This window comes from Xanthomonas bonasiae (genome assembly GCF_014836395.1).
Classification (GTDB): domain Bacteria; phylum Pseudomonadota; class Gammaproteobacteria; order Xanthomonadales; family Xanthomonadaceae; genus Xanthomonas_A; species Xanthomonas_A bonasiae.
In genome coordinates this window covers 346,030-401,510 of record NZ_JACSQX010000002.1, presented here as the reverse complement: position 1 = coordinate 401,510, position 55,481 = coordinate 346,030, and the positions used below count along the sequence as shown (strand labels likewise).

The following is a 55,481-nucleotide window of genomic DNA, read 5'->3' as shown; positions in this document are numbered from 1 at the left end:
TCATCGGTCCCCACGAGCCGACGTAGTCGATGTAGCGGTTGCCGTCCACGTCGTACAGGTAGGGGCCGTCGGCGCGCTGCACGAAGAACGGTTCGCCGCCCACCGACTTGAAGGCGCGGACCGGCGAGTTGACGCCGCCGGGGATCAGCGACTGCGCCTGGCTGAAGAGGGCGTGCGAGCGGGAATGGTTCATGAGCGGGGAATCCTTGGCGAGGCTGGCCGGGCCGATGGGGCCGGGCGCGGAGCGATGCCGCCTATTGTCGCGGCTGCCGCCTGCACGTGCCATGTCGCCTACCCGGCAGCGCCGCACCTACCCGTCGTGGCCGGCTCGGCGCTGTGATCCGCTGCCTACTATCGGGATGTCCAGGGGCGCACGACCCGAGAGCCAACGGCGATCGGTCGTGCGGTGGGCGGAGTTTCCACCGTGTTCGCGGCGATCGCCCTTGGCGTTGCCTGCATTTTTCGTTGGGTTGCCAACGATTTTCCATCTTCGGGGAGAGAGCATGCACCGTACGATCCGCAGGAGCGCCCTGGCGCTCGCGTTGGCGCTTGCCGCCGGCAATGGCTATGCGCAGTCCACCACCGGCAGCATCGTCGGCAGCGTGCCGCCCGGCGCCGGCGAGAGCAGCGTGCTGATCACCAACACCAGCGGCTTCAGCCGCGAGGTCAAGGTGGACGAACGCGGCCGCTACGCACAGGGCAATCTGCCGCTGGGCACCTACACGGTCACCCTCAAGCGCGACGGCCAGGTGGTGGAGACGCGCGAGAACATCAGCCTGGTGGTCGGCGCCGGCACCGAAGTCGGCTTCGGCGGCCCGGCGCAGACGCTGGATGCGGTCAACGTGGTGGCCGGCAACGTGGCCAGGATCGACGTGGCCAGTGTCGACAGCCGCACCGTGATCACCGCCGAGCAACTGGCGGTGCTGCCGCTGGGCCGCAGCGCCGAGGCCATCGCGTTGCTGGCGCCGGGCGTGGTCGCCAACAGCGGCGGCTACGACAACGGCCCGCTCGGCGGCTCGCTGGCCAGCTTCGGCGGCTCGGCGGCGAGCGAGAACGCCTATTACCTCAACGGCTTCAACACCACCGATCCGGCCAGCAGCCTGGGCGGGCTGACCTTGCCGTACGGCGCGATCGACCAGCAGGAAATCTTCACCGGCGGCTACGGCGCGCAATACGGCCGTTCCAACGGCGGCGTGATCAGCCAGGTCGGCAAGCGCGGCAGCAACGAATGGCATTTCGGCGCGGCGGTGATCTGGCAACCGGACAGCCTCAGCGCCAGGCAGAGCGACCTGTATTTCCGCAAGGACAGCGTGTATTGGAATCCGAGTCCAAGCAATACCAAATACACCGCCGGCAACTACATGCCGCTGAGCGAGACCAAGGCCGACAAGACCACCTACAGCGCCTACCTCGGCGGTCCGCTGGTGCAGGATCGATTGTTCTTCTTCCTGGCGCTGGAGCAGGTCGATTCCAGCGGTACCCGCGTCGCCGATGCGCGGGTCACCTCCGGCGGCATCTCCGGCTCGCCGTGGACCCGCTACGACTACAAGCAGACCCGCGCCTACGCCAAGATCGACTGGCAGATCAGCGACAACCACCTGCTCGAATTCACCGGCGCGCAGGACAAGGCGCGCACCAACGGCAACATCTACGGCTACGACTACGTCAATCGCGAAGTCGGCAGCTATGTGGGCCGCGAAGCCAAGAACGAGTTCGGCCCGACCCTGTTCCTGGGCAAGTACACCGGCTATTTCGGCGACAACCTCACCTTCACCGCGCTGTACGGCAAGGAGAGCCTGCCCAACAAGCTCACCGCGATCGGTTACGACGCCGGCAACGGCCCGTTCCTCAACAGCGTCGACAACCAGAACCCGGCGTACGTCGGCGCAACGCCGATCAGCAACCAGCAGCGCGTCGTCTCGATCACCGATCCGGACCGCGAGTACAAGAAGGACAACCTGCGCCTCAATCTCAACTGGCGGCTCGGCGCGCACAGCATCGACGTCGGCATCGACAACCAGAAGAGCGAGGCGATCAACATCGGCACGTACAAGTCCGGCCCCGGCTATGCGTGGACCTACGGCTACACGCCGGACCCGTACGGCCTCAACAGCGGCGGCCAGGTCAGCGGTTCGGTGGCCGAGGACGGCAGCATCGGCGTGCCCAGCCCGGGCCTGGCCGATCCCACCTACGGCAGCACCGGCTACTACGTCACCCAGGACATCGACACCAACCTGTATTCCTACGACGCCAAGCAGACCGCGTACTACCTCGAAGACCACTGGCAGGCCACCGACAGACTGATGCTCTCGCTCGGCGTGCGCAACGACAGCTTCACCAACTACACCCCGTTCGGCCAGGCCTACATCGAACTGAAGAACCAGTGGGCGCCGCGGCTGGGCTTCAGCTGGGACGTCCACGGCGATTCCAGCCTGAAGGTGTACGGCAACATCGGCCGCTACTACCTCGGCCTGCCGCTGTCGCCGGCGGGCCTGTTCACCCCCGCGGTGTCCACCAGCACCTACTACACCTACAGCGGCATCAATGCCGACGGCACGCCGATCCTGGCCACCCAGCTGGCGCCGCCGGTGTCGGCCAACTCGCGTTTCGGCCGGCTCGCCGACGTGCGCACCGCGGTGGCCGAGGACATCAAGGGCGAGAACCAGGACGAGGTCATTCTCGGCTTCACCACGGTGTTGCCGAACGATTGGGTGTTCGGCGTGCGCGGCACCCACCGCCGGCTCAACGACGGCATCGACGACACCAACCTCGACAACTCCAACGCGGGCCTGGTGGCGGCGGCCGCCGCCGCGGGCGTGGACATCGACTGGACCAAGAACGCCAGCGCGGCGCTGGTCAATCCGGGCAAGACCAATACCTACCGGGTGATCGGTACCGACGGCCAGGTGCATGCGCTGACCGTGACCCGCGAGCAGGGCGGCTACCCCGAATTCAAGCGCCGCTATTCGGCGCTGGAATTCAACCTGGAGCGTCCGTTCGACGGCCGCTGGTACACCAAGATGAGCTACGTGTGGTCGCACAGCTACGGCACCACCGAAGGCCAGTTGCGTTCGGACCTGTGGCGCACCGGCGGCGCGCTGGGCAGCTACCAGGGCCAGGCGGCGACCTCGACCACGCAGAGCTGGGACCATGCGGCGCTGATGGAGAACTTCAACGGCAACCAGTCCAACGACCGCCGCCATCAGCTGAAGGCATACGGCTTCTATCAGCTGACCGAGGAGTGGGGCACGTCCGCGAACCTGAGCCTGATTTCCGGCGCGCCACGGCCGTGCCTGGGTTACTACTACGGCAGCAACTACGACGCCGGCGACCGCGACCCGGCCGGCTATGCCAATCCCAGCATCACCGGCGGCACGTACCACTTCTGCTACAACCCGGCCACCGGCACCGGCGAGGCGTCGCCGCCGGGGTCGCATGGCAATCTTGGCTGGGTGGCGCAACTCGACCTGGGCCTGACCTACAAGCCGAAGTTCGCCGAAGGCAAACTGGCGCTGAGCCTGGACGTGTTCAACGTCACCAACCGGCAGACGGTGACCAATGTCTATCCGTTCTCCGAATTGAATCCTGGTCAAGTCAATCCGCTATGGAACCAGGCAGTGGCCTACCAGGCGCCGCGCTCGGCACGGGTGACGCTGAGCTACGACTTCTGAGCGCGCATGGTTCCAAGCCCCTCTCCCGTCGGGAGAGGGGTTGGGGTGAGGGTACGTGCGCGAAGCGCCTCGCGAAGTTTGGGTGCCCGAGGCTGCGCCCGTCCCCTCATCCGCCCCTGCGGGGCACCTTCCCCCGAAAAGGGGCCATGGTCCCGAGGGGAGAGGGAATAGCCTAAGCCCCTCTCCCACCGGGAGAGGGGTTGGGGTGAGGGTACGGGCGCGAAGCGCTTCGCGGAGTTTGGAGGCGCGAGGCTTCGCACCAAGAGCGCTCCGCCAGCGGCGCATTCGATATCCGCGCCGGCGCCCCCGCCTCAGTCGAAGCAGGCGCGGTAGGCGGCCAGCGCGGCAGGCGGATCCTCGGCGTCGAACACGCCGCTGATCACCGCCAGCAGGTCGGTGCCGGCGGCGACCAGGGCGCGGCCGTTGTCGGGACGCACCCCGCCGATCGCCACCCGCGGCAATCCCAGCGCCGCGGCATCGCGCAGCAGGCCGGGGTCGGCGCGGCGCGTGGTGACCTTGCTGCGGGTGGGGAAGAACGCGCCGAAGGCGACGTAGCTGGCGCCGGCCGCGGCGGCGGCGCGGGCCAGCGCGAGGTCGTCGTAGCACGAGGCGCCGATCAGCGCGTCGGCACCGAGCGCTGCGCGCGCGGTGGCCAGGTCGCCGTCGTCTTCGCCCAGGTGCACGCCGGCGGCGCCGACCGCCTGCGCCAGGGCCACGTCGTCGTTGACGATCAGCGGCACCCCGGCCTGCGCGCACAGCGCCTGCAGCGCCGTCGCCTGGGCCAGGCGCTGCGCCGCGTCGGCGCGCTTGTTGCGGTACTGCAGCCAGGTCGGGCCGTGGCCGAGCAGCGGCGCCACGCGCGCCAGCAGGCGCGCGCCGTCGGCCTCGTCGGGCGTGATCAGGTAGACGCCGCGGGGCGGCGGTGATGCATTCATGGAGGAGCCTTCCGGTGTGCAGGCGACGGTGGGACAATGCCCCTCCGTTCGGCCCGTAGACCCGCGATTATCCAATGAGCGATGCCACTGCCACCACCTACCGCGCCTGGATGTGCGTCGTCTGCGGCTTCATCTACCGGGAAATCGACGGCCTGCCGGAAGAGGGCATCGCCCCCGGCACCCGCTGGGAAGACGTGCCCGACACCTGGACCTGCCCGGACTGCGGCGTGACCAAGGACGATTTCGAGATTGTGGAGATGGACTGAAGACCGGGATTGGGGAGTCGGCATTAGGGATTCGCAAAAGCGGCCTCAGCGGTTATCCGGCGATTGCTTCGCCTGTAGGAGTGGCTTAGCTCCGGCGCATGCCAATAAATCAGGTTGGAGTTGCACCGCTCCCACAGGATGCGGCGAATCAGCAGCCACCGCCGAACCGGCTTTTGCGAATCCCCAATCCCAAATCCCCAATCCCGGCCCTCAATGCATGCGCTGCGCCCGCGCGCTAAGTTCCACCAGGCGTTCGCGGATCGGCAGCACGTCGTTGGCTTCCGGGTTCAGTTGCAGGTAGCGGCCCAGGTCGCGGCGCGCGCCGGGGACGTAGTCCATCTGCAGGTAGGCCAGGCCGCGATCGCGCAGGGCTTCGGGCTGGTCGGGCATCAGTTTGAGCACGCGGTCGGCGCTGCGCGCGGCGCGATCCCATTCGTCGCGTTCGGCGTAGACGCCGTGCAGGTTGCGCAGCACCCGGGTCAGGATCGCGCGGTGCGGCGCCGGATCCAGGATCTGCAGCAGAGCACGGTCGTCCGGGGTCTCGCCGCCCAGGTGCGGACGCGCGCGTTCGCGCAGTTCTTCCACCGCCAGCGGGCGGCCGCCGTTGAACGGGTCCATCACCAGCAGGCCGTCGTCCACCGGCAGGCGCACCAGGAAGTGTCCGGGGAAGGACACGCCGTCGAGCGGGATGTCCAGCCGCCGCGCCACTTCCATCTGCACCAGCGCCAGCGAGATCGGATTGCCCAGGCGGCGCTCGAAGACCTCGTTCATGTAGCTGTTGCGCGGGTCGTAGTACTCGTCGTGGTTGCCGCTGTAGCCGAGTTCCTCGAACAGGTGGCGGTTGATCGCCGCCATCTTCAGCGGCCACGGCTCGATCATCGCCACTTCGTGGCGCAGGTGCTCGGCGTGGTTCTGCGCCAGCGTGTCGTAGTGCTCGGCATCCAGTTCCGGATACTCGTCGCGGGCGATCAGCAGCGCGGTGGCCAGCAGCGGCAGCGCATCGTCGTCCAGCGCGGCCAGGGTATTCCAGCTCGGCAATGTCAGTCGGTCGACCATGGCCCAAGACTGGCTGCAAAGTGCGACGCGATCAAGTCCGGCGGTTCCCGACAGCGGTGTCGGGTTCAGCGCCACAGCGGCGGCGCTTTTTTCCGACGCCGGCGCGGCTCAGCGGGCGGTGGGGATGCCCGGGCCGAAGCTCAGTTCGGCGCCGTCCTGCAGCTTGAGTTGCGCGGCCTGGCCGGCATTGAGTTCCAGCACGTAGCGCGCCGGCGCGTTGCTGGGATAGGGCGGGCAGGCGTTGCCGGCCGAGCACGGCGGCACGTCGCGCTGCTGCGCCACCAGCTTGCGCTGGGTGTCGAAGTACAGGATGTCCAGGGCGATCTTGGTGTTCTTCATCCAGTACGCCTGCGGTTCCTCGCGGTCGTGGATGAACAGCATGCCGTGGTCGGCGTCCATCTGGTCGCGGAACATCAGTCCGCGCGCGCGGGTCGCATCGTCCTGGGCCAGCTCGACCTGGTAACGGTGTCCGGCCAGTTCCACCCAATGGCCGCCGGCGCTGGCGCAGCCGCTGAGGGTCAGCAGGACGAGGACGAACAGGGCGCGGAACAGGGACATGGCGTTGCCGGGGAAGGTGGGATCAGCGCGCACCTTGTTGCATGGTGGGTGGCGAGTCAAGAGAGCCGGGAGTGGGGATTCGGGATTGGGGATTCGCAACAGCGGATTCGGAGGCCGGAGGGAGATTTTGGCTTTTACCAATCCCCAATCCCGAATCCCCAATCCCGCGCGCGTCCTACAGGACGCGCGGCGGCTCGCCACCGACGATCACCACGTCGGCCGGGCGGCGCGCGAACAGGCCGACGCAGACCACGCCGGGGATCTGGTTCAGTTCGCGCTCCAGCGCCACCGGATCGGTGATGCTGAGGTGGTGCACGTCGAGCACCACGTTGCCGTTGTCGGTGACCACGCCGTCGCGCCAGACCGGCTGGCCGCCGGTGCGCGCCAGGATCTCGCGCGCGACCAGGCTGCGCGCCATCGGGATCACCTCGATCGGCAGCGGGAACGCGCCCAGCGTCTGCACCTGCTTGCTCGGGTCGATGATGCAGACGAAACGCTCGCTGGCCTCGGCGATGATCTTCTCGCGGGTCAGCGCGGCGCCGCCGCCCTTGATCAGGCAACGGTTCGGATCGCACTCGTCGGCGCCGTCCACGTACAGCGACAGGTTGCCGGTGTGGTTCAGCTCCAGCACCTCGATGCCGTGCTGGCGCAGGCGCGCGGTGCTCTGCTCGGAGCTGGACACCGCGCCCTTGATGCGATGGCCGATGCGGCCCAGCGCGTCGATGAAGTAGGCCACGGTGGAGCCGGTGCCGACGCCGACGATCATGCCGTCTTCGACGTATTCGATGGCTTTTTCGGCGGCCAGGCGTTTGCTTTCGGACATGGGGGGCTCGGGATTCGTGATTGGGGATTGGGGATTCGTCAAAGCGGCAGGCGGGGCCGGGCAGGAGACGAATCCCCAATGCCCAATCCCCAATCCCGGCTACTCGAGCGCCAACAGCAGCTTCCACTGCGCGGCGCTGACCGGGAACACCGACAGGCGGTTGCTGCGCGCGGTCAGCGGGAAGCCTTCGCCGAGCGCGTCGGCGTGCTGCTTGATCTCGTCCAGCGCGATGGTGCGCGCGAGCTTGCGCTCGAACGCCACGTCCACCAGATACCAGCGCGGCTGTTCGCGGGTGGCCTTGGGGTCGTGGTAGTCGGAGGTGGGATCGAACTGGGTGACGTCCGGATACGCGTCGCTGGCCACCGTGGCGGTGCCGACGATGCCGGGCACCTTGCAGTTGGAGTGATAGAACAGGATGCCGTCGCCGACCTTCATGCCGTCGCGCATGAAGTTGCGCGCCTGGTAGTTGCGCACCCCGTTCCAGGGTTCGCTGCCGACCCGCTGCAGGTCGTCGATCGAGAAGGCGTCCGGTTCGGACTTCATCAGCCAGTAGCGCTTGCGTGCGGTCATGCGGGGAGATCGGTCGCGGTCAGGAGGGTGTGGGAGTCGGTGCAGACCGCATCCAGCGCCACGTCCCAGGCGGCGACGGACAGCGCGTCGACCTGCTGCGCAGCGAAGGCGGCGCCGACCAGCCAGGGCGGAGGCGCTTGCCGCTGGCGAAATGCGAAGCTGCGATCATACCAGCCGCCCCCCATGCCCAGGCGTCCGCCGCCGGCGTCGAAGCCGACCAGCGGCGCCACCACCAGCGCCATCTGCTCGGGCGCCAGCGTCGCCTCGGCGGCGACATCGGGTTCGGGAATGCCGTAGCGGTTGGCGGTCAGCGGCTGCCCCGGGCGCCACGGCGCGAAACGCAGGGTGTTGCCGCTGAGCACCGGCAGGCAGTACTGCACGCCGGCCGGCAGGCTCAATTGCCAGCGGTGCAGCGCGATCTCCCCGTCCATCGCCCAATAGCCGGCGACGTGGCCGTGCTGCGGCGCGAACGGCAGGTCCAGCAAGCGCAGCGCCAGCGCGTCGGCGGCGGCCAGGCGCGCGGCGGCGGGGAGCGCGCGGCGGCGCGCGCGCAGTTGCTGGCGCAGGAGGTCGCGGTCGTCGGGAGTCATCGGGCAGGCGCGGGAAGGGACGGCGCTATTGTCGGTGCCGGCGCGTGGACTGGCTAGGGCGTTGCCGTCGTCGCGGCATCAGGCGTAGATCGCCACCGTCTGCCGGCCCGACAGCACCAGCTGCCCGGCTTCGTCCCAGATCTGCATGTCCTGCAGCGAGTAGCCGTCGGCGGCGTGCTGGCTGGCCGAACGCAGCAGGAACCAGTCGCCTGCCGCGGCTGGCTGCGGAAAATCCAGGGTCCAGGTCATCGAGCTGACCGGCGCCGGTTCGGTGAAGCAGGCCATCGCCGCCGGCGGCAGGCTGTCGCCGAGCGCGACCAAGGCCAGGCTCGGATCCACGCCCGCGCTGTCGCGATGGCGCACCCAGACCATCAGCTCCGGGCTGGCCGCGGCGGACACCGGCAGCGCGCCGCCGGCCAGGCGCATCTCGAAGTTGGCGGCGAACGCCGGAGTGATCGCGCTGGCGGCGATCGGCGTTGCGGCGTCGGGCCCGCACACCGCGGGCCGCGTAGGCATGAAGTCGTGGGCGATGCGGCTGGGACGCGGCTGCGCGAACAGCAGCGCCGCGCGCAGCGCGACCTGCGCGCCGGCCAGGCAATCGACCGCGATCGAGGTGGCGGACTTGCCTTGGCGCAACGGCTGCGCCTGGAAACGCAGGGTGGCGTCTGTGGGGCCGACGAACCAGATATGCGCCGACTTCAGCGGCGGCAGCGCGGACGGCGCCGCGCGCAGCGCGGTCTGCAGCGCCAGCGCCGCGGACAGGCCACCGAAGGCGGTGCGTCCCTGCAACCAGCTGGCAGGCACGTCGAACCCGGCGTTCGGGTCGAAGCGGTCGATGATCTGGGCGAGCGAGGGCATGCGGCGTCTCCTGGAAGGGCGCGACAGTATCCCAGGCTTGCGCGGGCGGCTGGTCGGTGCGGGGACGCCGTGCGCTGCGGGGACGCCAGCGACGGCGCCGAGGCGATGGGGCGTCGGGCGTGGCGCATGCCGGACGCACAAAAGGAAACGGCGCCTTGCGGCGCCGTTTCCGGGATATTGCATTCTCCGCCATGACGATGCGTGCGAAACGACCTTGAACCCGGGGTTCAAGTGGGATAGCTGGGGAACCATCGGGCTTCCCGCTACAAGGCGGACCTGCACACCCGATTCCGTCGCCATCCCGTGGTCGTAATTAAGGGACAAGGCGAATGTTTGCACACGCTGTCGTTTACAGCAGAGAACGCAAGCGAAGTATAGCGCCGTCGCCGCGCTTGGCTAGTCCGTTCGTCGGTCGCGCGGTACGGCGCAATTCACGTTGATGATCGAAATGCGAGGCGTGTATCAACGCGCCGTATCGACCACGCCGTCGAGCCGGCGATTGAGATCGGCGAGCGTGCGCGCCATCTCATGATCGCGCCGGGCCTGCTCGTCGCGCAGTTGCTGCAGCTCGTGCGCCAGGTTCAAGGCGGCCAGCACCGCGACCCGGTCCACCGCGGCCATGCGGTTGCTGCCGCGCACCTCGCGCATCTTCGCGTCGAGCAGGCGCGCGGCGGCGAGCAGGCTGTCGCGTTCTTCGGCCTCGACGCCGACGGTGTATTCGCGGTCCAGGATGCGGACGCTGACCGGTTCGCTCACGTGTGCTGCTCCAGCGACTTGAGCCGGGTGATCATCGCCTCGACCCGCGAGCGCGCCTGCTCGTTCTTGGTCAGCAACTGCGAGCGCTCGCCGATCAACTGCTCCTGCTGCTGGCGCAGGCTGCGGTTCTCGTCGGCGAGGCGCTGGCAGCGCTCGACCAGCGTTTCCACGCGTGTGGCGAGGGTGCGAAGCTGGGCGAGGGCGTCGGGGCTGTCCATGGCGCCCACGATAGGCATGCGCCCGAGCGGCGGTCAAGACGCCGGCGGACGGCGCGACGGCCGCCGCTCAGGCGGGCAGCAGCAGCGGCTGCCGCAGCAACTGCAGGCAGGCGTCCGGTTCCAGTGCCGGCGCGACCAGATGGCCCTGGATCTCGTCGCAGCCGTGCTGGCGCAGGAAGGCCAGCTGGCCGGGCAGCTCCACGCCTTCGGCGACCACTTTCAGGGTCAGCGAGTGGCCCATCGCGATGATGGTGCTGGTGATCGCCTCGTCGTCCGGATCGCGGGTCAGGTCGCCGATGAATTCCTGGTCGATCTTCAAGGTGTTGATCGGCAAGCGCTTCAGGTAGGCCAGCGACGAATAGCCGGTGCCGAAGTCGTCGATCGCCAGGGCCAGGCCCAGGGCGCGGCAGGCGTGCAGGGTGGCGGCGTTCTTGCCAACCTGCGACATCACCACGCTTTCGGTGAGTTCCAGCTCGACGTTGCCGGCCGGGACCCCGGTCTCGGCCAGGATCCGCGCCATCAACGCCGGCAGGTCGCCGCGCTCGAGCTGGATCGCCGAGACGTTGACCGACATGCACAAGTCGGTCAGGCCCAGCTGGCGCCATTCGCGCAGCGTGCTGCAGGCCTGGCGCAGCACCCATTCGCCGATCTCCAGGATCAGCCCGGTTTCTTCGGCCAGGGGGATGAACTGGCTCGGCGAAACCGTGCCGAAATCGGCGCTGTGCCAGCGCAGCAGCGCTTCCACGCCGACCACGCGCTGCTCGCGCAGCGAATAGCGCGGCTGGTAGACCAGCTTCAGCTCCTGGTCGAACGGGATCTTGCGCAGGCTGCTGGCCAGCGTGGCGCGGTGGCGGGTGGCCTCGTCCATGCGCGCCGAATAGACCTGCACGTTGCGGCGCCCGGCGGCCTTGGCCTGGTACATCGCGGTGTCGGCATGCTTGAGCAGTTCGCTGGGCAGCAACGCGTGCTGCGGGAACAGCGAGATGCCGATCGACGAGGAGATCGCCACTTCGCGGCGATCCTCCAGTTGCAGCGGCGCATCGAACGCGGCCAGCACGCGCGTGGCGACGGCTTCGGCCTCGGCCTGATCGGCGATGTCCTCCACCACCACGGTGAACTCGTCGCCGGCCAGGCGCGCGACCGTGTGCTGCGGGCCCACCGCCTGCTGCAGGCGTTCGGCGACCGCGCGCAGCACCCGGTCGCCGACCGCATGGCCGAGCGAATCGTTGATGTCCTTGAACCGGTCCAGGTCCAGGAACAGCACCGCCACCGAACTGCCCTGGCGCCGCGCGCGCACGATCGCGCGCGCCAGCCGCTCGGACAGCAGCGCGCGGTTGGGCAGGCTGGTCAGCGTGTCGTAGTTGGCCAGGTAGCGCAGTTCCTGCTCGGCGCGCTTCTGGTCGGTGATGTCTTCCAGCACCACCACGTGGAAGCTGTGCCGGCCGTCGGCGTCGACGACCGTGTTGCGGCGCACGTGGCAGAGGATTTCCAGGCCGTCCTTGCGCCGCTTCCAGGCATCGCCGCGCCAGGACCGGCCGCGCTCGAGCGGCGGCGCGGCGGGCACGTCGGGCGCATGGTCGAGCAGGGTCATCGGCTGGCCGAGCACCTCGCGTTCGCTGTAGCCGGTGATGCGGGTGAAGGCCGGGTTGACCGAGATGAAGCGCAAGTCTTCGTCCAGCACCGCGACCGCCTCGCTCATGCTGCGCAGCACTTCGCTGGCGATGCGCCGTTCCAGGTCGGCCTGGCGGTGCGAGGTGATGTCGCGTGCGGTGCCGGCGAGCCGGCGCGGCTTGCCGGCGGCGTCGTAGTCGACCACGCGGCCGCGCACCCGCGCCCACAGCCACACGCCGTCGCCGGCCAGGTCCACCCGGTACTCGGCCACGTAGACCGGGGTCAGGCCCTGCAGGTGTTCGCGCAGCGCGCGCTCGGCCTGCGGCACGTCGTCGGGGTGGATGCGCAGCGGATCGTCCTCGCGGATCACCATGGTGATCTCCTGCGCATGCGGCGCCGCCTCGTCGGCGCGCATGCGGCGCAGCTTGCGCTGCTGCAGGTCGTAATCCCAGAAGTGCTCGCCGGAGGCCCACAGCGCCAGCTTCAGATGGCGGTCGCGCTGTTGCAGCTGCTGCTGGCGTTGCTGCTGTTGCTGCATGCGCCGCCGCCAGTGCAGCGCCTGCAGCGCGGAAACCAGCGCGGCCACCGCCAGGATCGCCGCTGCGGCGGCCCAACCCCAGCGCCAATCCGTTCCGGCATGGCCGGCAATTCCCGCAGCGACGTGCTCGATCGACATGGCGGGAAGAGGGCTTCGGTCAGGAAAGGGGGTGGTGGAGTGTAGGCGCCCGCCGGAAGCCTTCACAAGCAGCGCGACACATGCGGATTGCTACACTGCGCAGTCCCGCTCCGCCGCTGGCCCCGACTCTCCGTGGCGAGCGCACAACAGGCCTTGCGTCCATGATCGAACTTCCTAGCGCCGACGACGTCACCCAAGCCAGCCAGCAACTGGGCCTGGCCGCGTCGGCGGCCGAACTCCACGGCGCGTTGTGCGGCTGGCTGGCCGGCGGCGGCGCCGACCTGGCGGCGTGGCCGGCCGCGGTGCTGGCCGATGCCGGCATCGCCGCGCCGCGCCGCGGCGACGTGCTGGACCGCTTGCGCGAGGCCACCGCCGCGCAACTGGAGGACCGCGATTTCGCCTTCGACCTGGTTCTGGCCGATGCCGGCGCGCCGCTGTCCGAGCGCGCCGACGCCCTGTTCGACTGGTGCCGCGGCTTCCTCGGCGGGTTCGGCCTGGCCGCCGGCGCCAAGCCGCCGTTGTCGGAAGAAGGCGAAGAGTCGCTGCAGGATCTGGCGCGGCTGGCCCAGGCCAGCACCGACGATTTCGACAGCGCCGACGAGGACGAGGACGCGCTGGCCGAGATCGAGGAATTCGTGCGCGTGGCCGCGCTGCTGCTGCACAGCGACTGCGTGCTCGGCCCGCGCCATCGGCAACGCCTGAACTGACGCGATGAAGCGACTCACCGGCATCGGCGCGGGCGAATACGCGCGTCGGCGCAAACACCTGATGGACATGGCCGGCGACCACGCCATCCTGGTGCTGCCGAGCGCGCCGGAGCGGGTCCGTAGCCACGACACGCACTATCCGTACCGGCAGGATTCGGATTTCTGGTACCTGTGCGGTTTCCCCGAGCCGGAGGCGGTGCTGGTGCTGGTGCCGGGCCGCAAGCACGGCGAGGCGCTGCTGTTCTGCCGCGAGCGCGATCCCGAGCGCGAGGCCTGGGACGGCCCGCGCGAAGGCCAGGAAGGCGCGGTGGAACGCTACGGCATGGACGATGCGTACCCGATCGAGGATCTCGACGAGATCCTGCCGGGCCTGCTGGAAGGCCGCTCGCGGGTGTACTACCACTTCGGCCGCGACGTCGATTTCGACCTCAAGCTGATCGGCTGGGTCAATCGGGTGCGCGAGCAGGTGCGGCATGGCGCGCAGCCGCCGCACGAGTTCCTGGAACTGGGCCACCTGCTGCACGAGCAGCGCCTGTTCAAGTCGCGCGACGAGATCGCGCTGATGCAGGTCGCCGCCGACCTCAGCGTGGCCGCGCATCGCGCGGCGATGCGGCTGGCGCGGCCGGGCATCCACGAATACCAGGTGCAGGCCGAGATCGAGCGCGAGTTCCGCGCCGGCGACGCCTGGCCGGCGTACGGCAGCATCGTCGGCAGTGGCGCCAACGCCTGCGTGCTGCACTACCGCGCCAACGCCGCGCGCCTGCGCGACGGCGAACTGGTGCTGGTCGACGCCGGTGCCGAGTACCGCGGCTACGCCGCCGACATCACCCGCACCTTCCCGGTGAGCGGCCGCTTCAGCGCCGAGCAGCGCGCGCTGCACGATCTGGTCGGTGCGGCGCATGCGGCGGCGCTGGCGCAGGCGCGGCCGGGCGTCGCCTACGAGGCCGGGCATCTAGCCGCGGTGCAGACCCTCACCGAAGGCTTGCTGCGGCTGGGCCTGCTCAAGGGCACGCTGGAGCGGAACCTGGCCGATGGCGACTACCGGCGTTTCTACCGGCACAAGACCGGGCACTGGCTCGGCCTGGACGTGCACGACGTCGGCGACTACAAGCTGGCCGGCGCCTCGCGTCTGCTCGAGCCGGGCATGGTCTTCACCATCGAACCGGGGCTGTACATCGCCGCCGACGACAAGCAGGTGGAGCCGCGCTGGCGCGGCATCGGCATCCGTACCGAAGACGACGTGCTGATCACCGACGACGGCCACCGCGTGCTGACCGCCGCGCTGGAGCGCAGCGCCGAAGAGATCGAAGGCTTGATGGCCGGTGATTGACGCTGCGCTTGCGTACGTCACGCGGGTTGCGCACAGTAGCTTGCTTCCGGGGGGAGGGGGCAGGCATGAAGAAATGGATGCAGGCAGTGCTTGCGGCAGCGCTGTGCCTTGCTGCCGCTGCTGAGGCGGTTGCCCAGGACGCGGCGGCGCCACCATCGCCTGCCGCTGCCGCCTCGGCGCCAGTGCCGTCAGCGGTGCCGACGCTGGCGCTCGAAGATCTGCAGACCTTGTTGTCGGCGCGCTCGGCGCCTGCGGCGCGCGAGCAGATGCTGGCGCAGTTGGTCGCGCTGGCCGGCAGGGGCGACGGCATGTCGGCCTACGTGCTCGGCGTGCTGTACCGCAATGGCGAGGCGCATCCGGCGCATCTGGTGCCGCGCGAGCCGGATACCGCGCGCTATTGGCTGGAGCGGTGCCTGGGCATGCCGCGTTGCCCGCTGTTGGCGCTGGCGTCGCTGGCGGAACTGGAGTTGTCGGCAGGCCGTGCCAAGCCGGCACTGCAATGGGCGCAGGGCTGGGTGGCATTGGATCGCGAGTTCACCACCCGCGCCCGCGCGATCGAAGGCCGCACGCTGCGTCCCAGCCAGCGCAATCGCGATACCGCTTACCACGCCTATCTGCTGGAGCGTTGCTATGCGGCGATGCCGGCGGGCGACCGCGACGCGCTCGGACTCGCCTGGTTCAACGAATTCCGCGGACAGTGGGGCGGCGTGCTGGACCGGATGCTGTTCGCGCAGATCGATGCCCTGCAGGCGCAGTCGACAGGAGAGGACAGTGGACTGGCCGCGCGCGCCGAGAACCAGCGACGCAAGACCGTCCTCGACAGCCCGATGGATCTGCCGGTGACGCCTGCGCTGAGCCTGTTCTTGCTGCGTGGCGATCCGCAGGGCGGACGCCCCGAGTCGGCCCTGGTGGTCGAGGCGCTGCCCTCGCCGAACGCGGCGCGCGGACTCGAAGCGCTTGCGCACGATTTCAAGACCGCGCCCTATCCTGCGCAGGCCGGGCAACGGCGCTACGACCTGATGCCGATGAGTTTCAACCGCGGTCCTTACGCGCTGACCGGGAAGTGAGCGCGGCGCCGCCGAGCGACTTCAAGACGGCCCCGGCGCGGCCTGGCGATGCAGCCGCGCGTGCATGGGGGATAAGCATGCTGGCCCGAGCGCATCCGCGACGGCGCGTCCGCTGTGATCAGGCGGCTGCCGCGAACGCCGGCCGGGTCAGGTTCTCCGGTTCGCCCTCGGTGCACGCCACTTCGTCTTCGATGCGGATGCCGCCGTAGGGCTTGAACTGCTCGACCCGGTTCCAGTCCACGCTGGCGGCATGGCCGCTCTTCCTGACCTCGTCGAGCAGCATGTCGATGAAGTACACGCCCGGTTCGATCGTCACCACCATGCCCGGTTCGAGCACGCGGGTCATGCGCAGATAGGGATGGCCGGCGGGGCGCTCGATGCGGCCGCCGCGGTCGCTGGCGGCGAAGCCGGCCACGTCGTGCACCTGCAGGCCGATCGGGTGGCCGAGGCCGTGCGGGAAGAACGCGGCGCTGACGCCGGTGGCCAGCGCGGCTTCCGGCGACACGGTGATCACCCCGAAGTCCTTGAGCACGCCCATCAGCGCCAGGTGCGCGTCGAGGTGCAACTGCTTGTAGTCCACGCCGGCGCGCACGCCCTGGCCCATGCGGATCTGCGCGGCGTCGACCGCGTCGATCAGCGCCTGGAATTCGCTGCCGGTGTCGGCGGCATAGCTGCGGGTGATGTCGCTGGCGTAGCCGTGCGCGGAGGCGCCGGCATCGATCAGGAAACTGCGCCGCTGCGCCGGCGCCTGCCGCTCCAGTTCGGTGTAGTGCAGCACCGCGCCGTGCTCGTTCAGCGCAATGATGTTCCCGTACGGCAGTTCGTTGGCGTCCTGGCCGACCGCGCTGCAATACGCCATGTGGATCTCGAACTCGCTGCGGCCGTCGCGGAACGCGGCTTCGGCGGCGCGGTGGCCGCGTACCGCCAGGCGCTGCGCCTGGCGCATGAGCGCCAGTTCGTAGGCGGTCTTGTAGGCGCGGTGGTATTCCAGGTACTGCACCACCGCGTCCGGATTGTTCGGCACGTAGTCGCCCAGCGCGCTCTGCGCTTCGCCGAGGATCGCGCAGTGCCCGGCCGGTCCCGGCAGCAGCGCCAGCGCCTCTTCCGGGGTGCGGATCACGTGGATGTCGCAATGCTCGACCCACCAGCCGTTCGGCGCCGCCGGCACCACGTGCCAGTAGTCGCGCGGCTGGTGGAAGATCAGCTGCGGGCGGCGTCCCGGGGTGTATACCAGCCAGCTGTTCGGCACCCGGGTCAGCGGCAGCCAGGCCTTGAACTGCGGGTTCACCGCATACGGATAGTCGCGATCGTCGAACAGCTGGTAGTGCAGGCTGCCGCTGGGCACGAGCAGATGGTCGAAGCCGCCGCGCGCCAGCGCGGTGTCGGCGCGTTGCGCCAGCGTGCGCAGGTGCGCGGCGTACAGGGCGCTGGGGTCTTGCTGGCTCATGGCGACTCGTTCGGCGATGCGGAAAATTGGATGCCAAGTTTGCCGCAAACGGCGCGAGCGTGGTGACGCACCGCGTGCCCACGCATGGCATGCGGCCATGCCCAGGCGTAGCCGGGAAGCGACAGCCGTCGCCAGGCCGGCCGGATCTTCTTCCAGGCGATGGAGGAACCTGTAGGAGCGGCTTCAGCCGCGACAGGCCTTACCGATGGATCCTGTCGCGGCTGAAGCCGCTCCTACAGGGGATGCCAGCGATGCCTACCCGGCCGGCCCGGACTTGATCCATTGCCGCAGCAGGTCGCGATGCGCCGGCGAGATGGTCAGGAAGCGGAAGCCGGCCCAGGCCTGGCCCGGCGCCTGCGCGCGTTCGCTCCACAGCAGGTGCACGCCGACGTCGATCTGCACGTCGCGGCCGAGTTGCGGCAGCGCGAAGCGCAACTGGTACAGCGCGTCGTCGTGCAGCGGCGCCGACGCCAGCAGCAGCATGCCGCTCTCGGAGAGGTTGCCGAGCCGGCCGACCACGGCGTCTTCCATCATGTCCAGCACCGGCACCATGTCCGGGACCTGGCGGCGCGGCGAACGGCGGGCTTCGGCGATCATGCGTCCTCCAGGGTGTCGGCGGGGACCGGCGCGCCGGCCAGGGTGCGCAGCGCGCGCACGGTGGCGTGCCAGGCGCGGTCGATCAGACGCGCGCGGTCCTCGGTGACGATCCGCGCCTGGCTCTGCGCCAGCAGCCGCGACAGCGCATCCAGCGAATACTCGGCGGTCTTGTGGCCACGCTGGTTGACGAACAGGGCGCGGTCGGTGATCGGGCTGTACCAGGACAGCCGCTGCCGTTTCAGGTCGCCCTGCTGGTTGGTCACGAATTCGAACCAGGTGCCGAACGGCAGGCTGCGGAGCCGCGCGTAGGCCGCTTGCTCGGCGTCGTTGCGCGGCGCCAGCAGCGGCCGCTCGCCATCCTCGCCCTGGTCGCCGAGGCGGGTGCGCGCCTTCAACTTGGCGCTGAGTTCGGTGCGCGAGGTCAGCGTGTCGCCGCCGCCCGGAGTGGACAGGCGCCGCGCGATCGCTTCGGCTTCGTCCTGGTGGTAGCCGACCTGCAGCAGGGCGCTGCGCACTTCGCTGGCCAGCTCCGGGTCGGGTTCGCCACCGCTGGCGCGGCAGGTGACCTCGGCGATGCATTGGCTCAGCTGCTGGCGCTCGCGCCAGGCGTCGGAGTCCTCGCCCTGGCGCAGCAGGGTCAGGGTCAGCACATCGGACCAGGCCTGGTTCAGCAGCGCCTGCACGAACTTGGGCGGCTGCCAGGTCCGGCACAGCGCTTCCAGCGTGGAGCTGGCCAATTCCTTGGCCACCTCCAGCCGTTCCTTGCCGCGCGCGGCCTCGATGTGGCGGCGCTCGGCGATCTCGGCCTTGTGCGCCAGCGCGCGGTACTGCGCCTGGATGTCCTGGTGGGCCTGCTCGAAGACCTGTTCGTCGCCTTCGTATTCCTCGACTACCCGGTCGACCGTCTGGTTCAATTTCAGCAGCAGCTGCGGATCGGTGTCCTCTTCGCTGAGCCAGGTGGCGCCGGACTCGGCGACCGCATTGAGCAGCTCGCGCGCCGGATGCTGGCTGCGCACGAAGAACGCGCTGTCCTGCAGCGCGGCGCGCACCAGCGGAACCTGCAGGCGCTCCAGCAGAGCGGCGGCCGGCGCGTCGCTGCGCACTTCGCGTTCGATCTCCGCATACAGCAGGCCGAGCAGGTCGAAGGTGTCGGCATCCTGCGGTGCCAGCGCCGCCTGCGGCCCATGTTCGGTGCGCAGCGTGGCCAGCAGCGCCGCCTGCACGTCGCGCACCTGGCGACGTCCGCGCAGGCCGGCCAGGGTGCTGTGCGCTGGCGGCTGCGCCTGCAGTTCGCCCAGGGCCTGCAGCAGCGATGCGGTGGGCACGCCGGGGGCGCTGGCCGTGGCGGCGGCGCGGGGCGCCGGCATCGGGACGTTGCCGGACGACGCAGGCATCGCTGTCGCTGCGGCAGCGTGGGCGGCGTCTGCGGGAGCGGTGCCGGTGGTCCCGGCCGGCGCCATCCGCGCGGCGGGCGCCGTCGCACGGTCGCGCGCGGCGGCGAGCAGCTGGCGCAGCGTGGCCAGGTCGGTCGGTGCGTTGCCGGGCGCGGCCGGCGCGGGGCTTGCTGCCGTCCCGGGGGTGGCCGCGATCGGCGGCGGAAGCGGGGGCGCTGCGCTCGGCAGGGCCGCTTCGCCGCCAGCGGCGCCGGGGCCCGGGCCGGACCAGCCGCCGGGTGCCGCCTGTCCGGACCAACTGGTGGCCGGGCGCGTGGCGGAGGAAGGGCGTGCCGCGCCGCGGTTGCCGGCGGCCGCGGCGGGTGCTGCGGTCGTCGGCCGCGCCACGTAGGGCAGGTAGACCAGGCCGGGCAGCACGCCGGCGTGCGCCAGCAGCACGTTGGCGCGTTCCACGATCTCGCCGTAGCGGACCAGCACCTGGCGCTCGAAGGCGCGGTACAGGGTCAGCTGCGCGTCCAGCCCCAGCCGCAATTCCTCGCCGGCCTCGCGCAGGATCCGGCACAGCAGGTGCGGCCCCAGCGGCGTATGTTCGGCTTCGAACGCCGGCCGCGCGGCGAGCACGCCGAAACGCTGGCCGAGCAGTTGCAGCGGGGTGCTGGCCCGCGCCGCCTCGCGCCGGGCGATGTCGTGCAGGACGATGTCGCGGTCGATGTCCACGTCGGCGACCAGGGTCAGCATCTGCATCGCCGCGCTGGCCTTGTCCTGGCGCAGCAGGCCGACCGGGGCGAGCGGCAGCCGCAGCGTGGCCAGGGCCGCTTCCAGCTGCGCCTTGTAGAACGGCGCGAAGCGCTCGCGGCGAGCCCGCAGGCCTTGCAGTTCCTGGTAGATGTCCTCCTGCAGCTGGCTGTTGCGCGCGCGTTCGGCCTGGTCGAACAGCTCGCGCTCCAGCTCGCTCAGGGTCGACTGCAACGGCGCCTCCAGCGATTGCCACAGCAAGGCCTTCAGCGCCTCCAGGATGTCGCGCACGCGCGTGGGCAGGGCGGCGCTGGCGAGCGTCGCCGGGTTTGCCGACGGAATGGCAGACAATGACATCCTGTGATCGCCGTTTGATTTCCGGGTCCGGTATGTAACACGTTTCTGGCGGCGCAACCATGTTGGCGGCGGCCTGGCGCAGCGTTCAGAGCATGAACAGGGCGACCACGTCGTTGGTGAAGCGCCGTCCCAGTTCGGTCGGCAGCGCATGCCCGGATTCCACCTGCAACCAGCCCCGCGCCTGCGCCTGGGCCAGCGCCGGGGCGATCGTCTCCGGCGCCAGGCCGGTGCGCACGGCGAAGTCGCGCAGCGCGAACCCCTGGTTCAGGCGCAGCGTATTGAGCATGTACTCGAACGGGCGCCGCTCGGCGCCGATCCAGTCGTCGCCGCCGATCGCCGCCGGGGTGCCGGCGGCGGCCAGGAACGCCTGCGGATGCTTGGTCTTCCAGCGGCGCAGGATGCTCTGCTCGGCGCCGGAGCTGATCTTGCCGTGGGCGCCGGCGCCGATGCCCAGGTAGTCGCCGAACTTCCAGTAGTTGAGGTTGTGCGCGCACTGGTAGCCGTCGCGGGCGTAGGCGCTGACTTCGTACTGGGCGTAGCCGGCGGCGGCCAGCAGCGCCTGGCAGTGCTCCTGCATGTCCCAGGCGTCGTCGTCCTCGGGAATGCCCTGCGGCGGGCGCGCGGCGAACACCGTGTTCGGTTCCAGGGTCAGCTGGTAGTGGCTGATGTGGGTGGGCTGCAGCGCCAGCGCGCGCGCGATGTCGCTCTCCGCCCCGGCCAGGGTCTGCTGCGGCAGCGCGTACATCAGGTCCAGGTTGAGATTGGCGTAGCCGGCGTCCTGGGCCAGCTTCACCGCGCGCTCGGCGTCGGCGCTGTCGTGGATCCGGCCCAGGCGCTGCAGCGCGGCGTCGTCGAAGCTCTGGATGCCGAAGCTGAGCCGGTTGACCCCGGCCGCCAGATAGCGGTCGAAGCGGCCGTGCTCGGCGGTGCCCGGGTTGGTCTCCAGGGTGATCTCCAGGTTCGGCGCGAAGCGCAGGCGCGCGCTGGCCGCTTGCAGGAAGCGGTCGATCGCCTCGGCCGGAAACAGGCTGGGGGTGCCGCCGCCGAAGAACACGGTCTGGACGGTGCGGCCCCAGACCAGCGGCAGGTCCTGGTCCAGGTCGCGGATCAGCGCGTCCACGTAGTCGTCGAACGGCAGCGCGCCCTTGGCCGCATGCGAGTTGAAATCGCAGTACGGGCATTTGCGCACGCACCAGGGCAGGTGCACGTACAGCGACAGCGGGGGCGGGATCAGCATGGTGCGGTGCGGGGCCTGTTAACGCGATCGGGATAGGCCACGCCGCGCTTAGGCGCGTGCGGGGCAAGGAAGAACGAGAGAGCTTATGTCGATAAGAGACCGAGTGATGACGCGGCACCGTGCGCGCCTAAGCGCGGCCCTCCGGGTTGCCGTGTCCGGCGCCCAGGCGGCCGCGCACGGCTTGGACAGGCGGCCAGCCTGCCGCGGCGCCGTGCGCGACCGCCTGGGCACCGGACACGGCAACGTGGCCTATCCCGATCGCGTTAACAGGCCCCAGTAGCCCACGCAGCGCTCGGCAGTGGTCAGCGCATCGCCGAGCCGGTCGAGCTGCGCGTAACGCTCGCGGCCGTACGCCAGGCAGTGGGTGTAGTCGGCTTCGTCGCGCCAGCGGTCGATGGTCAGGTAGGCGCCCGGTGCCTGCGCGCGCAGCAGTTCGGTGCCCAGGTAGCCCGGGTACTCGGCGAACAGTGCGGCCCAGGCGCCATCGGCGGCGTACAGCGTCTCGAATGCCTGTGCCTGGCCTTCGGCCACCTCGTATTCCCAGATCGTGACGAACATCGGCGTCTCCCTCAGGTGTCCCAGTGCGCCAGTTGCCTGCGCAGCAGCGCCAGCGCCTGGCCGCGGTGGCTGATCCGGTTCTTCAGCGCCAGCGGCATCTGCGCCGCGCTCTGGCCGTGGTCCGGATCGAAGAACACCGGATCGTAGCCGTGGCCGCCGTCGCCGGCGCGCGCGTGCAGGATGCGCCCGCGCCAGCTGCCTTCCACCAGCAGCGGTTGCGGGTCTTCGGCATGCCGCAGCAGCACCAGCACGCAATAGAAATGCGCGGTGCGCTGCGCGTCGGGGACGTCGCGCAGTGCATGCAGCAGCTTGTCGATGTTGGCCGCGGCATTGCCGTGTTCGCCGGCGTAGCGCGCCGAGTACAGCCCCGGCGCGCCGCGCAGCGCGTCCACGCAGATGCCCGAGTCGTCGGCCAGCGCCGGCAGGCCGGTGACCTGGGCGGCGTGGCGTGCCTTCAGCAGCGCGTTCTCGACGAAGGTCAGGCCGGTCTCGTCGGCATCGCGCACGCCGAGCGTGGACTGCGCGACCAGGTCGATGCCGGCGCCGTCGAGCAGCGCATGCAGTTCTTCGAGTTTGCCGGCATTGCTGCTGGCCAGGACCAGTTTCTTCATTGCTTGGGTTCCAGCAGGTCCCACTTGGTGCCGTACAGGTCGCGGAACACCGCGACCGTGCCATAGGGTTCCGCGCGCGGGGATTCGAGGAACTCCACGCCCTGCGCCAGCATCGCGGCGTGGTCGCGGGCGAAATCGTCGGTGTACAGGAAGTGGTCCACGCGCCCGCCGGTCTGGTCGCCGATCCGCGCGCGCTGGGCGGCGTCGCCGGGTTCGGCCAGCAGCAGCGCGGCATCGTCGCTGCCGCCCGGGCCGACCACCACCCAGCGCTTGCCGTCGCCGAGCGCCACGTCCTGCAGCAGGACGAAGCCGAGCTTGCCGGTGTACCAGGCGATCGCCGCGTCGTAGTCGGCCACGACCAGCGTGGTCAGCGCGATCCGTCGCTTCACCGTGCCAGCGCCTCGCGCTGGGCGGCAAGCAGTTGGCCGATGCCGGTTTCGGCCAATGCCAGCAGCGCATCCAGTTCGTCGCGGCGGAACGCATGGCCTTCGGCGGTGCCCTGGATTTCGATGAAGCCGCCACCGTCGTTCATCACCACGTTCATGTCGGTGTCGCAGTCGCTGTCCTCTGCGTAATCCAGATCCAGCACCGGCGTGCCGCGGTAGACGCCGACCGAGACCGCGGCGACCGCGCCGAGCACCACCGGCTTCTTCAGGTCGCCGCGCTTCTGCAGCCAGTTCACCGCGTCCATCAGCGCCACGTAGGCGCCGGTGATGGCCGCGGTGCGGGTGCCGCCGTCGGCCTGCAGCACGTCGCAGTCCAGGGTGATGGTGCGCTCGCCGAGTGCGTTGCGGTCCACGCAGGCGCGCAGCGCGCGGCCGATCAGGCGCTGGATTTCCAGCGTGCGCCCGCCCTGCTTGCCGCGCGCGGCCTCGCGGTCGGAGCGCGAATGCGTGGCGCGCGGCAGCATGCCGTATTCGGCGGTGACCCAGCCTTCGCCCTTGCCGCGCAGGAAGCCCGGCACCCGGTTCTCCACGCTGGCGGTGCACAGCACGCGGGTGTCGCCGAAGCTGACCAGCACCGAGCCTTCGGCGTGGCGGGTGAAGGCGCGTTCGATGCGCACCGGGCGCAGCTGATCGGCCGTGCGGCCACTGGGACGGGAAAAGGACATGGGGATCGATCCGGAGGTGTCGTGAGGGCCGGGCGCGGCAGCGGGCCGGGCCGTGGGAGCTGAGAGGCGCTAGGTTACCATTCGCGCTTTGCACGCACCGGAACACCACATGATCCGCAGCATGACCGCCTTCGCCGGCGCCGAGCGCATCACTCCCTGGGGCACGCTGGGCTGCGAACTGCGCTCGGTCAACCACCGTTTCCTGGAAGTGGGCGTGCGCCTGCCGGAAGAGCTGCGCGCGCTGGAGCCGCAACTGCGCGAACGCCTGGCCGCCCGCGTCAGCCGCGGCAAGCTGGACCTGATGCTGCGCCTGCGCGCGCCCGACGCCGCGCAGGCGCTGGCGGTGAACGAGCCGCTGGTCGAACAGCTGGCGGTGCTCGCGCAGCGGCTCGGCGCGCGCTTCCCGCAACTGCAGGTGCAGTTCGCCGACCTGCTGCAACTGCCCGGGGTGCTGCAGGGCCAGGCGGTCGATCCGGCCGCGCTGCAGGCGCAGGCGCTGGAGCTGCTGGACGCGGTGGTGGCCGAGTTCGTCGCCGCGCGCGAGCGCGAGGGCGGCAAGCTGGCCGCGGCCATCGTCGAGCGGGTCGATGCGGTCGAGCGTGTCGCCGCCGAGGTGAAGCAACTGATCCCGGCCATCCGCGAGGGCCAGCGCGCCAAGCTGGCCGCGCGCCTGGCGGACCTGCCGCATCCGGTCGATCCGGGCCGCGCCGAGCAGGAACTGGTGCTGTGGCTGCAGAAACTCGATGTGGACGAGGAACTGGACCGGCTCGACAGCCACATCAAGGAGATCCGCCGCGTGCTGCGCCAGCCCGAGCCGGCCGGCCGGCGCCTGGATTTCCTGTTGCAGGAATTCAACCGCGAGGCCAACACCCTGGGCTCCAAGTCGGTGGACAGCCGCACCTCCAACGCGGCGGTGGAACTGAAGGTGCTGATCGACCAGATCCGCGAGCAGGTGCAGAACCTGGAATAGCGCTCCGCGCGCTTGGACCTGGCGCGCGCAGCGTGGCGCGGCCGCGTCAGCGTTCGCGCAGGAAGAAGTCCACCGGCACCACCACCTGCACCGGGTCGCCTTCGATCTCCGGCGGCGGCGCCGGCAACGGGCTGGCCCGCTGCACCGTCGCCAGCGTCTCGCTGTCCAGCGCGTCATGGCCGCTGCCCTGGACGATGCGGATCGCGCTGGCATGGCCGCGCCGATCCACCGCGAACTGCACCTGCACCACCCCTTCCTGCCGGCGCCGTTGCGCCGGCCGCGGGTAGCGCTTGTAGCGCTGCAGATGCCCCAGTACCTGCGCCTGCCAGGTGGCGCGCCGCTGTTGCGCCGCACCGGACAGCGACTGCGTCGCGGCATAGCGGCTGGCTGGCGCCGCCGCCACGCTGGGCGGGGCGCTGGCCTGCGCCGCGCTGGACGCTTGCGGTGGGTCTTGCGCCGGCGTCGACGGCTGCGCTTCTTCCAGGTCGGCATGCAGCGGTTGCGGCGGCGGTTGCGGCGGTGCCGGCCGCGGCGCGCGCACGCGCGGGGCCTGGCGTTGCTCGGGCTGCGGCGGGCCCGGCGGCACATCGGTCGGTGGCGCCGCCGGCGCGGTCGGGGCCGGCGCCAGCTCCAGCATGAGCGCCTGCGCCGGAGCGGCGGGCGGCGGCGGCCGTTCGCGCGGCGGCCAGCACAGCAGCGCGGCGACGAGCGCCGCATGCGCCGCCAGTACGCCGCCGAGGCTGAGCAGCCAGCGCCGCAGCGTCCGCGGTCCTGCGCTCATCGGCCGGCCGGCTCCAGCCCGACCAGCGCGACCTTCAGATAGCCCGCATCGCGCAGCGCGTCCATGGTCCGCATCAGTTCGCCGTAGGCCACCGCGCGGTCGGCGCGCAGGAAGATGCGCTGCGTGCGGTCGCCGCGGGTCAGCCGGTCCAGCGCCGGCTGCAGCGCAGCGCGCTCGATCGGGGTGTCGCCGAGGCGCAGGCTCAGGTCCTTGCGCAGGGTCAGGTAGACCGGGTCGCGGTCCCTGGGCTGCGGCGCCGCGGTGCTGGCGGGCAATTCCACCGGCACCTGCACCGTGGCCAGCGGCGCGGCGACCATGAAGACGATCAGCAGCACCAGCATCACGTCGATCAGCGGGGTGACGTTGATCGCGTGGTGCTCGTCCAGCGCATCCTCGTCGTCGTCTCGGTTGCTGCGGATCGCCATGCCGGTGTCCTCAGGCCGTGCCGGCCATGGGCGCGCCGTGCGCAGCGGGCCCGGACGCGCGCTGACGATCCAGGTCGCGCGACACCAACTGCTGCACGCCGGCCGACAGGTCGCCCAGCTGCTGGCGCAAGCCGCCCAGGGTGCGCGCGAAATGGTTGTAGATCACCACCGCCGGGATCGCGGCGACCAGGCCCAGCGCGGTGGCGAGCAAGGCCTCGGCGATGCCGGGCGCGACCACCGCCAGGGTGGTGGTGTTGGCGCGGGCGATGCCGACGAAGCTGTTCATGATGCCCCACACGGTGCCGAACAGGCCCACGAACGGCGCGGTGGCGCCGATCGTGGCGAGCAGGCCGGTACCCTTGCGCAGCTGCCGCGCATGGCCCAGTTCGATCCGTTCCAGGCGCGAGGCCAGCCGTTCCTTGATCCCGGCCATGTCCTGCAGGCCGCTGGAGTGCTGCAGTTCGGCGCGGGCTTCGCGCAGCAACAGCTGCGCCGCGGGCACCGCCAGCGGCGGGCGGCGCTCGGCATCGGCCAGGTCCTGCGCTTGCGCCAGCGCCGTGCGCGCGGCCTGCAGCGCCCGCCCGAGCCGCGCCAACTCCCAGCTCTTGGCCACCAGCACCGTCCAGGTGGCGACCGAGGCGATGGCCAGGCCGACCATCACCGCCTGCACCACCAGGTCGGCGTGCAGGAACATCTGCCAGGGCCCCAGGTCGGGCGGCAGCACGGGGGGCGGGGTGATGTCAGCATGCATGGTCGTCATCCAGCGGGTCGAAACGGGGGGCGGGGGTGTGCGTTTGCGTCATGGCCTGGGCATGCGGCGCGTCCGGCAGCAGGCCGGCCGATTGCAGGCAGGCCAGCACCCGGTACCAGGCCGATGCCGAGATCGCGTAGCCGGCGTCGCGCGCGGCGGCATGCAGGTGCTGCGGCGTCAGCTGGCCGTGCGCGCCGAGCACTTGCGGCGCCAACCGCACCGCCGCCAGGCGCGCGGAGGTGACGTTCAATCCGGCGCCGCGCAGCAGCGCCGACCACGGATCGGCGCGCCGCACCTGCCGACGGCGACGCTGCGCGCGGATCTTGCCCGGCATCACCGCGCTCCCGGTGCATCGGCGGCGCGGCGCGGCGCCGGACGCGACAGCACGTAGGCGGCGCTGCCGGCGAAGAACAGGCCCACGCCCAGCGCCAGCTTCCAGCCCGGATGCGCGCCGCAGCAGAACAGCACGTAGCCCACGCCCATGCCGGCACCGGCGAAGCACTTGCCGCGGCGCGTGATCGCACCCTGTTCGCGCCACAGCCGCAACGCGGCGCCGTAGCGGGGATGCTGCAGCAGCCATGCCTCCAGGCGCGGCGAGGAGTGCGAGAAGCACCATGCCGCCAGGATCAGGAAGATCGTGGTCGGCATCACCGGCAGCAACGCGCCGATCAGGCCCAGCGCCAGCATCAGCAGGCCCAGGCAGCACCACGCGCCGCGGCTCAGCGACATCGCCGCACCTCCTGCGCGCACGCGCTCATTGCGCGCCGGCCGGGAGATAGGTATCGACATGGGCGTAGACGCGATCGAACGCGGCGCACGCCGCAGCGACCACGGCCTGCTCCTGCGCAGGATCCAGCGGCACGCTGTCGAGCGCGGCGGTGAACTGGCGCCAATGCCGCGCGCGCCCGTCCGGGTGGCCTGCGAGGTGGCGCGCACCGAACTGCTCGTGCAGTCCCAGCCGGGCGGCCAGCTTGGCCAGGATCGCCGCGCCCAGGTTGGAACCTTCGGCCACGTACAGCCAGCCCAGCGCGTCGACCTGTTTTTCGTAGCGGCGGCCGTCCGGCGCCGGGAGCGGGCGCATGGCGGGGACCGCGACGCCCAGGTCGGCCAGGTCGGCCAGCAACTGCGGCAGGCGCCGCCGCTGCGCCAGTTCCGGGATCACGCTGGCGAGCACCGGATTGCGGTACACGTTCTCCATGTCGCAGTGGAAGCAGTACTGCACCTGCACGAAGCGCGCGTAGTTCGCGCGCGATGCGAACGGTTGCGCGGCCATGATGCGCTGGTCCAGGCGCGCGTGCGCTGCGTGGGTGGCGGCCTTCAGGCGCTGGCTGCGGGTGGTGGTGTCGGCGAAGCATTCGGTCATGGCGCGGGCTCGTGGTCGGCAGGGCGGGTTGCGCGGGTGGGTAGGGAGGAATGATCGGCACGCCGTGCCGGGTTCAGAACACGCGCTCCAGCTTTAGGCTGATCGCGTTCTTGTCGTAGCCGTACAGCCAGTCCACGTTGCTGTGCACGCGGTTGTGGCGCAGGCTGAGCAGCGGGGTGAAGCCGGCGAAGGCCAGGCGCGGCGCCTTCAGCGCGACGGTGTAGTTCTGCTCGTCGTCGCGGCGGCGCGCGCCGAGCACGGCGCTGTAGGCGTCGTAGTCGCGGCGCCGGTACGAGGCGAACGCGCTGCCGACGAAACCGGCCGGCCACTGCAGCGAGGCACCCAGCCGCGCGCCGCGCTGCAGGTAGCCGTTCGCGGCCTGCAGCGCATCGCTGGCCACCACATCGACGCCGCCGAACACGGTCCAGCGCGCGCCCAGGCTGCGGAAATAGGTGGCGTAGGCCGAACGCAGGCCGCCGTCGTAGTTGCGCGCATAGTCCTGGCGCCGGTAGCGCATGTCCTTGTAGTCGGCTTCCAGCTTCAGCAGCGAACTGGGCGACAGTGTCCAGTTCCATTCCCCGTGCACGCCCCAGGCCGCGTACAGCGCGTCGTTGCCCCAGGCGTAGTACTCGAACGACGGCGCCAGCGAAATGCCATGGCGGCCGCTGCGGTAGCTGTAGCCGGCCTGGGTGGTCGTGGTCAGTTCGTTGTAGGCGCTGTGGCCGCGGTAGCCGTTGCCGAACAGCAGCGAGCGCAGATACAGGCCGTGATGGCCGCGCAGCGGCAGGCGCTTGTCGAGGCTGGCGTCGTAGTCCACCCCGCCGGCGCCGATCGCGGCCGGCAGTTGCCGGTCGATGTAGCAGAAGCCGCTGCTGTCGGCGAGCAGGCAGGTGCGGCTGGCGGAGCTGCGGTTGAGGTTGTCGTTCCAGGTCGGGCCGAACGCGAACGCGCCGCTCCATGCGCGGCGGCTGGCCAGCGCGCGCTGGAACGCTTGCACGCTCTTGCGCACCCCGGCGGTCCTGGGGTCGCCGGCATCGACGGCGGCGGCGATGGCGTCGAACAGCTCGCCCGCCTCGCGGTCCTGCTGGTCCTCGAACAGCACGCGGGCCAGCTCCAGGCGGCCGGGCAGGAAATCGGGCTTGAGCGCGAGCAGCGCACGGTAGTGGCGCTCGGCGTCCGCATAGCGGCCATCGCGCCGCGCCAGTGCGCCCTGCGCGTAGTGCAGCAGCAGCGGGTCGTGGTCGGCCAGGGTCAGGTACTCGGCCAGGAAGCGTTGCGCCGCGTCCCACCGCTTTTGCTGGATGGACAGGTACAGCGCGCGGCCGAGGTCGCTGGCGCTGCGCTCGACGGTGTAGGACTTGCCCTTGATGTCCAGCGTCGGACGCGGCCCATCGTCGTCGAGTTCGTCCTTGAGCAGCTCGCGTTCGCGCTGCAACGCATGCCGCTCCACGCTCTGGTCGAGCATGCGGCGGGTATCGTCGCGTTCCTGTGCGGCGACAGGAAACGCCGGCAGCGACGCTGCCAGGAGGAGCAGGGCGGCGAGCAGCGCAGGCCGCGCAGGAGACATGGGGTGCATCGACTCGATAGGCCAGGTGGTGGTGGGCAGGACTGGCTTGGCCTTGGCTTGTCCTGCCCGGATCATCGACGGAACGGCGCAGAGCGAACGCTCAGCGCGTCATGCTCAGTTCTTGGTGCCGCCGAAGGCGGTGTCGTACTGGGTGCCGCTGAAGTTGACGATGCCGGCCAGGGCGGTCTGGCCGCTGTAGAACTGGCCGGACACCGCGCCGCCGGAGGCCACCAGGCTGCCCGATTGCGTCGCCAGCGCGGTGCTGCCGGAAATGCTGGCATTGCTGTTGATGGTGGCCGAGCCGATGTTCACCGTGTAGCCGCTGCTGCTGTTGGCGATGCTGCCGGTCAGCGTGCCACTGCCGAAGTTGGCGGTGAACACGCCCGACAGCAGGTTGCCGTTGCCGCCGTTGGCCGCGGCGTTGTAGTTGTTGATGCCGACCACGTTGTAGGTGGCCGAGCCGGTGGTGGGCACCGTGGTGTCGCCGTTGTCGCCGATGTAGTAGACGGTGCGGGTGCTGTCGCCGCTGGTGCCGTACGCGGACCATTCGCCGAACCACACGTCCTGCGCGCCGACCTGGGCGAACACGAACACGCCCAGATTGTCGTGGCTGTCCGGCGCGCCGGTATACGGGAAGTTGAGCTTGTGCACGAGCTTGGTGCCGTCGCTGCTGCCGTCCTTGTTCCAGTCCACCGCGCTGTTGGTCTTGACGCTGTAGGCGGTGAGTCCCTGGAAATCGACTTCGTTGCCCAGACCGGTCGAGTTGACGGAAATGCCGGCCTTGCCGCTGCTGTGCGGGCCGCCGTTGACGTCGGATTCGCCGACCTGGACGTTGCCGGTGTTGCTCGAGGCGCCCTTGAAATTCGCCGCCTGGCTGGCGCCGATGGTGGCCACGGCGAGCACGGACAGCGCGAACACGGACAGTGTGCGTTGCGTCTTCATATTGCCAATCTCCTTTTGCGGATTGAGGTACTGCGTTGGTGCGGACGTCCTGTCCTTTACGGTCACTTCTCCAAGCTCGCCAGCCGCCGCCGCGCTCAGAAGCGCGCGGACAGGCTGAGTTTCAGGGTCCTGCCGGGTGCGGCCACCGCCGAGCGCGTGGCCGGGTCGACGTAGTACTGGTCGGTCAGGTTGGTGCCGGTCAGCTCCACGCTCAGGTTCTCGCGCAGCTTGTAGCTGGCGTAGGCGTCGAAGATCAGGGTCGTGCCCCAGGAGAACGGCACGTTGAAGTTGTAGACCAGGCGCCCGCCGCCGCTTTGGATCGAGTGCGCGCGGTACCAGTCCAGGTCGGGGTTCTCGTATTGCCTGAAGTAGATGGCGCGCCCGCCGATCTCCAGGCGCCGGTCGAGGAAACGCCCGCCCAGCGACCAGGTCGCCGACAGTTCCGGCGCGGCCTGGGTCAGCAGGTAACCGCCGACGAACCCGTAGTCCACGCAGGTTGGCACGGCCTGGCTGCCGAGCGCATAGCCATTGCTGGTGCTCAGGATGGCCGCGGTGCTTTCGTCGCAGACCCGGTTCTCCAGGCTGTAGTTCACCCCCAGGTCGGTGAACAGACGGCCGCCGTCGTAGCGGGCCTGCAATTCCAGGCCGCGGATGGTCTGCTTGTCGACGTTGTCGAACTTGAAGCGCGGATCGCGCTCGATCACGTCGCGGGTCTTGTTCACGTAGTAGGCGAGCTTGACGTCGGCGGTCGCGTCTGGCCCCAGCAGGTGGCCGAGGTCGTGGACGTAGGCCAGCTCCCAGTTGTAGGCGTGTTCGGGCTTCAGTCCCCAGGGATTGATCGAAGCGGAGAAGGCCAGCGTGCTCTCGAACATGCTCGGATAGCGCACCGTCTCGGCGTAGCGCAGATAGGCGCGGCTGTGGTCGCCGAAGTCGAGCGTGGCCGAGAAGAACGGCACCCAGCCGTGGTCCTTGCGCTTGCTCGCCTGCGCGACGTAGCTGGTGCCGACCGCGGTGGCCCGGCACAGTCCATCGACGACGTTCGCGACCCCGTCCAGCGTGCCGTTGAGGCAGGCGTTGCCGGACTTGCTGTAGTTGCCGTCGGCGTCCGCTTCCCAGGGCACGCTGTGGTTCACCGTATAGCTGGTCGGCAGCGCGGCCAGCAGCTCGTTGGCGAGTTGGTCGTAGATGTCCTGGGTGATCGCGCCCAGGTCCAGCAGCATCTTGTAGACCTCCAGGTTCTCGCCGGCCATCGCCTCGCGTTCCTGCTGGGTATAGGCCTGCGTGGTGGCGTATTCGACGTTGTATCCGGTCGTCGCGCTCGCCTGTATCTGCCCCGGGTGGGCGGCGAGGAAATCGTCGTAGGCCCAATACGAGGTGTAGCGCGCACCTGCACCCACGGTCAGGACATCGAGCAGCCGCCACTCGACATTGAAGTTCGCCTGCCATTCCTGGCGGCGTCCGGCGCGCGGGTACATGCGCCAGCCGTCGCTGGTGCCGAAGTAGGCGTCGTCCGAGCGCAGCTTCTCGCGCTGCCAGCTGCCGCCCAGGGTCAGGTCCAGCGTATCGCTGAAGCGGATCTTGTTGCTGAGGGTGATGCCGTTGCGCGTGTTGCTGGCGTTGGCCAGCGCGGTGTTCTTGAGCGTGGGGTCGTAGCCCCACTGCGGATCGCCCTGGGCGAAGTTGGGGAAGCCGCCGGCGGTGTAGGTGTCGCTGGCCGTGTCGGTACGCCACAGGTTGGCGTACAGGTCGATCCAGCGGCTGTCCTCGGGCCGCCATTTGTATTCCAGGTTGTAGGCCTTGGCGTCGACCCGGCTCAGCGGCCACTGGATCGCGCCGCGGTCCTGCGAGTTCATGATCCGCGAGGGCATGATCTCGCCGTAGTGGGACAGGCTGTCGCGGTAGCCCAGTTGCAGCGCCTGCGCGTCGTCGATGCGCCAGGTGGCCTTGAACAGCCACGATTCCATCCGGCTGGACGTGTTGGTCACCTCGTTGCCGGGTTTCCAGTAGTTCGCCATCGAGGTGATGTAGTCCTCGGCATAGGAACTGCGTTCGTCGCTGTAGTAGCCGGTGTTGCGCTTGCCGGCGTAGTAGTTGCCGCGTTCGCGGTAGGCATAGGCGGCCAGCAGGTCGAGCCGGTCGCTCGGGCGCCAGCCCAGGGACATCCGGTAGGCGTAGTCCTCGCCGGCGAAGACGTTGTAGCCGCCGCCGCCGGTCCTGGGCGTGACCCGCAGCGTCTGGTCCGCATACGGAATGGCCGGCGTGTCCTGCGGAAAGCCTTCCACCGTGCGGTAGTCCTCGCCGGTGTGCAGGGTCGGCAGCCGCGGCGAGGTCGCGTTGCTGCTGCCTTCGAGCTTGAACTCGCCGCCGAAGCGCTGACCCGGCGCGACGACGTCGTCCACGTCCAGGGTGTCGATGACCATCGCACCGCCGACGCCGGTGGTGACGTTGCGGGTCAGCGACGGGCCCTTGAGGATCTGGATGCCGCCGATCAGGAACGGGTCGATGTAGTTGCGGTTGCTGGCGCCGTTGTAGCCGCGCCAGACCGTCAGCGCCTGCTCGGTGCCGTCGATCGTCACCGGCACGCGGCCGGGGCCCTGGATGCCGCGGATGTTGATGTCCAGCGCACCGCTATTGCGGGCGTCGCCGCTGAACACGCCGCCGACGCCGTTGAGCAGGTCCGATGGCGTGGCGCCCTTGTAGCGTTCGACTTCGCTGCGGCCGATGTAGGCGCTCGACAGGTCCAGGTCGTAGACGTCGTCGTAGCCCTGCGCATCGCGCGCGCTGCCGGTGGCGGTGCCGCGGGCGGCCCCGGCCACGTTCAACGTGTCGGTGACGATCGTAGGCTCGCGTTCGGCCTGGGCCGGGTCGTGCGCCGCGGTCTCCAGGGTGACCGCATTGGCACCGGTCCGCCGCGGGACCAGGCCGCTGCCCTGCAGCAGCCGCTGCAGCGCCTGCTCGGCGCTGTAGTCGCCCTTCACTGCGGGAGCGACGAGGCCGTAGGGTTCCTGCCGGCTGTACAGCACTTGCAATCCGGTCTGTGCGGACAGTTTCACCAGCGCGTCGGGCAGCGGCTGGGCGTCCAGGTCGATGGCGTAGCGCGCTTGTTGTGCGCCCGCCGTGGGGATCGGCGACTGCGCATGCGCAATGGTGGAGATGCCGAGCAGGGTGGACGCGAGGGCGCTGGAGAGCAGGGTGCGGCAGGCAGGCGAGCGGCCCTTGCGCAAGGCGGCGGTGGCGATGGACATGGAGTCGGGTATCGGGAGGAAGGTATTTGATGCGAACGAAAATCATTACGTTCTTGTCGGTAACACGGGTTCGGCGTGCTCCGACTACCCAGTCCATCCGCGGACGACGTGCTACATCGCCCTCTTTTGTTTATGTTTTATTCATTTTACCGAGCTCGTCTGCGGCGACGGCCGGTACACGAAGGTCGCCCATCCCAGGTGCACCGCGTCGAGCCGCAGACTGTCCAGCAGCACCTGCAGGCCGGCGTCCGGGTCGGCGATGTTGAACGCGCCGGAGACCGGCAGTGCGCCGATGTCGCCGCGCAGCTGGATGAAGCCGTGGCGGTAGCGCGAGAGCTCGCGGATCACCTGCGACAGCGGCGTGTTGTAGAAGACCAGTTGCTGCCGCCGCCATGCGGCCACCGCGAGCGGATCGACGGCGGTTTCGCGGCGCACGCTGTTGCCTGCCAGCCATGCGCGTTGCCCGGCGACGAGCACCGTGCCGGTCTTCCCGGCGGGCGGGCGGACGGCGACGCGGCCTTCGGCCACGCTGACCTGGCTCGTATCGTCTTCGAGATGGACATTGAACGCGGTGCCCAGCACGCGCGCGCTGCCGCCAGCGCTGTCCACGATGAAGGGGCGGCGTGGATCGCGCGCGACCTGGAAGAAGGCTTCGCCGCGCAGCAGCCGCACCGAACGGGTGCCCTCGTGCATGCGCACGACGATGGCGCTGTCGGTGTTGAGGGTGACGACGCTGCCGTCCTGCAGTTGCAGCCGCCGCATCGCGCCGACCCCGGTGTAGGCATCGCTGCGCAACCGGTCCAGGCCGCCGGCGCCCAGCCAGGTGCTGGTGCCGATCGCCAGGGCGAGCCCGGCGGCTACCGCCTGCCAGCGCTGCCGCTGCCGGTGCGAGCGCCGCTGCGCAACCGCGGGTGCGGCCGCCGCGATCGCGGCGGAAGCCGATGGCGCGGGCTGCAACGGATCGATGCCGAGTTCGTCGCCGACCTCGGCGGCCGGGCGCTGCAGCATGCCCAGCAGCGTGCGCGCCGCCGCCACCGCTTGCGCGCGCGCCGCAGGGGCGACGGCCAGCCAGTCCCGGTACTGCCGCAAGGTGTCCGCATCGCTGGGCGCTTCGTCCAGGCGCAGGATCCAGTGGACGGCTTGGTCGAACAGGTCGTCGTCGACGGAGGGGGTGTCGGGCATCGTCTGCCTATCCGCTAAGGAATGGGGTTGTCGTCCGCGGCAAAGGGAATCCGCGGGTCGTTGATGAGCATGACGGGTCCAGCGCTGCCGATCCCGTAGCCGCGCTAGAGGTCCCGGCCGGCCTCCCGCAGCCGCCGCCGGCAGTGGGCGAGCGCGACGGCGATGTGCTTTTCCACGGTGCGCGGGGAAATGTCCAGCTGTGCGGCGATCTGCGCCATGCTCAGGTTGCGGCCGCGGAACAGCACGAAGACCCGCCGCGCCTGCGCGGGCAGGTCGCGGATCGCCTGCAGCAGGACCGCGTATTCCTGCTGGCCCAGGGTCGCGGCGTAGGGCGATGGCTCCGCGCTGGGAACATCTTGCGCAGCGTCCGCAGGGGCGAGAAAGCGGCTGCGCGATGCGGTCAACCGCTGCCGGTCCACCGCGACGTTGTCGACCACGCGGCGTAGATAGGTGAGCGGGTCGCGGACGCTGTGGTGGCCGGGCTCGCGCGACGCCAGGCGGATCCACGCATCGTGCACGATGTCGCCCGCCGCGCCGGCGTACTTGCGCGTCGCATACCGATGCAGTTCCGCGTAGCTGCTTTCCAGTTCGTCCGCCAGCGAGACAGGCGTGGCGGAAGAGGGAGGAGTGGACATGGCATCCGTCCAGGACCACGGAAGAAGAGCCGAAGTGTAGTGCGGATGAGATTTATTCTCAATTAAGTTCGGCCGCGACCTGCCGCCGCCGCATGCAACTGGACGCGCCACCGTGCGGAGGCGCGGTCGCTTGCGCGTCCCGTTGCGCCGCTGCGTCGCGCACAGGGATTTGCTCTGCCCGCGCGTGCAGCCGCCAGCGGCCCGACCGGCAGGCCGGTGCATGCGATCGTGTGGGGAAAAGCGCTTGAGGATCATGCCGTTAAGTCCTCAGGCTGTGGGTGGGCGGCGAACGGGCGACGCATTGCCAGGCGGATGCTGCAAGGCCCGGTCGCTTGCGGTCGCGGCTGGGGCTGGTATCGTGCGCCGCCCGACTTCAATCGACGGCGAGACCTGAGCGATGCGCGGCACTCTCTATATCGTTGCGGCGCCTTCCGGCGCCGGCAAGAGCAGCATCGTCAACGCCACGCTGGCGCGCGATCCGCAGATCGCGCTGTCGATCTCGTTTACTTCGCGCGCGCCGCGGCCGGGCGAGCGCCATGCCGAGCACTACCACTTCGTGTCCGCCGACGAGTTCCAGGGCATGATCGATGCCGGCGACTTCTTCGAGTACGCCCGCGTCCACGGCGACTGGAAGGGGACTGCGCGGCAATCGGTGGAGCCGCAGCTGGCCGCCGGCCACGACGTGCTGCTGGAGATCGACTGGCAGGGCGCGCGCCAGGTGCGGGCCAAGGTGCCCGACGCGGTCAGCGTGTTCATCCTGCCGCCGTCGCGCGCGGCGCTGGAGCAGCGCATGCGCAAGCGCGGCCAGGACAGCGAGGCGGTGATCGCGCAGCGGCTGGCGGCGGCGCGCGAGGAGATGTCGCACTACGCCGACTTCGACTACGTGATCGTCAACGAGGACTTCGACACCGCGGTGGACGAGATGTGCGCGATCTTCGTCGCCAGCCGCCTGCGGCGTCTGCCGCAACAGCAGCGGCATGCCGATCTGATCGCCGCGCTGCTCGATCAGGATCAGGCAACTGGCTGATTCCAAAGGAAACTGAATGATGGCCGGTTGATTTCGGCCGGCCCGCGCCCTACAATCGCCGCCCTTTCCCTCATTCGAGCGCGTGGCCGCCAGCGGCCCGCCGGGAGCCCGCATGGCCCGCATCACCGTAGAAGATTGCCTGGAAGTCGTTAACAACCGTTTCGAACTGGTCATGATGGCGTCCAAGCGCGCCCGCCAGCTCGCCAACGGCGTGCAGGCCACCCTCGACAACACCGAATCGGCCGACAAGCCGACGGTGCTGGCGCTGCGCGAGATCGCCGCGCGCAAGATCGACAACGCGCTGATCGACGAAGTCGAGAAGGCCGAGCGCGAGCGTGCCGAGCGCGAAGCGCTGGAGTGGGCCGCGGCCGAGGTCGTCGCCGACGAAGACATGTCCAAGAACGACGACTGATCGCGTCCCCGCGCTCGGAGCGTCTGCCGAACAGCCCGCATCCGCGGGCTGTTTCGTTTTGCGGGTTTGCCGTCCTCGCGCCGCTGGCATAGTCTTCGCGCATGAACCCAGGCCCTTCTGCCCAGGTCGCCACCGCCGCGCCGTCGCCGGCCAACGAGGCGATCCCCGACTACGTTCTGCAACTCGAACGCAGCGCCAGCTATCTGCCGGCCGAGCAGATTCCGCTGCTGCGGCGCGCGTGGGAAGTGGGCGCGGCCGCGCATGCCGGGCAGACCCGCAAGTCGGGCGAGCCCTACATCACCCATCCGGTGGCGGTGGCCGGCGTGCTGGCCGAACTCGGCCTGGACGTGGAGGCGCTGATCGCGGCGATCCTGCACGACACCATCGAAGACACGCCGCTGACCCGCGCCGAACTGGCCGCCGAATTCGGCGAGGCGGTCGCCGAACTGGTCGATGGCGTCACCAAGCTGGACAAGCTTAAGTTCCGCGACCGCCAGGAAGCGGCGGCCGAGAGCTTCCGCAAGATGTTGCTGGCGATGTCGCGCGACCTGCGCGTGATCATGATCAAGCTCGCCGACCGCCTGCACAACATGCGCACGCTCGGCGCGCAGAGCGCCGAGGCGCGCAGCCGCATCGCCCGCGAGACGCTGGAGATCTATGCGCCGATCGCGCAGCGCCTGGGCATGAGCCTGATGAAGTCCGAGTTGCAGAACCTCGGCTTCCGCGCGCTGCACCCGTGGCGCCACGCGATCATCGAAAAGCACATCCGCAGCCAGCCGGTGGTGCGCCGCGAGTCGATGGCGCAGGTGGAGGTGCAGCTGTCGCAGCGCCTGGCCAAGGAGGGGCTGGAGCACCGCCTGGTCAGCCGGATCAAGACCCCGTGGAGCATCTACAACAAGATGCGCGACGAGAACAAATCCTTCGACCAGGTGATGGACGTGTTCGGCTTCCGCCTGGTGGTGCGCGGGGTGCCGGACTGCTACCACGCGCTGGGCGCGGTGCACGCCACGTTCAAGCCGCTGGACGCGCGCTTCCGCGACTTCATCGCCATTCCCAAGGCCAACGGCTACCAGTCGCTGCATACGGTGCTGTTCGGCCCCTACGGCTCGCCGATCGAAGTGCAGATCCGCACCGAGGAAATGGACCTGATCGCCGAGCGCGGCGTGGCCGCGCACTGGACCTACAAGTTCGGCGGCGATTCGCCCAACAGCGCGCAGAGCCGCGCGCATGCGTGGATCGTCGAATTGATCGAATCGCAGCGCGCCGCCGGCTCGTCGCTGGAATTCCTGGACAACGTCAAGGTCGACCTGTTCCCGGACGAGGTCTACCTGTTCACGCCGAAGGGCAAGATCCTGGCGCTGCCGCGCAATTCCACCGCGCTGGATTTCGCCTATGCGGTGCATACCGACGTCGGCAACCGCGCGGTGGCCTCGCGGGTGGACAAGAAGCTGGTGCCGCTGCGCACCAAGCTGGTCAGCGGGCAGACCGTGGAAGTGATCACCGCGCGTTCGGCCACGCCCAAGCCGCAGTGGCTGGAGTTCGTTGTCAGCAGCAAGGCGCGTACCGCGATCCGCCATCAGCTCAAGCAGCTCGAGCACGAGGACGCGGTGCAGCTCGGCCACCGCATGCTCGACCGCGCGCTGGAGGCGATGGACAGCGCGCTGGAACGGCTGCCGAAGGGGCGCCTGGACTCGTTCCTCAGCGAGCACCGCTATCCGCGCCTGGAGGCGTTGCTGGCCGACATCGCGCTGGGTAACTGGATGCCGAACCAGGCCGCGCAGGCGCTGATGGCCTATGCGGAACTGCGCGGCGGCGGCCTGTCCAAGCATTCGCAGGAAAAGATCCTGATCAACGGCACCGAGCGTGGCGTGGTCAGCTTCGCCAACTGCTGCCAGCCGATTCCCGGCGACGAGATCATGGGCTATCACACCGCCGGCAAGGGCATCGTCGTGCACCGGCTGGATTGCCCGAACCTGGCCGAACTGCGCAAGTCGCCGGAGCGCTGGGTGCCGATCGGCTGGGACACCAGCGTCATCGGCGACTACGACACCGCGTTGGTGGTGGACGTGGAGAACCGCACCGGCGTGCTGGCGCAACTGGCCGCGGCGATCGCGCAGAGCCAGTCCAACATCGAGCGCGTGGACTACCTGGATCGCGACTTCAACGCCGCGGTGCTGCGCTTCAACATCCAGGTACGCGACCGCAACCACCTGGCCGAAGTGATGCGCCGGTTGCGCCGGCTGACCGCGGTGCAGAGTGTGCGCAGGCAGTAGTGGAGCCGGGATTCGGGGCTCGGGGGATGGTCGCAAGTGCGCTGCATCTTGCTTTTCTGTAGGAGCGCCTTCAGCCGCGACACCTTCCCGGTAAAGCGTCGCGGCTGAAGCCGCTCCTGCAGAAAGGCGGTTTGTCGCTGGCTGGAAGAGGCGTCTTCCTCAAAAGAATCGGTACTTCAAGTCTTTTGACAGCGATATGCCTCGAGACAGCATCCTGCCGTCCCGAGTCCCGAGTCCCGAGTCCCGAGTCCCGAGTCCCGAGTCCCGAGTCCCGAGTCCCGAGTAAAATACCCATTCCTTTTTCCGTTGGAGCCGCCATGTCCCGCCAGATCATCCACACCGAGCAGGCGCCGGCCGCGATCGGTCCGTATTCGCAGGCGGTGCGCGCCGGCAACACGGTGTATTTCTCCGGCCAGATCCCGCTGGATCCGGCGACCGGCGAGGTCGTGCCCGGCGATGTCGGCGCGCAGGCGCGCCGCGCCTTCGACAACCTCAAGGCGGTGGCCGAGGCGGCCGGCGGTTCGCTCGACCGGATCGTGCGGCTCGGCCTGTACCTGACCGACCTGTCGCAGTTCGCCCAGGTCAATGCGGTGATGCAGGACTATTTCCAGGCGCCGTTCCCCGCGCGTTCCACCGTCGAAGTGTCCGCGCTGCCGAAGGGCGTCGGCTTCGAGGTCGATGCGGTGATGGTGCTCGACTGACCCTCGCCCGTGCCGCGCGTGCAGGTTCCGGCGCCGGCGCTGTCGGCGGCAGGCGAGGCGCCGCTGTCGGCGCTGCCGGGCGTTGGCCCGAAGGTCGCCGAGAAGTTCGCCGCGCGCGGCCTGCTGACCCTGCAGGACCTGTGGCTGCACCTGCCGCTGCGCTATGAGGACCGCACCCGGCTGACCCCGGTGGCGGCGCTGCAGCCGGGCGTCCCGGCGCAGGTCGAAGTGCGGGTGGAGGCGGTGGATCGCGGTTTCCGCTACCGGCCGATGCTGCGCGTGGCGGTCGCCGACGACTCGCGCGCCACCCTGGTGCTGCGCTTCTTCCAGTTCCGTGCCGCGCAGGTGGCGCAGTTCGCGGTGGGCGCGCGGCTGCGCGCGTTCGGCACGCCCAAGCCGGGCCAGCACGGCCTGGAGATCGTGCACCCGAGTTACCAGATCCTCGGCGGCGACGCGGCCGCGGGTCTGGACGACAGCCTGGACCCGGTGTATCCGGCGGTCGAAGGCATCGGCCCGGCGACGCTGCGCAAGCTGATCGGGCAGGCGCTGGACCGATTGCCCGACGAAGCGTCGCTGGAGCTGCTGCCGGCGGCGATGCTGGCCGAACTGGGGCTGCCGTCGTTGCGCAGCGCGCTGCTGATCGCGCACCGGCCGCCGCCGCAGGCCGACCTGGGCGCGCTCGCCGCCGGCCTGCATCCGGCGCAACAGCGGTTGGCGCTGGAAGAGCTGTTGGCGCACCACCTGAGCCTGCGTCGCCAGCGCATCGCGCTGCAGCGGCAGCGTTCGCCGTCGCTGCGCGGGCGCGGCCTGCTGGCCAAGCGCCTGCAGCAGTCGCTGCCGTTCCAGCTCACCGGCGCGCAACAGCGGGTGTTCGCGCAGATCCGCGCCGACCTGGAAAAGCCCTCGCCGATGCTGCGCCTGGTGCAGGGCGACGTCGGCAGCGGCAAGACCGTGGTCGCGGCGCTGGCGGCGATGCTGGCGGTGGACAAGGGCAAGCAGGCGGCGCTGGCGGCGCCGACCGAACTGCTCGCCGAACAGCACCTGGCGAACCTGCGCGCCTGGCTGGAGCCGCTGGGCATCCGCGTCGCCTGGCTGGCCGGCAAGGTCACCGGCAAGGCGCGCGCCGCGGTGCTGGCGCAGATCGCCTCGGGCGAGGCGCAGGTGGTGGTCGGCACGCACGCGCTGATGCAGGCCGCGGTGGCCTTCCACGACCTGGCCCTGGCCATCGTCGACGAGCAGCACCGCTTCGGCGTGCATCAGCGCCTGGCGCTGCGCGACAAGGGCGCCACCGGCGCCGGCGTGCCGCACCAGCTGGTGATGACCGCCACCCCGATCCCGCGCACGCTGGCGATGGCCGCGTACGCGGACCTGGACGTGTCGGCGATCGACGAACTGCCGCCCGGGCGCACGCCGGTGCAGACCATCGTGCTCAGCGCCGAGCGCCGCCCGGAGCTGGTGCAGCGCATCCGCGTGGCCTGCGCCGAAGGCCGCCAGGCGTACTGGGTGTGCACGCTGATCGACGAAACCGAAGACAGCGACAAGCCGGCGTCCGGGCCGGGCGGCGGCAACCGCATCGACGCAACGGCCGCGCAGGCCACCTTCGAGTCGCTGTCGGCACAGTTGCCGGAACTGAAGGTGGGGTTGGTGCACGGGCGCATGAAGGGCGCCGAGAAGCAGGCGGCGATGCGCGCGTTCAAGCAGGGCGAGATCGACCTGCTGGTCGCCACCACGGTCATCGAGGTCGGCGTCGACGTGCCCAACGCGTCGCTGATGATCATCGAGAACGCCGAGCGGCTGGGTCTGGCACAGCTGCACCAGCTGCGCGGTCGGGTCGGGCGCGGCGCGGCCGCCTCCAGTTGTGTGCTGATGTACCAGGCGCCGCTGTCGGCGATGGCGCGGCAGCGGTTGCAGACCATGCGCCAGACCAACGACGGCTTCGTCATCGCCGAGAAGGACCTGGAGCTGCGCGGCCCCGGCGAACTGCTCGGCACCCGCCAGACCGGCCTGGCCGCGTTCCGCGTCGCCGACCTGGCGCGCGACGCCGGCCTGTTGCCGCGGGTGCATGCGCTGGCCGAACGGCTGCTGGCCGAGTCGCCGGTCCTGGCCGATCGCATCGTCGCGCGCTGGGTGGGGGGCGCGGCGCGGTTCGCGGGGGCTTAGCCGTGGCTGGCGCCACGGCTGGGATTGGGGATTGGGAATTGGGGATTCGCCCAGGCCGCGGAAGCCCCGGCTTCCCAGGTCCGCGCCGCAATGCCAGACTCGGCGGCCGAACGGAATGACGAAGAATCACGCATGAGCGACAAGATTCCCCTGTTGATCGACACCGATCCCGGCGTGGACGATGCCCTGGCCCTGCTGATGGCCTTCGCCGACGATCGCCACGACGTGGTCGGCCTGACCATCGCCGCCGGCAACGTCGGCCTGCAGCACACCGTGCGCAATGCGCTGAAGCTGTGCGAAGTGGCCGGGCGCGAGGACGTGCCGGTGTTCGCCGGCTGCGCCGACCCGTTGCTGCACCCGGCGGTGGACGCCGCCCACGTGCATGGCCTGGACGGTTTCGGCGATGTCGGCCTGGCGCCGGCGGCGCGCGCCGCCGAGTCCGAGCACGCAGCCCTGGCGATCCTGCGCCTGTCGCACCGGTACGCCGGTTCGCTGCTGCTGGTCGCGCTCGGTCCGCTGACCAACATCGCGCTGGCGCTGAAGCTGGATCCGACCCTGCCGCAGCGGGTGCGCCGCTTCGTGGTGATGGGCGGGGCGATCACCTGCCACGGCAACATCACCCCGGCCGCCGAGTTCAATATCGCCTTCGATCCGGAAGCGGCGCACATCGTGTTTTCCGGGTTCCCGCACATCGAGGTCGCCGACTGGGAGGCCACCGTCGCCCATGGCCTGCCGCACCGCGAGGTCGAGCAATGGCTGGCCGCGGATGCCGACAAGGCGCGCTTCTACGAGGAGATCTCGCGCAAGACCCGGCTGTGGTCGGAGGATTCGCGTGGCGAGCACTGGTATGCCGCCGATGCGCTGGCGATGGCCTGGGCGCTGCAGCCCGAGGGCGCGCTGGAGGTGCAGTCGCGGCCGCTGCAGGTCGAACTGGCCGGGGTCCACAGCCGCGGCGCCACCCTGGTCGACTGGAACCGCCAGCTGGGCCTGGCCGACAACGCGGCCATGCTGATCCGCTACGACCAGGCCCGTTTCCAGGCATTGGCGCGTGCGGCGGTCGGCGCCGGCTGAGCCGGGCAGGGCGGCCGCCCCGGTGCGGCAGGGCGTGGCCGGGACGCCGCGCCCGCGCCCTGGCGTCGCCGGGCGTGAATTCCGCGCAAGTTGTTCTTGCGTGCAGGCCGGGTGAGTTGCTATAGTTTCCCTCTTGTCCAGCAGCCCCCTACGGTGCGAGCCCATGAAGGCCGACATCCATCCCAAGTACCACAACGTCGTGTTTCACGACGTCACCTCCGATTTCAAGATCCTGACCCGTTCGACCATGTCCTCGAAAGACAAGGTCAAGTGGGAGGACGGCGAAGAATATCCGCTGGTCAAGGTCGAAATTTCCTCGGCTTCGCACCCGTTCTATACGGGCAAGCACAAGGTCATCGACACCAGCGGCCGCATCGACAAGTTCCAGAAGCGCTACGCGCGCTGATCGAGCGGTCGAAGTGGTAAAGAAGGCCGCGCCCTGCGCGGCCTTCTTTTTTGGCGTCCCCGATGCATCGATTCCCGGCTGTGATGCCGGCGTAGATTCTCCCGTCCTGGCGATGGCGAGGATGCAACGCTGTGTCGCCGCCCAGCCCTCGCTCTACGACTTCAGTACGAGCGACTACTCAAATGTTGCTGTGCGATAATGACGCGATCCGTGGTAATTGCCGTGGACTTCCTTCACGCGTCTGTTCGCAAAGTACGGGCAGGCGCCTTCCACTGAGGAGCGCACACTGTGTCCGATCTTGATCAGGTCACGCTGAATGCCGGCGACAAGTCGGTCGTTCTGCCGGTACTCAAACCCACCTTGGGCAACGATTGCGTCGACATTTCCAAGTTGACCAAAGAAACCGGTCTGTTCACCTACGACTCGGGCTTCACCGCGACCGCCAGCTGCAAGTCGGCGATCACCTACATCGACGGCGACAACGGCGTGCTGCTGTACCGCGGCTACCCGATCGAGCAGCTGGCCGAGAAGTCCAACTTCCTCGAAGTGGCCTACCTGCTGATGAACGGCGAGCTGCCGACCGCCGACGAATTCAAGAAGTTCGACCACGAAGTGACGCATCACACGATGATGCACGAGTCGCTGAAGAACTTCCTCGGCGGCTTCCGCCACGACGCGCACCCGATGGCGATGATGGCCGGCACCGTGGCCTCGCTGTCGGCGTTCTACCACGACACGTTGGACCTCAACGATCCGGAACAGCGGCGCCTGGCCGCGATCCGCCTGATCGCCAAGGTGCCGACGATCGCCGCCGCGGCGCACCGCTATTCGATCGGCTGGCCGATCCGCTACCCGCGCAACAACCTCGGCTACGTCGACCGTTTCCTGCACATGATGTTCGAAGTGCCGAGCGAGCAGCTGGAGATGAATCCGGTCGTGGCCAAGGCGCTGGACCTGCTGTTCATCCTGCACGCCGACCACGAGCAGAACGCCTCGACCTCGACCGTGCGCCTGGTCGGTTCCACCGGCGCCAATCCGTACGCCTCCGTCGCCGCCGGCATCACCGCGCTGTGGGGCCCGGCGCATGGCGGCGCCAACGAAGCCGTGCTGAAGATGCTGGAAGAGATCGGCACCGCCGACAACGTCGAGAGCGCCGTGGCCAAGGCCAAGGACAAGAACTCGAGCTTCCGCCTGATGGGCTTCGGCCACCGCGTCTACAAGAACTTCGATCCGCGCGCCAAGATCATCCGCGAGATGACCCACAAGGTGCTGGGCGAACTGGGCGTCAACGATCCGCTGCTGGAAGTGGCGCTGAAGCTGGAAGAGGCCGCGCTGAAGGACGACTACTTCGTGCAGCGCAAGCTGTACCCGAACGTCGACTTCTACTCGGGCATCATCTACAAGGCGCTGAACATTCCGGTGGAGATGTTCACCGTGATGTTCGCCATCGCGCGCACCGCGGGTTGGGTGTCGCATTGGCTGGAGCAGCAGGTCGATCCGGAAATGAAGATCGGCCGCCCGCGCCAGATCTACACCGGCTACGACAAGCGCGACTACAAGGCCGACGGCCAGCGCTGATCGCGCTGCCGCTGGTCTGTCGCAATCGAACGCCCCGCTTCGCGGGGCGTTTTTTTATGGGGCGAAGCGCGATGCGACGGCTTTTCCGGAAGCCTCTCGTCGCGACGGATGGCCCGATGTCACCCGGAGTCGCTCCCATAAACATGCGTGCATGCAACGCGCTGAAGCGCTGTTCATGCGGGAGGGGCTTCGGCTCCGGCAGGATCTGCGGCCGGAAGGTCTGCCGCTGCGTTCGTCGCGGCTGACGCCGCTCCTGCAGAGACGTGCGGCCAACTCGCTGGGTGCACTGCGGCAGCAACTCCGGATGGCCCGAGGCTGCCGGCGCCGTTTCCGCGGGGCAGCGTGGAGTGCATGACCTGGATCGAAATGTCCTACAACTGCGCCGGCACGTCGATCTGCGCCACCAACGCATGGCTGTCGGCGTCGTGCATGCGCGCGATGCCGTCGAGGTCGAGCAGGTAGAAGTGGCCGCGGTCGGTCAGGAAGTGCCAGGCCAGTACCTGCCTGCCGTCGTGCGCATGGCTGGGATCGCCGGCGGTGACGCGGTCCAGCGCGTGCCCGCTGTCGGCGCACAGGCGGCGGATCAGTTTCATGTAGCGCGGTTCGTTCTCCAGCGCCGCGGCGATGCGCTCGAGGCGATCGGGCAGGGCGGCGCCGCGGCGCTCGACCTCGGCCTGCATCTCCGGAATCGACAGCGCCACCAGCTGCGGATGCGCGCGCAGCCAGGCCGAATTCAGTGCGATCAGGTCCTCTTCTTCCGCCAGCGCGAAGAACGCGTCGCCATGCCGGTCGAGCGCATCGCGCGCCGGGTTGTCGCCGAAGTACTGGCCGTCCATGAACGCCTGCAACGTGGCGTCGTCCATCTGTTCGAGCAGCGCGCGGCTGGCCGCGTACAGCGCCGCATGCCGGGTTGCCCGCATCGCCTGCAGTCCGCGCCCGACCTGGTCCAGCACCAGCGGATCGGCGTTGCAGTTGTAGACGAACTGGGCGAAGCCGCCGTTTTCCACCTGCGCCACGTAGAAGTCGACGTAATAACTGCACATCGCATCGGCGGCGATCTCGTCCGGGCGCAGCCACTGGTCGAGCTGGGCGTTGATGAAGCTGATGTTGGACTGGATCGGCGCGTACGCGTCGTCGCTGTCGAGACTGTTGCGCGAGACGACGATGGCGTCGGGCGGAATGGCGGGCATGCAGCGGGTCCGTTGGCAGAAAGGAAGCGGTGCGCCGGGCGCGGCGCGCGCGGGCGCTCAGCGGCGCTGCTGGTAGTCGGCGATGTCCTGTTCGGTCAGCAGCTGCCGCAGCTGGCTTTCCGAGGCGCGCCGCATCGGCTTCTCGTCGACCTGCGACAGCGGCGCCTGGCGCAGCGCATCGTAGGGCAGCACGGTCAGGTCGAAGGTCAGTTCCTCGGCGGCGAACAGCCACACCGGGAAGTCCTCGCTGCGTTCGCGGTCCAGGCGCAGCCGGCGCGTGCGCGATTCGGCCGGGATCCGGTGTTCTTCGAGGAAGCGCGCCACCGCGTCGGCGTCGTCGCTGTGCAGGTGCAGTTGCACCGGGCTGTTGGCATCGGCGGTGCCGTCGTGCACCGGGCCGACCAGGCGCGGGGCGAAGCCATGCAGGAAGTCCATCGCGCGCAACGCGGCCTCGCGGCGCAGGCGCAGGCCGCCGGCGTGGTCGGGTCCGGCGAACAGGCGCTGGTACTCGCGCAGCGCATCCTCGATCTCGCGGTTGCGCGGCAGCGAGGCGTCGTCGTGGATGCCGAGCCGCTCGGCGGCCTTCAGCTTGGCCTGGTGGAAGTCGCGGATGCCGCCTTCGGCCATCAGCCGGGCGGCTTCGTGGGCCAGCCGGCGGCGGCGTTCGTGCGTGCGGGTCTGGGCATGTTGCCGAGCGTGGTGCATGGGGCCGCCTCCCTGAAAGCCTGCCCCGACTGTACAACAGCGCGGTGACATCGGCATGCAGGCGGTTGACGCGCTGGACGGCCGCTGCAGTCCGCTCGACCGGCCGCGGCGACGCGGCATCCGCCCCGTGGCGATCCCGCCAGCCAGCGCCGCCTCGGCAGCGGGGCCCGCCGAGTCCCGAGTCCCCGGTTCCGAGTCCCGCGCGCGTCAGAAAATATCGAACGCGGCGTCGTCGGTCTTCTGGTCCTGCAGGCCGTAGTCGAACTCCTGGATGCGATCCATGTCCTCGACCTTGACCCACTCGGTGGCGCCGTTGAGCGTGGCCTGGACCATGCCGGCCGGCGGGTCGTTGCTGGCGATCGGCTTGTCCTTCAGCGCCACGCGCATGTACTCGATCCAGATCGGCAGCGCCGCCTTGCCGCCGTACTCGCGGTAGCCGAGCGAGCGGAAGTCGTCGCGGCCGACCCACACGGTGGTCACGTAGGGGCCGCCGAAGCCGGAGAACCAGGCGTCGCGATGGTCGTTGGTGGAGCCGGTCTTGCCGCCGACGTCCGCGCGGCCCAGGACCTTGGCCGCAGTGCCGGTGCCGCGCTGGACCACGTCGCGCATCATCGAGACCAGCTGGTAGGCGGTGCGCTCGTCGATCGCGCGCGGCGCCACCTTGGCGTCGGGGTCGGTCGCCGGCGCGGTGTCGGCCGGGGTCGGAGCGGCGGCGGCGGTGGCCGCGGGCTTGGGCGGCGGTGGCGGCGCGGCGCTGCCGAAGTTGAAGCCGTCGACGACCTGGCTGGCCGGGGTGGCGCTGCCGCCGACGCTGCCGCAGCTGCGGCAGGCGGTGGGCGGGTGCTCCTGGAACAGCACGTTGCCGTCGCGGTCGGTGACCTTGTCGATGATCCAGGTATCCACCCGCGAGCCGCCGTTGACGAACACCGCATAGCCGCGCGCCACCGACAGCGGGGTCAGCGACGCGGTGCCCAGCGACATCGACAGGTTGGGCGGCAGCTCGGCCTCCTGGAAGCCGAACTGGCTGATGTACTTGCGCGCGAAGTCCACGCCGATGCTGTCGAGCAGGCGTACCGAGACCAGGTTGCGCGACTGCACCAGCGCTTCGCGCAAGCGCATCGGGCCGCGGAAGCCGCCGCCGTCGTTCTGCGGCGACCAGGTCTTGCCGCGGCGGTCGCGGAACACCACCGGCGCGTCGAGCACGATCGAGGCCGGGTTGAAGCCCTTCTCGAACGCGGCCGCGTACAGGAACGGCTTGAAGCTGGATCCCGGCTGGCGCCGCGCCTGGGTGGCGCGGTTGAACTTGTTGCCGGCATAGCTGAAGCCGCCGACCAGGGCGCGCAGCGCGCCGTTGCTGGCGTCCAGCGACACCAGCGCCGACTGCCCGCGCGGCAGCTGGGTGACTTCCCACTCGCCCGGCTTGTCGCCGGCCTGGATCCGCACCAGGTCGCCGCGCTTGAGCAGGGTGGCGGGGCTGCGCCCGGTCCAGCGGCTGGACGCGACCGGCAGCACCAGTTCGCTCTTGTTGGCCAGCACCACGGTGGCGCTGCCGTCGCTGCCGGTGGCGGCGACGATGCTCGGCAGCATGCCGCCCTGCGCATTGATCCCGGCCAGATGGCTGGCCAGCGCGGCCGCGTCGGCATCGGCGGCGACGTCGAAATGCTTCTCCACGCCGTTCCAGCCATGGCGGCGGTCGTAGATCACCAGGCCCTGGCGCACCGCATGGTTGGCCGCGGTCTGCAGCTCGGTGTCGATGGTGGTGGTGACGTGGTAGCCCTTGTCGAGCACGTCGCCGCCGAAGCGCGCGATCATCTCCTGGCGCACCAGCTCGGCCACGTAGGGCGATTCGACCTCGACCGGGCGCTCGTGCGGGGTCGCGTGCATCGGCACCGCCTTGGCGGCGTCGGCCTCGGCCTGGGTGACGAAGCCCAGCGCGGCCATGCGGCTGAGCACGTAGTTGTCGCGGCGCTGCTTGGCGCGCTCGGGATTGCTGATCGGGTTGCCGCTGGACGGGAACTTGGGGATGCTGGACAGCGAGGCCATCTCGTCCAGGCTCAGTTCGTTGAGCTTCTTGCCGTAGTAGTACTCGGCCGCGGCGGCGATGCCGTAGGCACGGTTGCCGAAGAAGCTCTTGTTGAGGTACAGCTCGAAGATCTCGTCCTTGCTCAGCTCGGCCTCGATCTTGCGCGCCAGCAGGATCTCGGCCAGCTTGCGGGTATAGCTGTATTCGGAGCTCAGGAAGAACTGGCGGGCGACCTGCTGGGTGATGGTCGAGCCGCCCGGCACGCGCTTGTCGTTGGTCGTGGCCAGCAGCCACACGGCGCGGGCGATGCCTTTGTAGTCGACCCCGCCGTGCTGGTAGAAGCGCGCGTCCTCGGTGGCCAGGAACGCCTGCTTCAGCCGCTCCGGCACGTCCTTCATGGTGATCGGATAGCGCCGGGTCTCGCCGAACAGGGCCATCAGCTTGCCGTCGCTGGCATAGACGTACATGGGCTCCTGCAGCTCCACCTGACGCAGCGTCTGCACGTCGGGAAGCTTGGAGGAAACGACGTAATACAGACCGCCGGCGGCGGCGGCTCCGATCAGGGCGAGAACGACGAACGTGACCAGCGCCCAGCGCAGCCAACGACGAAAACGGGGCATCGAGAGAGATTCCGATTGCAGATTTCTTGGGCGCAGAGTATAGAGTACGCCGGGGAAAGGCTGGGGCCGATTCCGGGGATGCGACGGGTTTGCTGCCACGGGATACGTTGTGACGTAAGTCGCGACATGTCCAGGGCGGTTGCCAATTGCAAAAAATTTGTTATTAATGCGTGGGCGCAGCATTGCCGTCCAAGTGCCCGTCGGCAGGGGAAAATCCGTGGGGCTTATTCCAAAGAGTCAGCAACCGCTGATCGGTGTCGATATCAGTTCGACCGCGGTCAAGCTGTTGCAGCTGTCCCGTAGCGGCAACCGGTTCCGCGTAGAGCACTACGCCGTGGAACCCCTGCCGCCCAACGCCGTGGTCGAGAAGAACATCGTCGAGGTCGAGGCCGTGGGCGAGGCGATCCGCCGCGCCGTGACCCGTTCCGGCACCCGCGCCAAGCATGCCGCCGCGGCGGTGGCCGGCTCGGCGGTGATCACCAAGCTGATCCCGATGCCGGCCGAGCTCGACGAGAACGAGCTGGAAGCGCAGGTCGAGCTGGAGGCGGTCAACTACATCCCGTACCCGATCGACGAAGTGAACCTGGACTTCGAGGTGCTGGGGATCATCCCCAACAACCCGGAAATGGTGCAGGTGCTGCTGGCCGCGTCGCGCTCGGAGAACGTCGAGCTGCGCCAGTCGGCGCTGGAGCTCGGCGGCCTGGTCGCCAAGGTCATGGACGTGGAGGCCTTCGCGGTCGAGAACGCGTTCGCGCTGGTCGCCAGCGAGCTGCCGGTGGCGGCCGACGGCGTCGTCGCCCTGGTCGATATCGGCGCCACCATGACCACGCTCAACGTGCTGCGCGGCGGACGCAGCCTGTACAGCCGCGAACAGGTGTTCGGCGGCAAGCAGCTGACCGACGAAGTGATGCGCCGCTATGGCCTGACCTACGAGGAAGCCGGCATGGCCAAGCGCCAGGGCGGGTTGCCGGAAAGCTACGAGATCGAGGTGCTGGAGCCGTTCAAGGAAGCCACGGTGCAGCAGATCAGCCGCCTGCTGCAGTTCTTCTACGCCGGCAGCGAATTCAATCGGGTCGACCATATCGTGCTGGCCGGCGGTTGCGCGGCGCTGGCCGGGCTGCCGGAGATGGTCGAGGAACAACTGGGGGTGGCGACCGTGGTCGCCAACCCGCTGGCGCAGATGACCCTGGGGCCGAAGGTCCAGGCGCATGCGCTGGCCCAGGACGCACCGGCGCTGATGATCGCCACCGGCCTGGCTCTGAGGAGCTTCGACTGATGGCAAAAATCAATCTGCTGCCCTGGCGGGCGGAGCGGCGCAAGCAGCGCGAGCGCGAGTTCTACGCGATGCTGGGCTTCGCCGCGCTGGCCGGCGTGCTGCTGGCGCTGCTGATCTGGTTCTACTACGACCGCCAGATCACCGGGCAGAACGAGCGCAATGCCTACCTGCAGACCGAGATCGACAAGGTCAAGGCGCAGAACCAGGAAATCGACAAGCTCGACGAGCAGAAGCGGCGCCTGCTGGCGCGCAAGCGGGTCATCGAGGAACTGCAGGCCAAGCGCTCGCAGATGGTGCACCTGTTCGATTCGCTGGTGCGCACGATCCCCGACGGCGTGGTGCTGACCGCGGTCAAGCAGGAAGGCGACATCCTGACGCTGGAAGGGCGCTCGCAATCCAATGCGCGGGTCAGCGCCTACATGCGCAACCTCGAGGGCTCGGGCTGGATGACCAATCCGGAGCTGTCGGTGATCGAGGCCAAGGCGCAGGAGAAGGAGGTCAAGGGGCCGATCGTCGACACCAAGGCCTTGCCTTACGTGTTCACCCTCAAGGTCAAGCTGCCGGTGCCGGGCGATGGTTCGGACGCGGCGACGGGCGCTGCCGCGCCAGCGCCAGGCGCACCTGCCGCAGCCCCGGTTCCGGGCGCCTCCGGCGCGCCGGCACCCGCTGCCGTTCCCGCGCCGACTGCACCGACTGCACCCGCGCCGCCGGCCGCCACGCCGGCGACGCCAGCGGCCACGCCAGCGCAACAGGGACCGGCGTCATGAGCAAGAAATTCAACGTAAAAGACCTGGACTTCAACAATCTCGGCAACTGGCCGCAGCAGGCCAAGATCGGCTTCTGCGTGCTGGTCACGCTGTTCATCCTGATCCTGTCCTGGTTCCTGCTGCTCAGCGACAAGCGCGACGAGCTGGGAACGCTGGAGCAGAAGGAAACCGAGCTGCGCGCTTCGTTCGAGAAGGAGCAGAGCCGAGCGGTCAATCTGCAGCCGCTGAAGCAGCAGCTGGCGCAGATGGAGCAGGTGCTGCAACAGATGCTGCGGCAGCTGCCGAGCAAGACCGAGATGCCGGACCTGATCATCGACATCTCGCAGACCGCGTTGTCCAGTGGCCTGGCCAACGAGCTGTTCCAGCCGGGCCCGGAGTCGCCGAAGGAGTTCTACGCGGAGAAGCCGATCGCGCTGCGCATGGTCGGCAGCTACCACCAGTTCGGCGCCTTCGTCAGCGGCGTGGCGTCGCTGCCGCGGGTGGTGATCCTGACCATGCACGACATCAATCTGAAACCGCGAGACAAGGCAGCAGGCATTACCGCGCGCGGCGAGCTGGAACTGTCCGGAACGGTCAAGACCTATCGCTATCTCGATGACAAGGAGATGGCGGATCAGGAGAAGGCGGCGGCTGCGGCGAAAAAAGGTACTCAGCAAGGCGGTGGCGCATGAAGCGGCGGACCAGGGCGTTCGAGTGCTTGGCGGGGCTGGCGCTGGTGGCGCTGCTCGGCGGTTGCGGCCGTGGCGTGACCAGCACGCCGGGTGACGCGCCGAACCTGGAGAACTGGGTCAAGGAAGTGCGCGCGCGGCCGGCGCAGCCGCTGGAGCCGCTGCCGGTGATGCAGCAGTTCGAGACCTTCGAGTATGCGGCGCAGGGCCTGCGCGATCCGTTCAGCGATGCCTGGTCTAGTCCGGACGGCAACAACGGCCTGCGCCCGGATCCGAACCGGCGCAAGGAACCGCTGGAGCAGTTCCCGCTGGACGGCCTCAAGATGGTCGGCACGCTGGGCAACGGCGCGGGCCTGGTGGCGCTGGTGATGGCGCCGGACAAGGTGACGTATCGGGTCCGTCCCGGCATCTACATGGGGCAGAGCGATGGCCGCGTGACCGGGGTGCACGAGGATCGCATCGATTTGATTGAACTGGTGCCGGATGGCGCTGGCGGTTGGCTGGAACGTCCAGCCGCCGTGGCGTTGGACGATCAATGATTGATTATGGGGATAGCACGATGACTTTTTCCAAAGCCCTGAGCCTGCGTCCCATCCGGCGCCACGCGACGGTGCGGCTACGCGCATTGGGGTTCGCGGCGCTGCTGGGAAGTTCGGCCGCGATGGGCGCGGCGCTGGCGGCAACGCCGGCGGCGGGTCCGGCGCAGGCGACGGCGCAGTCACCGGCCAAGCTCACGGTGTCGAAGATCGACTTCAAGCGCGGCGACGGCGATGCGGGGCGGCTGATCCTGCACTTCAGCGGCGCCGGCGCCAGTCCCGACCTGCGCACCCAGGGCAACACCGTGGTGGTCGACGTCGGCAACGCCTCGTTGCCGGCGGAACTGCAGCGTCCGCTCAACGTCACCGACTTCGCCACCCCGGTGCAGCGCATCGACGCCAAGCCGTACGCCGGTGGCGCGCAGCTGGTGCTGAGCACCAACGGCGCCTTCGAGTCGTTGGCTTACCAGTCGGGGAACGAGTACGTGGTGGAGATTTCGCCGCGGACCTCGGCGCCGGCGGTGGGCGCGGTCAGCGCGGCCACGGTCAGCCAGGCGGCGGCGCAGGTCGCCGCGCGCGGCTACAGCGGCCGCCCGGTGACGTTCAACTTCCAGGACGTGCCGGTGCGCACCGTGCTGCAGCTGATCGCCGAGGAATCCAACCTCAACATCGTCGCCTCCGACACCGTGCAGGGCAGCGTCACCCTGCGCCTGGTCAACGTGCCGTGGGACCAGGCGCTGGACATCGTGTTGCGCGCCAAGGGCCTGGACAAGCGCCGCGACGGCGCCGTGGTCTGGGTCGCGCCGCAGCAGGAACTGGCCAAGTTCGAGCAGGACAAGGAAGACGCGCGGATCGCGATCGAGAACCGCGAGGACCTGAGCACCGACTACATCCAGATCAACTACCACAGCGCCACCACGATCTTCAAAGCGCTGACCGAGGCCAAGGGTATTGGTGGAGGTGGTGGTGGCGGTGGCGGTAGTGGTGGCAGTGGTAGCAGTCAGACCGACAACGGCTTCTTGTCGCCGCGCGGGCGCATCGTTGCGGACGAGCGCACCAACACGCTGATGATCAGCGACATCCCGAAGAAGATCGCGCAGATGCGCGAGCTGATCAACGTCATCGATCGTCCGGTCGACCAGGTGCTGATCGAGGGCCGCATCGTCATCGCCACCGATACCTTTGCTCGTGATCTGGGCGCCAAGTTCGGCATCGGCGGGACCAAGGCCTACGGCGACAATACCGCGACTATCGGTAGCAGCGCGACCGGTGGCAATACTTCCGCCACGCGTGGGCTCAATGTCGATCTGAGCGGCAATACCTTTACTACTCCGGCGACGCTGCCGGGCTTGGCCTATACATTGCTTGGTTCGAATTTCAACCTGGATCTGGAGCTGTCGGCACTGCAGGAGGAGGGTCGTGGCGAAGTCATCTCTAATCCGCGCATCGTGACCTCCAATCAGCGCGAGGCGGTGATCAAGCAAGGCAAGGAAATCGCCTACGTCACGATTACCGGCGGCACCGCCGGGACCGCGGCGACGCCGAACGTGCAGTTCAAGGAAGTGCTGCTGGAGCTGAAGGTCACCCCGACCATCACCGACGACAGCCGCGTGTTCCTGAACATGAACGTGAAGAAGGACGAAGTGGATCACTACGTGACCCTTGCCGGTTACGGCACCGTTCCGGAAATCAACCGCCGCGAGATCAATACCGCGGTACTGGTGGACGACGGCCAGACCGTGGTGATCGGCGGCGTGTACGAGTTCACCGACCGCAACAGCATTTCCAAGGTGCCGTTCCTGGGCGATATCCCGTTCCTGGGCAATCTGTTCAAGAAGCGCGGCCGCAGCAAGAGCAAGGCCGAATTGCTGATCTTCGTGACCCCGAAGGTGATGCGCGTGGCCAAGCGCGCGCCTGCCGCCGGCTGACGCGCCGGCCGTGCCGAAAGACGGCGCGCCTGCCAACAACCACGGTAGTACCGAGACGGGAGAAGCCTCTGCTTCTCCCGTCGTCGTTTGTGCCGGCGGATGAGGCAAATCTGAATTTGCGGCCGATTGTTGCGCCGGACGCAGAACCATTTCACCGCCGATGGGTCAAACTCGGCACATGAACACCACGCCCTCCAGCTTCGATCCCACTCCCGCCGCGTCCGAGCAGCAGCGCCTGCATGCGGCGTTCCTCGCCCTGCGCGACGGCCTGTCCGAAACCATCGTCGGCCAGTCCGCGTTGGTGGAGCGCCTGCTGATCGCGCTGCTCGCCGACGGCCACCTGCTGGTCGAAGGCGCGCCGGGCCTGGCCAAGACCACCGCGATCCGCGCGCTGGCAGCGCGGCTGGAAGCGGATTTCGCCCGTGTCCAGTTCACCCCGGACCTGTTGCCGGCCGACCTGACCGGCACCGAGGTGTGGCGTCCGCAGGAAAGCCGCTTCGAGTTCCTGCCCGGGCCGATCTTCCATCCGATCCTGCTTGC

At 69.3% G+C, this 55,481-nt stretch carries 53 protein-coding genes and 1 other RNA gene (2 of these 54 only partly in view); 20 read left to right on the top strand and 34 right to left on the bottom strand.

Features of this window, described 5'->3' with window-relative positions:
* Positions 1 to 193, bottom strand: the start of a protein-coding gene (gene hemL / locus H9658_RS04530) for a glutamate-1-semialdehyde 2,1-aminomutase (protein ID WP_191824503.1). Its footprint begins 1,100 nt before the window's first position; 193 of the gene's 1,293 nt are visible here — the first part of the coding sequence; the start codon lies at positions 191 to 193; the stop codon falls past the left edge of the window.
* 310 nt (positions 194 to 503) lie between these two features.
* On the opposite strand from hemL, the gene H9658_RS04525 reads away from it, so the two are divergent.
* On the top strand, positions 504 to 3,671 hold the full coding sequence (locus H9658_RS04525; protein ID WP_191824502.1) for a TonB-dependent receptor: 3,168 nt from the start codon (positions 504 to 506) through the stop codon (positions 3,669 to 3,671).
* 311 nt (positions 3,672 to 3,982) lie between these two features.
* Here H9658_RS04525 and thiE read toward each other — a convergent pair whose 3' ends face one another.
* Positions 3,983 to 4,606 (bottom strand): thiamine phosphate synthase, encoded by a 624-nt coding sequence (thiE, locus tag H9658_RS04520; protein WP_191824501.1) that lies wholly within the window; start codon positions 4,604 to 4,606, stop codon positions 3,983 to 3,985.
* A gap of 74 nt (positions 4,607 to 4,680) precedes the next feature.
* Between thiE and H9658_RS04515 the strand changes: the two genes are divergently transcribed.
* Positions 4,681 to 4,872, top strand: coding sequence for a rubredoxin (locus H9658_RS04515; protein WP_191824500.1), 192 nt, complete (start codon positions 4,681 to 4,683; stop codon positions 4,870 to 4,872).
* Between the two features lie 210 nt (positions 4,873 to 5,082).
* Here the strand turns inward: H9658_RS04515 and H9658_RS04510 are convergent, their stop codons facing one another.
* From H9658_RS04510 to H9658_RS04465, 10 genes are all read right to left on the bottom strand, one after another.
* Positions 5,083 to 5,997, bottom strand: a complete 915-nt coding sequence (locus tag H9658_RS04510; protein ID WP_406848102.1) for a SirB1 family protein — start codon at positions 5,995 to 5,997, stop codon at positions 5,083 to 5,085.
* Between the two features lie 39 nt (positions 5,998 to 6,036).
* The gene (locus H9658_RS04505) at positions 6,037 to 6,486 is read right to left on the bottom strand and encodes a DUF192 domain-containing protein (protein ID WP_179566987.1); all 450 of its coding nucleotides are present in this window, start codon (positions 6,484 to 6,486) and stop codon (positions 6,037 to 6,039) included.
* A 175-nt stretch (positions 6,487 to 6,661) separates the two neighbouring features.
* A complete protein-coding gene (rpiA, locus tag H9658_RS04500; RefSeq protein ID WP_145702709.1) occupies positions 6,662 to 7,309 on the bottom strand; it encodes a ribose-5-phosphate isomerase RpiA in 648 nt (215 codons plus the stop codon).
* Positions 7,310 to 7,408: 99 nt separating this feature from the next.
* Positions 7,409 to 7,879: an EVE domain-containing protein gene (locus tag H9658_RS04495; RefSeq protein WP_191824499.1), complete on the bottom strand. Its 471-nt coding sequence runs from the start codon at positions 7,877 to 7,879 to the stop codon at positions 7,409 to 7,411.
* On the bottom strand, positions 7,876 to 8,469 hold the full coding sequence (locus H9658_RS04490) for a 5-formyltetrahydrofolate cyclo-ligase (RefSeq protein ID WP_191824498.1): 594 nt from the start codon (positions 8,467 to 8,469) through the stop codon (positions 7,876 to 7,878). Before H9658_RS04490 ends, H9658_RS04495 begins: the two co-directional genes overlap by 4 nt.
* A gap of 78 nt (positions 8,470 to 8,547) precedes the next feature.
* Positions 8,548 to 9,327, bottom strand: coding sequence for an acyl-CoA thioesterase (locus H9658_RS04485; protein WP_191824497.1), 780 nt, complete (start codon positions 9,325 to 9,327; stop codon positions 8,548 to 8,550).
* 179 nt (positions 9,328 to 9,506) lie between these two features.
* Positions 9,507 to 9,691, bottom strand: a non-coding RNA gene (gene ssrS, locus H9658_RS04480) — 6S RNA.
* 98 nt (positions 9,692 to 9,789) lie between these two features.
* Positions 9,790 to 10,083, bottom strand: a complete 294-nt coding sequence (locus H9658_RS04475; RefSeq protein WP_003471552.1) for a cell division protein ZapA — start codon at positions 10,081 to 10,083, stop codon at positions 9,790 to 9,792.
* The gene (locus tag H9658_RS04470) at positions 10,080 to 10,301 is read right to left on the bottom strand and encodes a TIGR02449 family protein (protein WP_179566973.1); all 222 of its coding nucleotides are present in this window, start codon (positions 10,299 to 10,301) and stop codon (positions 10,080 to 10,082) included. Before H9658_RS04470 ends, H9658_RS04475 begins: the two co-directional genes overlap by 4 nt.
* Before the next feature lie 67 nt (positions 10,302 to 10,368).
* Positions 10,369 to 12,588: a putative bifunctional diguanylate cyclase/phosphodiesterase gene (locus H9658_RS04465; protein ID WP_191824496.1), complete on the bottom strand. Its 2,220-nt coding sequence runs from the start codon at positions 12,586 to 12,588 to the stop codon at positions 10,369 to 10,371.
* Between the two features lie 161 nt (positions 12,589 to 12,749).
* Between H9658_RS04465 and H9658_RS04460 the strand changes: the two genes are divergently transcribed.
* The 3 genes from H9658_RS04460 (at position 12,750) to H9658_RS04450 (ending at position 15,692) form a co-directional block, all read left to right on the top strand.
* Positions 12,750 to 13,295, top strand: a complete 546-nt coding sequence (locus H9658_RS04460; RefSeq protein ID WP_191824495.1) for a YecA/YgfB family protein — start codon at positions 12,750 to 12,752, stop codon at positions 13,293 to 13,295.
* A 4-nt stretch (positions 13,296 to 13,299) separates the two neighbouring features.
* Entirely contained in the window at positions 13,300 to 14,625 is a 1,326-nt protein-coding gene (locus H9658_RS04455; RefSeq protein WP_191824494.1) for an aminopeptidase P N-terminal domain-containing protein, read from the top strand.
* A 65-nt stretch (positions 14,626 to 14,690) separates the two neighbouring features.
* Entirely contained in the window at positions 14,691 to 15,692 is a 1,002-nt protein-coding gene (locus tag H9658_RS04450; RefSeq protein ID WP_179566965.1) for a hypothetical protein, read from the top strand.
* Between the two features lie 118 nt (positions 15,693 to 15,810).
* On the opposite strand, the gene pepQ is transcribed toward H9658_RS04450, so the two are convergent.
* The 8 genes from pepQ to rph all read right to left on the bottom strand — a co-directional run bounded on the left by pepQ (position 15,811) and on the right by rph (position 23,739).
* The gene (gene pepQ, locus H9658_RS04445) at positions 15,811 to 17,139 is read right to left on the bottom strand and encodes a Xaa-Pro dipeptidase (protein ID WP_191824493.1); all 1,329 of its coding nucleotides are present in this window, start codon (positions 17,137 to 17,139) and stop codon (positions 15,811 to 15,813) included.
* A 255-nt stretch (positions 17,140 to 17,394) separates the two neighbouring features.
* Positions 17,395 to 17,736, bottom strand: coding sequence for a PilZ domain-containing protein (locus H9658_RS04440; RefSeq protein WP_179566961.1), 342 nt, complete (start codon positions 17,734 to 17,736; stop codon positions 17,395 to 17,397).
* Positions 17,733 to 20,222 (bottom strand): DUF1631 domain-containing protein, encoded by a 2,490-nt coding sequence (locus H9658_RS04435; protein WP_191824492.1) that lies wholly within the window; start codon positions 20,220 to 20,222, stop codon positions 17,733 to 17,735. Before H9658_RS04435 ends, H9658_RS04440 begins: the two co-directional genes overlap by 4 nt.
* 85 nt (positions 20,223 to 20,307) lie before the next feature.
* Positions 20,308 to 21,459 (bottom strand): radical SAM family heme chaperone HemW, encoded by a 1,152-nt coding sequence (hemW, locus tag H9658_RS04430; RefSeq protein WP_191824491.1) that lies wholly within the window; start codon positions 21,457 to 21,459, stop codon positions 20,308 to 20,310.
* A 249-nt stretch (positions 21,460 to 21,708) separates the two neighbouring features.
* On the bottom strand, positions 21,709 to 22,017 hold the full coding sequence (locus H9658_RS04425) for an antibiotic biosynthesis monooxygenase family protein (RefSeq protein ID WP_179566955.1): 309 nt from the start codon (positions 22,015 to 22,017) through the stop codon (positions 21,709 to 21,711).
* An 11-nt stretch (positions 22,018 to 22,028) separates the two neighbouring features.
* Positions 22,029 to 22,628 (bottom strand): RdgB/HAM1 family non-canonical purine NTP pyrophosphatase, encoded by a 600-nt coding sequence (gene rdgB / locus H9658_RS04420; RefSeq protein WP_191824490.1) that lies wholly within the window; start codon positions 22,626 to 22,628, stop codon positions 22,029 to 22,031.
* A complete protein-coding gene (locus H9658_RS04415; protein ID WP_191824489.1) occupies positions 22,625 to 23,017 on the bottom strand; it encodes a VOC family protein in 393 nt (130 codons plus the stop codon). The genes rdgB and H9658_RS04415 overlap by 4 nt, the downstream gene beginning before the upstream one ends.
* Positions 23,014 to 23,739, bottom strand: coding sequence for a ribonuclease PH (gene rph / locus H9658_RS04410; RefSeq protein ID WP_046981340.1), 726 nt, complete (start codon positions 23,737 to 23,739; stop codon positions 23,014 to 23,016). The genes H9658_RS04415 and rph overlap by 4 nt, the downstream gene beginning before the upstream one ends.
* A 109-nt stretch (positions 23,740 to 23,848) precedes the next feature.
* Between rph and H9658_RS04405 the strand changes: the two genes are divergently transcribed.
* On the top strand, positions 23,849 to 24,709 hold the full coding sequence (locus H9658_RS04405) for a YicC/YloC family endoribonuclease (RefSeq protein ID WP_191824488.1): 861 nt from the start codon (positions 23,849 to 23,851) through the stop codon (positions 24,707 to 24,709).
* 46 nt (positions 24,710 to 24,755) lie between these two features.
* Here the strand turns inward: H9658_RS04405 and H9658_RS04400 are convergent, their stop codons facing one another.
* The 11 genes from H9658_RS04400 to H9658_RS04350 form a co-directional block, all read right to left on the bottom strand.
* Positions 24,756 to 25,490: an energy transducer TonB gene (locus H9658_RS04400; protein WP_191824487.1), complete on the bottom strand. Its 735-nt coding sequence runs from the start codon at positions 25,488 to 25,490 to the stop codon at positions 24,756 to 24,758.
* The gene (gene exbD / locus H9658_RS04395; RefSeq protein ID WP_191824486.1) at positions 25,487 to 25,915 is read right to left on the bottom strand and encodes a TonB system transport protein ExbD; all 429 of its coding nucleotides are present in this window, start codon (positions 25,913 to 25,915) and stop codon (positions 25,487 to 25,489) included. The genes H9658_RS04400 and exbD overlap by 4 nt, the downstream gene beginning before the upstream one ends.
* Positions 25,916 to 25,925: 10 nt before the next feature.
* Positions 25,926 to 26,666, bottom strand: a complete 741-nt coding sequence (gene exbB, locus H9658_RS04390) for a tonB-system energizer ExbB (protein ID WP_225209732.1) — start codon at positions 26,664 to 26,666, stop codon at positions 25,926 to 25,928.
* The gene (locus H9658_RS04385) at positions 26,656 to 27,000 is read right to left on the bottom strand and encodes a hypothetical protein (protein WP_191824484.1); all 345 of its coding nucleotides are present in this window, start codon (positions 26,998 to 27,000) and stop codon (positions 26,656 to 26,658) included. The genes exbB and H9658_RS04385 overlap by 11 nt, the downstream gene beginning before the upstream one ends.
* Positions 27,000 to 27,395 carry a YbaN family protein gene (locus tag H9658_RS04380; protein ID WP_179566939.1) on the bottom strand — a complete coding sequence of 132 codons (396 nt, stop codon included), beginning with the start codon at positions 27,393 to 27,395 and terminating at the stop codon, positions 27,000 to 27,002. Before H9658_RS04380 ends, H9658_RS04385 begins: the two co-directional genes overlap by 1 nt.
* 25 nt (positions 27,396 to 27,420) lie before the next feature.
* A complete protein-coding gene (locus tag H9658_RS04375; RefSeq protein WP_179566937.1) occupies positions 27,421 to 28,029 on the bottom strand; it encodes a biliverdin-producing heme oxygenase in 609 nt (202 codons plus the stop codon).
* Between the two features lie 73 nt (positions 28,030 to 28,102).
* Positions 28,103 to 29,596: a surface lipoprotein assembly modifier gene (locus tag H9658_RS04370; RefSeq protein ID WP_191824483.1), complete on the bottom strand. Its 1,494-nt coding sequence runs from the start codon at positions 29,594 to 29,596 to the stop codon at positions 28,103 to 28,105.
* A 114-nt stretch (positions 29,597 to 29,710) separates the two neighbouring features.
* Positions 29,711 to 30,538, bottom strand: a complete 828-nt coding sequence (locus H9658_RS04365) for a Slam-dependent surface lipoprotein (RefSeq protein ID WP_191824482.1) — start codon at positions 30,536 to 30,538, stop codon at positions 29,711 to 29,713.
* Between the two features lie 95 nt (positions 30,539 to 30,633).
* On the bottom strand, positions 30,634 to 33,783 hold the full coding sequence (locus H9658_RS04360) for a TonB-dependent receptor (RefSeq protein ID WP_191824481.1): 3,150 nt from the start codon (positions 33,781 to 33,783) through the stop codon (positions 30,634 to 30,636).
* A gap of 141 nt (positions 33,784 to 33,924) precedes the next feature.
* On the bottom strand, positions 33,925 to 34,965 hold the full coding sequence (locus tag H9658_RS04355; protein WP_191824480.1) for a FecR family protein: 1,041 nt from the start codon (positions 34,963 to 34,965) through the stop codon (positions 33,925 to 33,927).
* A gap of 104 nt (positions 34,966 to 35,069) precedes the next feature.
* Positions 35,070 to 35,855 (bottom strand): RNA polymerase sigma factor, encoded by a 786-nt coding sequence (locus H9658_RS04350; RefSeq protein WP_225209731.1) that lies wholly within the window; start codon positions 35,853 to 35,855, stop codon positions 35,070 to 35,072.
* Between the two features lie 142 nt (positions 35,856 to 35,997).
* Between H9658_RS04350 and gmk the strand changes: the two genes are divergently transcribed.
* From gmk to H9658_RS04310, 8 genes are all read left to right on the top strand, one after another.
* A complete protein-coding gene (gmk, locus tag H9658_RS04345) occupies positions 35,998 to 36,627 on the top strand; it encodes a guanylate kinase (protein WP_179566932.1) in 630 nt (209 codons plus the stop codon).
* A 112-nt stretch (positions 36,628 to 36,739) separates the two neighbouring features.
* Positions 36,740 to 37,039: a DNA-directed RNA polymerase subunit omega gene (gene rpoZ / locus H9658_RS04340; protein WP_010343101.1), complete on the top strand. Its 300-nt coding sequence runs from the start codon at positions 36,740 to 36,742 to the stop codon at positions 37,037 to 37,039.
* A gap of 101 nt (positions 37,040 to 37,140) precedes the next feature.
* Positions 37,141 to 39,312: a RelA/SpoT family protein gene (locus tag H9658_RS04335; RefSeq protein ID WP_179566931.1), complete on the top strand. Its 2,172-nt coding sequence runs from the start codon at positions 37,141 to 37,143 to the stop codon at positions 39,310 to 39,312.
* 317 nt (positions 39,313 to 39,629) lie between these two features.
* Positions 39,630 to 40,013 carry a RidA family protein gene (locus H9658_RS04330; protein WP_053842173.1) on the top strand — a complete coding sequence of 128 codons (384 nt, stop codon included), beginning with the start codon at positions 39,630 to 39,632 and terminating at the stop codon, positions 40,011 to 40,013.
* 9 nt (positions 40,014 to 40,022) lie between these two features.
* Positions 40,023 to 42,173, top strand: a complete 2,151-nt coding sequence (gene recG, locus H9658_RS04325; protein ID WP_191824479.1) for an ATP-dependent DNA helicase RecG — start codon at positions 40,023 to 40,025, stop codon at positions 42,171 to 42,173.
* Between the two features lie 132 nt (positions 42,174 to 42,305).
* Complete coding sequence (locus tag H9658_RS04320) at positions 42,306 to 43,244, top strand: nucleoside hydrolase (RefSeq protein ID WP_179566927.1); 939 nt, start codon at positions 42,306 to 42,308, stop codon at positions 43,242 to 43,244.
* A 163-nt stretch (positions 43,245 to 43,407) separates the two neighbouring features.
* A complete protein-coding gene (locus H9658_RS04315; RefSeq protein ID WP_046977672.1) occupies positions 43,408 to 43,650 on the top strand; it encodes a type B 50S ribosomal protein L31 in 243 nt (80 codons plus the stop codon).
* A 288-nt stretch (positions 43,651 to 43,938) separates the two neighbouring features.
* Positions 43,939 to 45,228, top strand: coding sequence for a citrate synthase (locus tag H9658_RS04310; protein ID WP_179566925.1), 1,290 nt, complete (start codon positions 43,939 to 43,941; stop codon positions 45,226 to 45,228).
* Between the two features lie 371 nt (positions 45,229 to 45,599).
* On the opposite strand, the gene H9658_RS04305 is transcribed toward H9658_RS04310, so the two are convergent.
* The 3 genes from H9658_RS04305 to H9658_RS04295 form a co-directional block, all read right to left on the bottom strand.
* Positions 45,600 to 46,418, bottom strand: coding sequence for a DMP19 family protein (locus H9658_RS04305; RefSeq protein WP_191824478.1), 819 nt, complete (start codon positions 46,416 to 46,418; stop codon positions 45,600 to 45,602).
* Positions 46,419 to 46,475: 57 nt separating this feature from the next.
* Complete coding sequence (locus H9658_RS04300; RefSeq protein ID WP_179566916.1) at positions 46,476 to 47,123, bottom strand: hypothetical protein; 648 nt, start codon at positions 47,121 to 47,123, stop codon at positions 46,476 to 46,478.
* A gap of 207 nt (positions 47,124 to 47,330) precedes the next feature.
* Positions 47,331 to 49,766, bottom strand: coding sequence for a penicillin-binding protein 1A (locus tag H9658_RS04295; protein WP_191824477.1), 2,436 nt, complete (start codon positions 49,764 to 49,766; stop codon positions 47,331 to 47,333).
* A 217-nt stretch (positions 49,767 to 49,983) separates the two neighbouring features.
* Here H9658_RS04295 and H9658_RS04290 point away from each other — a divergent pair, with 217 nt between their 5' ends.
* From H9658_RS04290 to H9658_RS04265, 6 genes are all read left to right on the top strand, one after another.
* Positions 49,984 to 51,042: a pilus assembly protein PilM gene (locus H9658_RS04290; RefSeq protein ID WP_338123791.1), complete on the top strand. Its 1,059-nt coding sequence runs from the start codon at positions 49,984 to 49,986 to the stop codon at positions 51,040 to 51,042.
* Positions 51,042 to 51,809 carry a PilN domain-containing protein gene (locus H9658_RS04285; RefSeq protein ID WP_191824476.1) on the top strand — a complete coding sequence of 256 codons (768 nt, stop codon included), beginning with the start codon at positions 51,042 to 51,044 and terminating at the stop codon, positions 51,807 to 51,809. Before H9658_RS04290 ends, H9658_RS04285 begins: the two co-directional genes overlap by 1 nt.
* Positions 51,806 to 52,480, top strand: a complete 675-nt coding sequence (gene pilO, locus H9658_RS04280) for a type IV pilus inner membrane component PilO (RefSeq protein ID WP_191824475.1) — start codon at positions 51,806 to 51,808, stop codon at positions 52,478 to 52,480. The genes H9658_RS04285 and pilO overlap by 4 nt, the downstream gene beginning before the upstream one ends.
* Positions 52,477 to 53,016 (top strand): pilus assembly protein PilP, encoded by a 540-nt coding sequence (locus H9658_RS04275; protein WP_179566906.1) that lies wholly within the window; start codon positions 52,477 to 52,479, stop codon positions 53,014 to 53,016. The genes pilO and H9658_RS04275 overlap by 4 nt, the downstream gene beginning before the upstream one ends.
* A gap of 20 nt (positions 53,017 to 53,036) precedes the next feature.
* Complete coding sequence (locus H9658_RS04270; RefSeq protein WP_191824474.1) at positions 53,037 to 54,941, top strand: type IV pilus secretin PilQ; 1,905 nt, start codon at positions 53,037 to 53,039, stop codon at positions 54,939 to 54,941.
* A gap of 178 nt (positions 54,942 to 55,119) precedes the next feature.
* Positions 55,120 to 55,481, top strand: partial view of an AAA family ATPase gene (locus tag H9658_RS04265; protein ID WP_179566902.1) — the beginning only. It continues 658 nt past the right edge of the window; the window shows 362 of its 1,020 coding nt (coding positions 1-362); the start codon lies at positions 55,120 to 55,122; its stop codon lies beyond the right edge, outside the window.

Excerpts from the sequence above, each read along its gene's own strand:
- thiE (WP_191824501.1), bottom strand. The coding sequence starts at position 4,606 with ATGAATGCATCACCGCCGCCCCGCGGCGTCTACCTGATCACGCCCGAC.
- H9658_RS04320 (WP_179566927.1), top strand. The coding sequence starts at position 42,306 with ATGAGCGACAAGATTCCCCTGTTGATCGACACCGATCCCGGCGTGGAC.
- exbB (WP_225209732.1), bottom strand. The coding sequence starts at position 26,666 with ATGCATGCTGACATCACCCCGCCCCCCGTGCTGCCGCCCGACCTGGGG.
- H9658_RS04515 (WP_191824500.1), top strand. The coding sequence starts at position 4,681 with ATGAGCGATGCCACTGCCACCACCTACCGCGCCTGGATGTGCGTCGTC.
- H9658_RS04405 (WP_191824488.1), top strand. The coding sequence starts at position 23,849 with ATGATCCGCAGCATGACCGCCTTCGCCGGCGCCGAGCGCATCACTCCC.
- H9658_RS04360 (WP_191824481.1), bottom strand. The coding sequence starts at position 33,783 with ATGTCCATCGCCACCGCCGCCTTGCGCAAGGGCCGCTCGCCTGCCTGC.
- H9658_RS04270 (WP_191824474.1), top strand. The coding sequence starts at position 53,037 with ATGACTTTTTCCAAAGCCCTGAGCCTGCGTCCCATCCGGCGCCACGCG.
- H9658_RS04450 (WP_179566965.1), top strand. The coding sequence starts at position 14,691 with ATGAAGAAATGGATGCAGGCAGTGCTTGCGGCAGCGCTGTGCCTTGCT.
- H9658_RS04465 (WP_191824496.1), bottom strand. The coding sequence starts at position 12,588 with ATGTCGATCGAGCACGTCGCTGCGGGAATTGCCGGCCATGCCGGAACG.
- rph (WP_046981340.1), bottom strand. The coding sequence starts at position 23,739 with ATGTCCTTTTCCCGTCCCAGTGGCCGCACGGCCGATCAGCTGCGCCCG.
- H9658_RS04275 (WP_179566906.1), top strand. The coding sequence starts at position 52,477 with ATGAAGCGGCGGACCAGGGCGTTCGAGTGCTTGGCGGGGCTGGCGCTG.
- H9658_RS04295 (WP_191824477.1), bottom strand. The coding sequence starts at position 49,766 with ATGCCCCGTTTTCGTCGTTGGCTGCGCTGGGCGCTGGTCACGTTCGTC.
- H9658_RS04380 (WP_179566939.1), bottom strand. The coding sequence starts at position 27,395 with ATGTCGCTGAGCCGCGGCGCGTGGTGCTGCCTGGGCCTGCTGATGCTG.
- H9658_RS04440 (WP_179566961.1), bottom strand. The coding sequence starts at position 17,736 with ATGATCGCCGAAGCCCGCCGTTCGCCGCGCCGCCAGGTCCCGGACATG.
- H9658_RS04425 (WP_179566955.1), bottom strand. The coding sequence starts at position 22,017 with ATGTTCGTCACGATCTGGGAATACGAGGTGGCCGAAGGCCAGGCACAG.
- H9658_RS04350 (WP_225209731.1), bottom strand. The coding sequence starts at position 35,855 with ATGATCCTCAAGCGCTTTTCCCCACACGATCGCATGCACCGGCCTGCC.
- H9658_RS04370 (WP_191824483.1), bottom strand. The coding sequence starts at position 29,596 with ATGTCTCCTGCGCGGCCTGCGCTGCTCGCCGCCCTGCTCCTCCTGGCA.
- gmk (WP_179566932.1), top strand. The coding sequence starts at position 35,998 with ATGCGCGGCACTCTCTATATCGTTGCGGCGCCTTCCGGCGCCGGCAAG.
- H9658_RS04285 (WP_191824476.1), top strand. The coding sequence starts at position 51,042 with ATGGCAAAAATCAATCTGCTGCCCTGGCGGGCGGAGCGGCGCAAGCAG.
- H9658_RS04305 (WP_191824478.1), bottom strand. The coding sequence starts at position 46,418 with ATGCCCGCCATTCCGCCCGACGCCATCGTCGTCTCGCGCAACAGTCTC.
- rpoZ (WP_010343101.1), top strand. The coding sequence starts at position 36,740 with ATGGCCCGCATCACCGTAGAAGATTGCCTGGAAGTCGTTAACAACCGT.
- H9658_RS04505 (WP_179566987.1), bottom strand. The coding sequence starts at position 6,486 with ATGTCCCTGTTCCGCGCCCTGTTCGTCCTCGTCCTGCTGACCCTCAGC.
- H9658_RS04365 (WP_191824482.1), bottom strand. The coding sequence starts at position 30,538 with ATGAAGACGCAACGCACACTGTCCGTGTTCGCGCTGTCCGTGCTCGCC.
- rdgB (WP_191824490.1), bottom strand. The coding sequence starts at position 22,628 with ATGAAGAAACTGGTCCTGGCCAGCAGCAATGCCGGCAAACTCGAAGAA.
- H9658_RS04485 (WP_191824497.1), bottom strand. The coding sequence starts at position 9,327 with ATGCCCTCGCTCGCCCAGATCATCGACCGCTTCGACCCGAACGCCGGG.
- H9658_RS04460 (WP_191824495.1), top strand. The coding sequence starts at position 12,750 with ATGATCGAACTTCCTAGCGCCGACGACGTCACCCAAGCCAGCCAGCAA.
- H9658_RS04400 (WP_191824487.1), bottom strand. The coding sequence starts at position 25,490 with ATGAGCGCAGGACCGCGGACGCTGCGGCGCTGGCTGCTCAGCCTCGGC.
- rpiA (WP_145702709.1), bottom strand. The coding sequence starts at position 7,309 with ATGTCCGAAAGCAAACGCCTGGCCGCCGAAAAAGCCATCGAATACGTC.
- H9658_RS04375 (WP_179566937.1), bottom strand. The coding sequence starts at position 28,029 with ATGACCGAATGCTTCGCCGACACCACCACCCGCAGCCAGCGCCTGAAG.
- exbD (WP_191824486.1), bottom strand. The coding sequence starts at position 25,915 with ATGGCGATCCGCAGCAACCGAGACGACGACGAGGATGCGCTGGACGAG.
- H9658_RS04300 (WP_179566916.1), bottom strand. The coding sequence starts at position 47,123 with ATGCACCACGCTCGGCAACATGCCCAGACCCGCACGCACGAACGCCGC.
- H9658_RS04330 (WP_053842173.1), top strand. The coding sequence starts at position 39,630 with ATGTCCCGCCAGATCATCCACACCGAGCAGGCGCCGGCCGCGATCGGT.
- H9658_RS04355 (WP_191824480.1), bottom strand. The coding sequence starts at position 34,965 with ATGCCCGACACCCCCTCCGTCGACGACGACCTGTTCGACCAAGCCGTC.
- hemW (WP_191824491.1), bottom strand. The coding sequence starts at position 21,459 with ATGCTGATCCCGCCCCCGCTGTCGCTGTACGTGCACCTGCCCTGGTGC.
- H9658_RS04315 (WP_046977672.1), top strand. The coding sequence starts at position 43,408 with ATGAAGGCCGACATCCATCCCAAGTACCACAACGTCGTGTTTCACGAC.
- H9658_RS04335 (WP_179566931.1), top strand. The coding sequence starts at position 37,141 with ATGAACCCAGGCCCTTCTGCCCAGGTCGCCACCGCCGCGCCGTCGCCG.
- H9658_RS04490 (WP_191824498.1), bottom strand. The coding sequence starts at position 8,469 with ATGACTCCCGACGACCGCGACCTCCTGCGCCAGCAACTGCGCGCGCGC.
- H9658_RS04435 (WP_191824492.1), bottom strand. The coding sequence starts at position 20,222 with ATGTCATTGTCTGCCATTCCGTCGGCAAACCCGGCGACGCTCGCCAGC.
- H9658_RS04455 (WP_191824494.1), top strand. The coding sequence starts at position 13,300 with ATGAAGCGACTCACCGGCATCGGCGCGGGCGAATACGCGCGTCGGCGC.
- H9658_RS04525 (WP_191824502.1), top strand. The coding sequence starts at position 504 with ATGCACCGTACGATCCGCAGGAGCGCCCTGGCGCTCGCGTTGGCGCTT.
- pepQ (WP_191824493.1), bottom strand. The coding sequence starts at position 17,139 with ATGAGCCAGCAAGACCCCAGCGCCCTGTACGCCGCGCACCTGCGCACG.
- pilO (WP_191824475.1), top strand. The coding sequence starts at position 51,806 with ATGAGCAAGAAATTCAACGTAAAAGACCTGGACTTCAACAATCTCGGC.
- H9658_RS04470 (WP_179566973.1), bottom strand. The coding sequence starts at position 10,301 with ATGGACAGCCCCGACGCCCTCGCCCAGCTTCGCACCCTCGCCACACGC.
- H9658_RS04495 (WP_191824499.1), bottom strand. The coding sequence starts at position 7,879 with ATGACCGCACGCAAGCGCTACTGGCTGATGAAGTCCGAACCGGACGCC.
- H9658_RS04385 (WP_191824484.1), bottom strand. The coding sequence starts at position 27,000 with ATGCCGGGCAAGATCCGCGCGCAGCGTCGCCGTCGGCAGGTGCGGCGC.